This window comes from Geodermatophilus siccatus (assembly GCF_900103785.1).
In the GTDB taxonomy this organism is placed as follows: Bacteria; Actinomycetota; Actinomycetes; order Mycobacteriales; family Geodermatophilaceae; genus Geodermatophilus; species Geodermatophilus siccatus.
The window spans coordinates 233,688-290,273 of record NZ_FNHE01000005.1; the positions used below are offsets into that span (position 1 = coordinate 233,688).

Below are 56,586 nucleotides of genomic sequence, written 5' to 3' on the forward strand. Positions count from 1 at the left end.
GGGAGTGGCTCGGCTACGCCTGGGTGTGCCTGGCCGAGCAGCCGCCGTCGTTCGAGGACGACGTCATGGGCGCCATCGCCGAGCGCCTCGGGAGCCGGGAGTCCATCGACGGCTACGAGCTGGACGCGCTCACCGTGGGCCGCCGCATCACCTACGACGTGCAGGCCAACTGGAAGCTCATCATCGAGAACTTCATGGAGTGCTACCACTGCGCGACCATCCACCCCGAGCTCACCGAGGTGCTGCCGGAGTTCGCCGACGGCTACGCCGCGCAGTTCTTCGTCGGGCACGGCGCGGAGTTCGGCGCCGACGTGCAGGGCTTCACCGTCGACGGCGGCGAGGGCTTCGACAAGCTCCCCGGCGTCGACGAGGACCACGACCGCCGCTACTACGCCATCACCGTGCGGCCGACGGTCTTCGTCAACCTGGTGCCCGACCACGTGATCTTCCACCGGATGTTCCCGGTGTCGGAGAGCCGGACGATCGTGGAGTGCGACTGGCTGTACACCCGCGAGGTGGTGGAGTCCGGCAAGGACGTGTCCCGGTCGGTGGAGCTGTTCCACCGGGTCAACGAGCAGGACTTCGAGGCCTGCGAGCGGACCCAGCCGGCCATGTCCTCGCGGGCCTACGCCCACGGCGGGGTCCTGGTCCCCTCCGAGCACCACATCGGGGAGTTCCACCACTGGCTGACCCAGCGCCTGGCCGACTGAGAAAACACCACCTTTCCCCGTTCCCGCTGTCAGCCGGCTCGGGGTGGGATCGGACGAGGCCACGTGGGGCCGGGAGGACGCTCGTCATCCCGGCCCCACGTGGCTGTCGACGATCCAGCCCGGCCACGGTCGGCTGCACCCGTCCGAACGGGATGGGCGTCCTGCTCGCGGGCGGGTCGACGGTCGTGGACGACCTGGCCCCGGCCACGCGAGGTGGCGTCGCGACGACGATAGGTTGCGTCCATGACCGAGCAGATCGACACCGAGCAGATCGACGTGGAGTTCGATGACGAGGGCGTGACCCGGGTGGCCGACGTCCCAGGCGGGGTCCTGGTCGGGCACGACGGGTCGGCGTGCGCTCAGGAGGCGCTGCAGTGGGCCGCGCGCCTGGCCGCTCGCGCCGGCTTCCCGCTGCACGTGCTGCGCGCCTGGAAGATCACCACGGCCCCGCAGCCGGCGACGTGGGCGCCGGGCTACATCCCCCCGTTCGAGGACTTCGAGCAGGCGGTGCGGGCCGACCTGGAGGCCGACGTGGCCGCCGCCCGCCTGGACCCCGGGCTGTCGGTGACCTGCCACGCCACCCACGGCACCGCCGTGCGCGGGCTGATCGAGTCGGCGGTGCGCGCCGACCTCCTCGTGGTCGGCGCCCGCGGCCGCGGCGGCTTCACCGGGTTGCTGCTCGGCTCGGTGAGCGACCAGGTCGTGCGCCACGCCCCCTGCCCGGTCACGGTCGTCCGGACCGGTACCGGAGCGGCCCACGCCGAAGCCTGACCACCCGGGGACGGGCCGGGGCGGAGGGGTGGCGTGGGGTCGCCGTACCGGGCCCGGGCCGCCGACGGTGGCCGCCGTCCGCCTGGAACGGGCAGCATGCCGGTGTGACCACCGCCGGCGACCACCACGGGCACACCCACCGTCTCGACCTGACCGACGCCAGCGTCCGGGAGTGGGACGCGACGGTCGTCGCGGCCGATCCCGAGCAGGGCATCGTCCTCGACCGCAGCGCCTTCTACCCGGGCGGCGGGGGGCAGCCGCCGGACGAGGGCGTGCTGCTGTGGGGCGGCGTCCGCACCCGCATCGCCGGCACCCGCAAGGGCGACGAGCTGTACCTGATCCCGGTGGAGGGCGACCCGGTGCCGCCCCCGGGCACCGCCGTCCGCGGGGCGCTGGACGACGAGCGGCGGACGGCGCTGATGCGGACGCACTCGGGCCTGCACGTGCTCACCGGCGTCGTCCTGCGCGACTTCGGCGCGAAGGTCACCGGGGGCAACATGGAGCCGCTGACCGCGCGCATGGACTTCGACCTGGCCGAGGTGCCGGCCGACTTCAAGGACCGCGTGGCCGAGGCGGTCAACGCCGAGATCGCCGCGGACCGGCGCATCGAGGTGCGCACGCTGCCGCGTGCGGAGGCCTACGCGATCCCCGACCTGATCCGGACGGCGACCGACCTGCTGCCGCCCGACATCGAGGAGGTCCGGATCGTCGACATCGTCGGCCTGGACCTGCAGGCCGACGGTGGCACGCACGTGGCCTCGACGGCGATGGTCGGCCGGGTCGAGGTGGTCAAGATGGAGAACAAGGGCCGCGGGTTCCGACGGCTGCGCATCCGAATCGTGTGACGACGAGCTGTGCCGCAGCGACCAGTGGACGGGGGGCGCCCAGTGGACGGGGGGCGCCCAGTGGACGGGGGGCGCCCAGTGGACGGGGGGCGCCCAGTGGGATCCCGCCGGGGAGCGTCCCCGGGTGCTGAGGATGTCAAGGGACTCGCCACATCTGTGGACAGGCGGCTGAGCTGGGGATTCGTGCTGCGGCGGCGTTCTTGACGCGCTAGACTTCGAACACTTGATCGATCCGGTGGGAGGTGTCGTGGACGACCTGATGGCCGCGCTCGACGCCCTGGCCGCCGAGGACCTGGCACCGTTGTTCGGCCCGGCGCTGCTGGAGCGGCTGCGGCCCGCTGCTGGCCGCGCAGAACCGGCTCGCCGCCGAGGTCGCCCGCACGGTGCGGAAGGCCGAGGTGTCCGGTGCCGCGGAGGTCGACGGGCTGAGGTCCATGGCCTCCTGGCTGCGCGGGCACGGTCACCTGGCGGTCGCGGAGGCCGCCCGGGTGGTGCGCACCGGCCGGGCGCTGGCGCACCTGCCGGGCCTGGCCGCCGCGTGCGCCGCCGGGCAGGTGACCGGTGAGCAGGCCGGGGTGATCGCCCGGGTGGCCGAGCCCGAGGCGCTCGCGCTGGCCGCTGGGCAGGACGTCGACCTGGCCGTGGTCGACCGACTGCTCACCGGCGTGGCGTGCGAGCGGCCGCACGCCGACGTGGCCAAGGCGGTGGCCCACTACCTGGACCGGCTGGATGAGGACGGTCCCGAGCCCGATCCGACCGAGGGCCGCCGGCTGGTGCTGGCCAAGCAGGCGGATGGGAGCGTCAGCGGCCGGTTCGACCTGGACGCGGTGGGCGGGGAGAGGCTGCAGGCGGCGCTGGAGTCCCTGGTGCAGGCCGGCCGGGCCGCCGAGGAGCGGACCCGGGCGCAGCGGCTGGCCGATGCGCTGGTGCAGCTGTGCGACAACCAGCTGGCCGCCGGGTCGCTGCCGACGCTGCGCGGGCACAAGCCGCAGGTCGTCGTGACGGTCGGCATCGAGGACCTGGTCGACCCGGCCACCAGTCGCGGCGCGGCCAAGACCGGCTTTGGGGCGGCCATCTCCGCGGCGCGGGCCCGCTGGCTGGCCTGCGACGGGCAGGTGACCCGGATCGTGCTGGGCCCCGGCGGGGTGCCGCTGGAGCACGGCCGCACGGTGCGGCTGTTCCCCGCCCACGTGCGCCGGGCCGCCGAGGTGCGCGACGGCGGGTGCGTGTTCGCCGGCTGTGCGGCGCCGACCTGGTGGTGCGACGTCCACCACCTGCTGGCCTGGGTCGACGGCGGAGAGACGAACCTGGCCAACGCCGCGCTGCTGTGCGAGCGGCACCACACCCAGGTCCACCACGGCTTCCGCGTCGAGCGCCGACCCGACGGCCGATGGCGCACCTGGCGACCCGACGGCACCGAGATCCGCACCGGACCCCAGCGCACCGGCCCACCCCTGGCCACCGCCGCCTGACCGCCACCCACTCCAGCCGGTAGCCGACCGACGCCCACCCCCGGGCACCGGTCGGCTGCCGGCTGCCCGCGCGCAGGCGATCACGGTCAGCGCCCGTCGAGGTGGCGCCGGGCGCCGTCCCCACGGAGGAGTGGCGGGCCTCGTGCTGGCTGCCCTGTCGCTCCCGTGCCGGGACCACTTCCAGGGCACCACGACGAGCAACCCGCCGCCGCGGTCGACCCGGGTGCCGCACGCCCGAGCCGCCCTGCTCGCCGTCTCCGTCGGCACCGGGGGCGGCATGGGCGGTCCGGGATCCTGGACGCACGGGTCAGGCCGAGAGCGCCGTCCACTCCGCGGTCTGCCTGCCGAGGGCGACGGCGTGCGCCAGCCGGAGGCTGCCGCTGAGCCAGACCAGGACGTCGTGCAGCCTCAGCCGGGTGAGCGGGACGCCCCCGGTCGCGGTCAGCAGTCCGGACGCCGCGGTCTCGAGCGCACCGAAGGCCTCGGCGTTGGCCAGCAGTTCCCGGTGCACGACCGCCTCCAGCCCGCTGTCGCCCTCCTCGACGTGGGGCAGCAACTGGCGGCGGGTGGTGCTGCCGACCAGCGGCACGAGGTCCGGACGCCGGTGGTGCAGCGCCGCGGAGAGGTGGTCGCGGTGCAGTCCGGGACCGTGCCGGCCGATGCTCCGCAGACCGGCGCCGACCGTGCCCGGCTCCTCCAGCACCGACAGCTCCCCGGGCGGGAGCTCCCAGAACGCCCGACCGTCCGCCCGCACCGCCACGGCGTCGGCCAGCGGGCCGGCCTCGTCGAGCGCGGAGCGGACCGCGGCCCAGCCCGCCGGGTCCAGGCGGCCGTGCAGCCCTTCGGCGACGAGGACGTCGTCGTCGCCCAACGGTCCGGCGACCCGCGGGCGGCAGTCGAAGCGCTCGTAGCCGAAGGCCGGGACCCGCACCCACCGACCCTCCGGGTGGCCCGGGGAGCGGAACCACAGCGCCCGCCGTCCCCGCGCGTATCCGAGCACCGCCGCGAGCGCGGTGTCCCAGGGCACCGCGTCAGGTCCGACGCTGGGCAGGGACAGGGGCGGACCGTCAGCCACCTCCCCAGCCTGCTCGACGCCGAGCCGGGCCGCGGCATCGAGGGACCCGCGCGCCGGCGTTGCGGGCGGCGCGGTCGTGCGGACGGTCCGGCGCCCGTGGCACCTCGTCCACCGGCATGACCACCGGCAGCGTGGTGCCGTCCTCGTGCAGCCACGACAGCCAGAGGCTGCGGGCGGCGAGGACCGGTGGGTCGAGCAGGTCGGCCCAGCGCTGCGTGAGCTCGGCGGCCGAGCGGACGGGGACCTGGGCGAGCGGGGAGTCGTCACGTCTGGGACCTCGCCGCGGCCACCGCCGGTGCGGTCCGCCGTCCACAGGACGACGCCCGTCCACACGACCGTCGACGCCGCACGCCCGGCTCTGCCAGCGGCTCACGCAGCTCACTCGCACCAGCCGACGCAGCTCCGGTCAGCAGGCACACCGAGGGTCGGGCGCGCACGTACGGTGCCGTTGCACGTCCGATGACGGGGGACAGCGATGATGCCGACCGACCCGAACCACCAGAGCCCGATGCCGCCCTGGCAGGCCACGCAGACCATGCAGCTACCGCTCCAGCCGCCCGCCGAGCAATCAGCCGGCAAGCGGCGGAGGTGGCTGCTGTGGGTGATCCCTCTGGTGGCCTTCCTGTTCGGCATCGGCGTCGGTGGGGCGAGCAACGGGGCCGACGTGACCACCACGCCGCAGTACCAGTCGCTGCAGGCGGAGCTGGACACCGCGCAGGACGAGGCCGGTGAGCTCAGCGACGAGGTGGCCGACGCCCAGGAGCGGGTGCGGCAGGCGGCCGCGGCGGCGCAGGCGCAGGTCGAGCAGCAGGACGCGGCGATCGGCGAGCGCACCACGGCGCTCGACCGGCGGGAGCAGGAACTCGCCGCGCGGGAGAGCGCCCTGCGCGCGGCCGAGCAGGCGGCCAGCAGCAGGAGCAGCGGCTCGTCGTCCGGCTCGTCGTCCTCGTCCTCCGGGTCGGTGTCGTCCGGCGCCGGCACCGCGTCGGTCGTCGAGCCCGAGCCGCAGGTCTCGGCCAGCGCCTCCTACGCCAACTGCTCCCAGGCGCGGGCCGCCGGCGCGGCTCCCGTCCGCGTCGGCGACCCTGGCTACGGCCGCCACCTCGACCGTGACGGTGACGGGGTCGGCTGCGAGTAGGCCACACGACGGGGCCGGTCCGGACGACGTCCGGGCCGGCCCCGCGTCAGTTCTCGGGCCCGCCGTCGTCGGGGACGACCTCGATGCCCGAGCCCGGTGCCAGGGCGGTGAGGGCGTCCATCACCTCGACGGTGCCGATGCCCCACGTCTTCGACAGCACCCACGTGCGCTCGCCGTCGAGGAGGGGCTGGTCGAGGAACCACCGCCCCAGGTTCTGCTCTGCCTTCAGGTAGCGGGAGACGAACGCGGCGGCGAGCTCGTCGCCGGTCAGCCGACCCTCGACGGGCAGGAACTTCGACCGCCGCATCACCCCGGCCATCGCCTCGGGCGCCACCCCGGCGGCGTGCAGCTGGTGCACGAGCAGCAGCAGCGCCCGCCGCTTGGGCAGGAACGCGCTGCTGCCCGACGGCCCGGTGACCGCGTACCGGGTCAGGTCGCGGCCGTCGCCGGACCCCGAGGCCGCCGCGCGCGTGGCCTCCTCGCGGCGGCGCAGCCCGACGGTGTACTCGGCGGCCTCCGGCAGCGGGATCAGCTGCTGCAGGTCGACCACCAGCCGCTCGCCCACCCGGTACGGCGTCATCCGGATGCAGGTGACGGCGAGGTCGTAGACGTCGTTGAGCCACAGCACGGTCGTGGTGATCTGGCTGTCGAACCCGGCCGACACCAGCACGATCCGCACCCGCCGCTCGAGCACGGCGTCCTCGCCGCCGACGTCCTCCAGCCACTCGCCGAGCACCTCGCGCGCCCGGTCGGCGTCGGGGGAGCCCACCGCCCGCAGGTGCCGCCCCAGCGTGGCCGCGAGCTGGTCGAAGGTCATCGCCGAGACCATCGCGGCGTACCGGAGCGCCTGCAGCTCCATGTGGCCGCCGTCCTCGGTGCGCTTGAGCTCGACGACGACCAGCTGCCCGGCGCGGTCGACGCACAGCAGGTCGATCCGCCGCTTGACGTCGAAGTCGCCGAACTCCTCGGCCACCACGAGCAGGTCGTCGCCGAGGACGTCGATGCGGTCCCGGATCGCCGCTTGCAGGTCCGCGCGCTCCCACACGCCCTCGGCCGCGAACGTCGTCGCCGGGACGGCGGTGAGGGCGCGGTCGGGCGTCAGCTCGAACAGGGTCACCGGTGGCCGAGGCCGCCGGGGCCGTGGTCGGCGGGCACGCGCTCGTCCTCGGGCGGCGGCCCGGGCGGCGTCCCGTCGCCGAAGGGCCGGCCGCCCAGCTCCTCGCGGCCGTGCGGGGTCAGCCAGTTCGACGTGTCCGGGCCCTGCGGGATGACCTGGGTCGGGTTGATGTCGGCGTGGACGACGTAGTAGTGCTCCTTGATCTGCGGGAAGTCGATCGTGTCGCCGAACCCCGGGGTCTGGAACAGGTCGCGCGCGTAGGCCCACAGCGCCGGCATCTCGGTCAGCTTCTGCCGGTTGGCCTTGAAGTGGCCGTGGTAGACGGGGTCGAAGCGGGCCAGCGTGGTGAACAGCCGGATGTCGGCCTCGGTGATCGACCCGCCCATCAGGTAGCGCTGCCCCGACAGCCGCTCCTCGAGCCAGTCCAGCGCCGTCCACAGCCGGTCGTACGCTCCGTCGTAGGCCCCCTGCGAGCCGGCGAAGCCGCACCGGTACACGCCGTTGTTGACCTCGGTGTAGACGCGCTGCATGACCTCGTCCATCTCGTCACGCAGCGCCTCGGGGTAGAGGTCGGGCGCGCCGTCGCGGTGGTACGCCGTCCACTCGGTGGAGAGGTCCAGGGTCATCTGCAGGAAGTCGTTGGTGACCACCTGCCTGGTGGGCACGTCGACCAGCGCGGGCACCGTGATGCCGCGGTCGTAGTGGGGGAAGCGGGCGAGGAAGGCCTCCTGCAGCCGCTCGTAGCCCAGCACCGGGTCGCGCCCGCCGGGGTCGAGGTCGAAGGTCCAGGACCGCTCGTCGTGGGTCGGCCCGCACATGCCCATGGAGATCACGTCCTCCAGGCCGAGCAGCCGGCGCACGATGACCGCGCGGTTCGCCCACGGGCAGGCCCGCGCGACGACGAGCCGGTAGCGCCCGGCCTCCACCGGCCACCCGCCGGCACCGTCGGCGGTGATCCGGTCGGGGATGTAGTTGGTGTCCCGGGTGAACTCCCCGGAGGTGACGTAGCCCGAGCCGCTGTTCTCTTCGCTCACCCGACCAGGGTGGTCGACTCCGCGCGGGTCCGCTCGTCAGAGCCGAGTGGTGGTCGCCTCGTCCCGCCGGCCGCCGTAGTAGCGCTCCAGCACCTCGCCGAACACCGGCTCGCCGGGCGCGGCGGCCTCGAAGAGCGTCATCGACGAGCGCAGCTTGAGCGCGTCCACCGATCCGAGCACCCGCTCCGGGTCGTCCCCGGGCAGCTCCAGCAGTGCCCGCGCGCTCTGGACCAGCCGCGGGCCCAGCACCGGGTGCGCCAGGTACGCCCGGGCCTCGTCCAGGCCGCTGACGGCGTACCGCTGCGCCATCGGGCTGTGCCCGAGCCCGGCCACCTGCGGGAACACGAACCACATCCAGTGACCGCGCTTGGCGCCGGCCCGCAGCTCGCGCAGCGCCTGCCCGTGCACGCCGCCGTCCTGGGCCCGGACGAACCGCTCCAGGTCGAACGGGTCCTCGCTCACCCGGGCAGGCTCCCGCCGCGCCGCCGTCCCGGGCAAGTCCGACTCGCTGGTCCGCCGCTCACAGAGCTGCCGGGCTGCGGCCGATCACGTGGGTGGACGGGGAGGTCCGTGGGCGGGCGCAGCAGCGACACGGTCGGCGTCCTCGACTTCCGCCACCAGCACCTCGGCCTGGCCCGAGCTGCTCACCACGGGCGACCAGCCGCACCCGTTCGGCCTGCGGCCGGGCAACGCCGCGACGGTCGACCTGCCCAGCGGCCCGGACGGCGCCACCCGCGCCTGCCTGCGCTGCGCGCCGGTGCTGACGACCGACGGGGACGTGCGGACGGCGCTGCTGGTGCGCGGCGCCGAGCCGGGGTCCGGGCTGACGCGGGTCTCGGCGCAGGCCCTGTCGGCCGACCCCGGGCCGCGCGCTCCGCGGTCCGCGGCATCCGCGCCGCCGCCGACCGGGAGGACGTCTTCCGCGGCCAGGTCCTCTCCCTCGACCAGGAGGCGTTCGGCCACGGGCAGACGCCGCTGCAGTTCACCGGCGGCCGCAGCTGGAGGCCGGTCAGCTGGTCCTGCCCGCGGGGGCGCTCGCCGAGATCGAGCGCCAGGTCGTGGACGTCGCCCGGCACGAGGAGCGGCTGCTGGCCGCCGGGCGGCGCTGTTCGCCGCCGAGCGCACCGACGACGGGGCTCTCGACGTCTCGGCCGCCGACCTGACCGCGGCGCTGGACGGGCTGCTCGACACCCGCAACGCGACGACCCGCACCCCGCTGGGCGCCGCGGACCGCGGCTGACCCGGGCTACGACCTGCGGGCGCCGTCCAGCGCGGCGGTGAGGAACCCCAGGATCGTGCGGATCAGCCGCTTGCGGGAGTGCGCCCGGCGGTAGTCGTGGCCCTCACCGGGCAGCTCCAGGTACTCGACCGGCCGGTCGAGCGCCCGCAGCGCCGCCACGATCTGGTGCGCCTCGCCGATCGGCACGTTGGTGTCGTGCTCGCCGTGCACCACCAGCAGCGGGACGTCGATGAGGTTGGCCGAGGCCAGCGGTGAGATGTCCTCGAGCAGCGCGCGGTCGCGCTCGGGGTGGCCGTACTTGGACACCGCCGCCGCGGCGATCCACGGCTCGCTGTCCCGGTAGAAGGTCACCAGGTCCGACATGCCGCAGACGTCCACGCCGGCGGCGAACACCCCCGGCGAGAAGGCCAGGGAGGCCAGCGTCAGGTAACCGCCGTAGGAGCGGCCGGTCACCGCGATCCGGTCCGGGTCGGCGACCCCGGCGGCGACGAGGTGGTCGGCCGCGGCGAGGACGTCGGCGAACGCCGCGTAGCGCCCGGTGAGGTCGTCGGCGTGCACGAACTCCCGCCCGAAGCCGGACGAGCCGCGGATGTTCGGTGCGAACACCGTGATGCCGGCGGCGGCCAGGGCCTGGTGCTGCGGCGCGAAGACCGGTCGCTCCTGCGCCTCCGGGCCGCCGTGCAGGTAGATCGCCACCGGCCCGGGCTCCTTGAGGTGACCCGGCGCCCGGTACAGCCAGCCGGTCAGCGGCAGCCCGTCACGCCCGGGGAAGGTCTCCAGCCGGGGGACGACGAGCCGCTGCCGGGGGAGGGGCGGCGCGGAGGTGACCCGGGTCCAGGCGTGCGTCGTGGTGTCCAGGTGCCACAGCTCCCGCGGGCGGGTGGGCCCCTGCACGCCGAGCACCACGCTGGAGCCGTCGCGGCTGAGGACCGGGTCGGCGGCGACCAGCCCGGGCAGCCCGGTGATCGGGGTGCGCCCACCCGTGGCGGTGTCCATCAGCTCCAGCTCGCTGCGGCCGGCGACGTTCCACACCAGCAGCAGCAGCCGGCCGGCGTCGTCGGCGTCGACGAACTCCAGCTCGGCGTCGTCGCGGGCGGCGAGGGTCCGCGGCTCGCCGCGCCAGCCGTTGGGGCCGAACGGGACGCCGATGAGCTGCCGGCGGGGCAGCCCCACGTCGGAGGCGAGGTACACGTAGACCGGCCCGGAGTGGTCCTCGGGCGCCGGGCGGATCAGCGCGACGTCGGTGGAGCCGGTCGCGCCGTGCGGCAGCACGCTGAGGGCCTCGTCGGTGAGCCGGTCGACGACGACGACGAACTGCTGCCCGCGCGAGCCGTCGCGGACGACGATGAAGCGCTCCTCCAGCGACACGTCCAGCACGTGGATCAGCTCGCCCTCGGCCAGCGGGTCGAGCCGGCCGGTCGCCGGATCGGCGAGGTAGCAGCACGTCGGCGCGCCCTCCGTCGCGCCCGGGAAGGTGACGACGAAGCGGTGCCCGCTGCGCGTCCAGGGCCCCAGCTCGGCGTGGGTCTCGGCGTCCCCGGCGACCCGGCGGGCGTCGGAGCCGTCCGGCCGCACCACCCACACCGCGGTCCGGACGCCGCCGTCGGTGGCCACCTCGACGGTCAGCCAGCCGCTGTCGGCGGCCCACCGCACCTTGGTCACCGGGTCGTCGGAGAGCTTGATGTGCCGCGCCGCGGGCTGCTGCCCGTCCAGCACGATGTCCTGGATGTAGACCTGCGGGACGCCGGAGCGGTCGCTGATGAACGCGGACCGCGCGGCGTCGGGGGTCATGTTGGGGCCCCAGCTGCCCCAGGCGTCGACCAGCGCGTCGCCCAGCGCGGCCGCCGTCTCCACCTGTGCCGGGGCCGCGGCCAGCTCCGTCGTCACCGTGACAGGTCCTCCACCTTCTGCAGCCACATCCCCAGCAGCGCCGGCTGCACCAGCGCGTCCGCCCCGAGCGTCGCGCGGATGGCGTCCGGCTCGCGCAGCATGCCCTGCACCGTCTCGGGCCGGGACGGGTTCAGTCCTCCGGCCGCCGGGTCGCCCCCCGTTCCCGTTGCCGCCCACGGTACGGCGCGCTCTGCGGCCGGCCGGCGTCGGCGGGCGCACGGGAGTCACTCCGGGCACACCGTGCACTGCTCTCCCCGGGATCAGGGCCGGAGGCTGCCGGGACCTCAGCGGTGGGCGCCGTCGCACCGGCCGGGCCGCCGCCGCGGCTCGGCCACCGACGACGCGCGGTGCAGCGCCCCGACGCGACGGCGCCCCCGGCCTCCGCACAGGCCGGGGGCGCCGAGCAGCGGGCTCAGCGGCGCAGACCCGCCACGCCCGCGACGGCCAGCTGCGCCAGGACCAGCACCAGGCCGAGCCACATGAGCGGCGCGGCCGGTGCGGCGTGGTGGGCGCCGGCCAGCATCTGCGCGTGCAGGGCCAGCATCCCGGCGTCCACCGCCGCGACCAGGCCCCAGACCGCCCCGGTCGGCGCCCGCCACAGGTGCGCGGCGCACGGCAGGCAGGCCAGTGCCATCCCGGCCATCACCAGCGCGCCGAGCGACGTGGCGTCGACCAGCAGCAGGTGTACGACCGCCGAGCCCAGCGCCAGCCCCGCCGCCACCCGCCCGAGCCCGGGAGCCCGGACGGAGGCGGCCACCGCCGCCGTCACGCGTCGTCCGAGGCGCAGTGGGACGACGCGGACCTCGGCGTCCCCAGCGCCGGGTTGCGGTCGAAGAAGCCGACCGGCTTGAGGGTGAAGCCGGAGTAGTCGGTCGGCATGACCGGCCAGTCCTCGGGCCGCGGGAAGTGCGTCAGCCCGAAGGTGTGCCAGAGGACGACGTCGGCGTCCTCGAGCGGGGCGTCGTCGGCGACGAAGGTCGGCAGCCCGCCCTCGCCGGGGTGCTGGTTGACGAAGTCGCCGGCCGGATACCGCTCGGCCGGGTCGTAGGCGGTGACCCACAGGCTCTTGGTGGAGAAGGTCGCCCGCTGGTGGATCGAGGACTCGTCGTCGGCCAGCAGTACCGGGCTGTTCTCCGGGTGCAGCGCGTAGCCCACCGGCTGGCCGAGCCGGTTGGTCTTGGACGGGTTGACGATGTGCCAGGTCCGCCCGACGGTGGCGTCGGTGACCCGCTGGGCCTCCGACTCCCGGGTCAGCGGGGTGAGCTTGCGGGTGAAGGCGTTGCCGTGGGGGTTGGTGTCGCTGATCGGCACCCGGACGGCGTCCACCTCGTGCACGGTGTTGCCGACCCCGTCGACGGCCATGTCGAGCCGCGCGGAGAACAGGTGCTGGTGGAACGGCGCGCCCAGCCCGGGGGCGATCTCGGTGGCGTACGGGTGTTCCTCACCCCGGTAGGCGGAGGTGAAGACGATGCCGGTCGCCTTGGACTCCAGCTGGATGGTGCCGTCGGTGTAGAGGTACCAGTAGAAGCCGTAGTCGTAGTTGCCGATCGTGGTGAAGAAGCTGATCACCAAGCGCCGGGAGCGGCGGGTCTCGGCCATCTCGTTGAACATGTCGGTGTGCTTCCACCCGACGCCGTAGTCCTCCTCGTGCAGGCAGATCGTGTTGGGCATGGTCCGGGGGGCGCCGTCCTCGTCGGCGATGACCGCGTCGAAGTAGTGGATCTCACCCAGGCAGTCGCAGCCCAGCTGGAGGGAGTTGCTGTAGCGGGCGAAGACGTACTCGCCGACGTCGAAGTAGTTCTGCCAGAACCGCACGGGTGAGGGGTCGGCGTAGGGCACCACCATCTCGGCGATCGAGGCGCGGTGCACCACCGAGCGGCCGTCGATGGACAACTGGTTGAGCACCAGGCCCTCGCGGGCGTCGAAGCCGACCCGGAACTCCCACCCGGCCCACCGCACGACGTCGTCCTCGACGGTGAAGCTCGGCCCCTCGGGCTGGGTGATCTCGATGGGCTTCAGGTCGCGCACCGGCGAGGGGTGCACGTCGGGGGTCAGGTCGGCGCGCTCGGCGGGGACGGGCAGGTCGAAGTGGTCGTGCACCGCCGTCGTCACCCCGCGGGTGATGTCGACGTAGGCCACGACGCCGTCCACCGGGTGCGCCCACGGCAGGTCGGTCGGGTCGGCCTGGTGGAAGCCGAGCACCCGGACGATGCGGTGGCCGTGCTCGTCGGGGAAGTAGGAGCCGGCCGACAGCGGGACGCAACGGACGTTCGCCACGTCCAGGCCGCGCTTGGCCATCGCGGCAGCCCACTTCTCGTCGGCGACGAGGATCGGCTCGATCGCCTCGAACTCGGCGTCCAGGATGGGCACCTGCCCGTCCGCTACGCCGTCGATCTCGTCGTCCCTGACGACCTCCCCGCCGGTGATCGAGACGGTCAGGTCGCGTCCGTTGCCGGTGGCACGGTCGAGCAGCAGCGCGCGCACCCGACGCTCGACCGGGTCGCCCGGCGTCCAGGCCAGGACGTCGCGCTTGTGCGGCTCCTCCAGGCCCACGTAGACGAACTTGCTGCTCTCCTCGACCAGGCCTGCGTCGCGGACGATCGCGGTCGCGGCGGTGATCTCCTCCGCGGTGAGCCGGGCCAGCGGGTGGGTGGCGGTGGGGGGTGCGGTCAGGGTCACGGTTCCTCCAGTCCTCTCGGTTTCAGATCTGCGGAGCGGCGTCGGCGGGGCCGGCGGCGGTCAAGGAGCGGGCGGCCTGCGGGCGCAGCAGCGCGAGCACCCAGCCGCCGGCCAGTGCGGCGGCGAGCAGGACCCCGGCGCCCACGCCCAGCGCGGTGGAGCCGCCCATGAGCAGCGGCAGGTTGTCGACGAGGAGCACGAGCACCAGCGCCAGCCCGATCAGGCCGAGGGACGGCGCGACGAGGCTGTGCCAGGGGCGCCGGTCCAGGCCGGTGCGGCGGAAGAAGACGACCACCGCCAGGCAGGCCAGCAGCATGAGCAGGACGATGCCGACGCTCGCGATGCCGGCCAGCCAGGTGAAGACCTCCAGCACCGGGTCCAGCCCGGCGGCCGCGCACACGGCCATGAGCACCGCGCCGACCACGGTCGTCACCAGCGAGGCCACGTGCGGCGAGGCGTGGCGGGTGTGGCTGCGGCCGCAGGCGCCGGGCAGCACGCCGGTGTTGCCCAGCGAGAAGAAGTAGCGGGCGAGCACGTTGTGGAACGACAGGACCGCGGCGAACAGGCTGGTCGCGAACAGCACGTTCATGACGTCGGCGGCCGCGGTGCCCACGTACTGCTGCGCGGTCGCGATGACGATGCCGCCCGGGTCGGCCGCCGACTGCCCGACGACCGCCGTGTCGCCCCATGCACTGACGATGGCCCAGGACGAGACCGTGTAGAAGACCGCGATGATGGCCAGCGCCAGATAGGTCGCCCGCGGGACGGTGCGGTCGGGGTCCCGGGCCTCGTCGCGGAAGATCGCCGTCGCCTCGAAGCCGATGAAGCCGGCGATGGCGAACATCAGGCCGAGGCCGGGAGCACCGGCGAGGACGTCGTCGGGGCGGAGGAACGCGGTCGACAGGCCCTCGGGTCCGCCGCCGCGGGCGACGACGAACGCGTCGAGCACCAGCACGATGCCGACCTCGGCCACGAGGAGGACGCCGAGCACCTTGCTGGAGAGCTCGATGTGCCGGTAGCCGAGCACGCCCGCGATGGCGAGCACGAGGGCGGTCCACAGCCACCACGGCAGGCTGGGCCCGCCGTAGCCGGCCACCAGGTCGCCGATCAGGAAGCCGATGTAGCCGTAGACGGCCCCCTGCACCGTCACGTAGCTGATCAGCGCGACCAGCGCGGCGCCCAGGCCGGGGCCGCGGCCGAGCCCGGCGCCGACGTAGGAGTAGAAGGCGCCGGCGTTCGGCACGTGCCGGGTCATCGCGGTGAAGCCGACGGCGAAGAACAGCAGGACGACGCCCGCGACGACGTACATGGCGGGGTAGCCGGCCCCGTTGCCCGCCGCGATACCGATCGGCACCGACCCCGCGATGACGGTCAGCGGGGCGGCGGCCGCGACCACCATGAAGACGATGGCGCCGGGGCCGAGCCGGCCGGCGAGCCGGTGGGGCCTCGTGTCGCCGGGGCTCGTGTCGCCGGGCGCGGACGCCCGGGTGGGTGCGCTCGGGGGCGGGTCGGAGACGGTGGCCATGGCGACCTCCCGGGAACGGCAGCGCCGGGCTGCCGGTGCGGACGCGACGCCGAGGAGCCTGACCGCCCCCCTCACCCGCGTGGTCACACGCCCGAAACATCTGCGCAACATCGGTGTAACACCGAATGAGACGCCGGTCACCTCTTTCTCATTCGGGACGCCGCTCCGTGACCCCCACGGGACCCGGCGTCGCACTAGCGTGCCGCCACCAGCGGCCCCGCAGCGTGGCCGCCCCGTACGGGAGGGATCGGCCGCCGACATGGCATCGCGGAGAGGGCCCGTGCAGCTGCCCCCGGCCTCACCGGTGGCGGGGCTGCTCCGCCGTCGGCTGTCCTTCCCCGAGGTGCTGGCCCAGTCGGTGAGCGCGCTCGCCCCGTCGGCGGCGATGGTGACCGTGCCCGCGCTGGTGCTCGTGGCGAGCGGTGCGGCCACCCTCCCCGCGATCGCCGCAGCGACCGTGCTGGTGCTGCTCGTCGGCTGGTGCCTCTCGCTGTTCGCCCTGCGCATGGCGGCCGTCGGCGGGGTCTACAGCTACACGGCCAAGGGGCTCGGGCCCGCCGGCGCCCTGCTGGGTGGCTGGTCGCTGGCGGTCGGCTACGCGGCGGTGGCGATGTCCGCGCTGGTGGGGGCGGCGCTGTACGTGGTGGCCCTGTTCGGCCTGCCACCGGGCTCCGTGGCCGTCCTGGTGCTGCTGCTGGGCGGGCTGGCCGGCTGGTGCACGGTGCGGGGCATCCAGCTCTCGGCCCGGCTGGCGCTGGCGTTGGAGGTCGTGTCGATCGCACTCGTCCTCGCCGTGCTGGTGGCGCTGCTGGTCGCGGCAGACGGCGGTCCCGGCTCCGCCGCGCCGGTCGTGGATGGCGAGGCCGGCTGGAGCGGGATCGCCGTCGGCGTCGTCCTCGGCGTCACCGCGTTCATGGGGTTCGAGAGCGCCGGGACCCTCGGCGTCGAGGCGCAGCGGCCGCTGGTCGCCGTCCCGCGGGCGGTGCGGTGGACGCCGGTCGTGGCCGGGGCGCTGTTCCTGTTCGCGGCGTGGGCGCAGGTGGTGCTGCTGCGGCAGGCGCCGCTGGACCTGCTGATGAGCCCGGTGCCGGTGGCCGAGCTGGCCGGTCCGGTGGGCGCACTGGGCAAGCTGCTGGACGTCGGCATCGCGACGTCCTTCTTCGCCTGCGTCACCGGCTCCACCAACGCGCTGGCGCGGGTGCTGTTCTCGATGGGTCGCGAGGGCGTCCTGCCACCTGCCCTCGGGCGCACGCACCGCCGGTTCGGGACGCCGCACGTCGCGCTGGCCGCGGTGCTGCCGGTGCTCGTGGCGGTGCCCGTGCTCCTGCTGCTCGCCGGGACGGGGGCGCGAGCGGTGCTGGCCGGAACGCTCACCGTGTCGGCATTCGGCTACGTGCTGGCGTACGTCCTGGTGTCGCTGGCCGCGCCGCTGTTCCTGCGGCGGATCGGGGAGCTGACCGCCGCGCCGCTCGTGGGCGGGATCGCCGCCGCGGTGCTGTGGCTGCTCGTGCTCGTGGTGGCGCTGGCGGGTGGGCCGCTGGCGGGTGGGCGCGCGCTCTCGGTGGTGTACCTGGTACTGCTCGTCGTCGGGCTGCTGTGGATCGGGTGGCTGCGGCTGCGCCGTCCCGCCCGGCTGGCCGCGGTGGGCGTGTACGACCAGGCCACGGAGTCGAGCGTCCTGCCCGGCTCCCTCCCCGTCGGTCCGCACCGGTGAGCCCGGACGGGGGGCTCTCCGGCCGCCAGCCCAAGGCGGTGCAGAGCGCGCTGGCGGTGCTCGAGGCGGTGGCGACGGCCGGGGCGGGGGTGACCGCGCGCGAGGTCGCCGAGTCGCTCGAGCTGCCACCGGCGACGGCCTACCGGCTGCTCAACCTGCTGGTGGGGGAGGAGTACCTGGTCCGGCTCCCGGACCTGCGCGGGTTCGCGCTGGGCCGGAAGGTGGCCGGGCTGGCCGGGGCGATCGCGCCGGTCCGGGTGCCGTCGGCCGCACGCACGGTGCTCGCCGGGCTGCGCGGCCGGGTGCGGGCAGGCGTGCACCTCGTGCTGTACACGGCGACCAGCCTGCGGGTCGTCGACGAGGACCCCGACATGCCGCTGGCCTCGGCGTCCCTCGTCGAGCGACACCTGCACGCGACCGCGGCGGGGCGGCTGCTGCTCGCCGAGCAGCCGGAGTGGCGCGAGCTGCTGCCGCCGTCCCGGCTCACGCGGCTGACGCCGTCGACCGTGGCGACGGCGGACCGGCTCGACGCCTGCCTCGACGAGGTCCGTGCGCGCGGCTGGTCGCAGCAGGCGGGCGAGCTGCACCCGGGGACGGCGTGCCTCGCGGTCGCGGTGCGCTCGGCGACCGGGGAGCTGGTCGCAGGCGTGGTGGTGACCAGCGCCCGCGGTGCCGTGCCGGTGGAGCAGCTGGAGCCGGCGCGGGAGTGCGCGGCCGAGCTGGCGCCGCTGCTGTCCTGAGCGCCGGGTGGCAACGGAGGGGCGGCGCTCTGGCAGGCTGCGACTCCCGTCGCCGACCCGAGGAGGACACGCCGTGCCGCCGTCGCCGGGCCCGCTCGCGGGGCTGACCGTCGTGGAGCTGACGTCGACGTTCCTCGGTCCGTACTGCGCGGTGCTCATGGCGCAGATGGGGGCCAGGGTGGTCAAGGTCGAGCCACCGGGCGGCGACATCATCCGCGGCGTCGGCGACGAGCACGGCTCCGGGCTGGGTCCGGCGTTCCTCACGTTCAACCGCGGCAAGGAGTCCGTCGTCCTCGACCTGACGACGCCGGCCGGGCGGGCGGCCCTCGACCGGCTGGTCGACGAGGCCGACGTCGTCCTGCACAACATGCGGCCGCGGGCCGCCGCCCGGCTCGGCGTCGACGCCGAGACGGTCCTGGCCCGCAACCCCCGGGTCGTCCACTGCGCCGCCGTCGGCTACGGCTCCGCCGGCCCGTACCGCGACGAGCCGGCCTACGACGACGTCGTCCAGGGCGTCTCGGGCCTGGCCGCCGTCCAGGGCGGCACCGGGGAGCCGCAGTACGTGCGCACCCAGGTGGTCGACAAGACCGTCGGGGTCATGGCCCTGGCCGCCGTCCTCGCCGCGCTCCACGAGCGGTCGGTCTCCGGCCGCGGTCAGGCCGTCGAGGTGCCGATGTTCGAGTCCATGGCGGGCTTCCTGCTCATGGAGCAGCAGGGCGCCCGGGTGTACGCCGGCCGCACCGACGGCACCGGCTACGCCCGCACGGCCTCGCCCTACCGCCGGCCGCACCGCACCGCCGACGGCGTGATCGCGGTGTTGCTCTACACCGACGCACACTGGCGGGACTTCTTCCGGCTGGTCGACCGGCCCGACCTCGCCGACGACCCGGAGCTGACCACCATCCGCGGGCGCACCCGCCGCATCGACGAGCTGTACCGGCTGGTCGACGAGGAGCTCGCCCGCCGTCCCACCGCGCACTGGCTGCGGGTGCTGCGCGAGCGGCACGTCCCGGTGATGCCGGTGAACACCGTCGACGACCTCTTCGACGACGAGCACCTGGCCGCGGTCGGCTTCTTCGAGACCGTCGAGCACCCGACCGAGGGGACGCTCGTGCACGCCCGGCTGCCGTGGACCTTCGGGCGCAGCGGCGCCCCCGTGCTCCCGGGCGCGCCCGCGCTGGGCCAGCACACGGAGGAGACGCTGCGCCGGCTCGGCCTCGACGACGACGCCGTGCGCGCCGCCGGGACCGCCCGGCCGGTCACCGGGGAGCGGTCCGCCCCGGGGTGAGGGCGGCGGCCCGCTCGGCCGACAGGACCAGCGCGGCCGCGGCGAGCGTGCAGGCCGCGACCGCACCGAACGCCGCGCCGTACCCGGCCACCTCGATCAGCGCGCCCGCCGCGACCGGGGCGACCACCCGGCCCAGCTGCCCGGCCAGGGCCTGGCCGCCGGAGACCGACGCGAAGACGGCGGCGGGCACGTAGCTGCCCAGCAGTGCCGGGCGGGCGATGTGGATCACGCCGAACCCGGCTCCGAACAGCAGCACGAACAGCACCGTCGACACCGGCTGGGGCAGGGCGAACAGCAGCCCGACGCCGACCGCCTGACCGGCGATCAGCGACGCGCTGACCGGACCGGTGCCCCACCGCCCGGCCAGCGCGGTGAACGCCACCCGCCCGGCCACCGACATCGCGCCGAGCGCACCGGCCGCCGTCGCGGCCAGCGCGGGGGGCGCGCCCCGCTCGAGCAGGTGGGCGACCAGGTGCACGGCGACGGCGGTGATGGCCAGCATCTCCAGCGCCGTGGCCAGGGTCAGCCGGCGCACCGCGGGGTCCCTCCAGGGGTCGGCCGGGGCGGCGGGCGGGTCGGCCGCCGGCAGCCTGGGACCGGGCTCCGCAGCGGGCCGGGGGGACGCCGCGTCGCCGTCCGGGGCGAGGCCGAGGTCGGCCGGCGAGCGCCGCAGCACCAGCGCCTGCGGCACCGCGCAGAGCGCCACCAGCCCGGCCAGCACCAGCAGGGCGCCGCGCCACCCGAGCGCGTCGATGAGCGCCTGCGACGTCGGCAGGAAGACGGTGGAGGCGAAGCCGGCGACCACGGTGAGGGTGAGCAGCGCGGCCCGCCGGTCGCGGCGGAACCACGTGTTGATGACCGCGTACGCCGGCTCGTAGAGGACGGCCGCGCAGGCCAGCCCGATGCCGGTGAACACCAGGTACAGCTGCGGCAGGCTGCGCACCTGGGACCAGCCGACGACGCACGCCGCGCCGAGCAGGCTGCCCGCGGTCATCAGCCAGCGGGCCCCGTACCGGTCCAGCCAGCGGCCCACGCCGACGGCCGCCGCCCCGGTGACGGCCATGGCCAGGGTCAGCGCGCCGGACAGCTGCGCGGTGCTGGCCTCGAGGTCGCGCCGCATCGGCACGAGGAAGACCGCGAAGGAGTAGAAGAGCACCCCGTAGGCGACCGTCTCCGTGACCGCCAGCGCCCACACCATCCGCCAGCCGGGGAAGTCCCGGCGCCGCCGGGCGGGCACCTCCTGCGTCGACATCGCGGTCAGCGGGACCTCACGAGCCGCGGCGGGCGACCCTGCCGGAGCCGGCCTGGTCGACCGGGTAGACGAGGACGTCGGCGACGACGACGTGCGGCGGCCGGTCGGCGATCCAGGTGACGACGTCGGCGACGTCCTCGGCCGCCAGCGGCGTCATCCCCTCGTAGACGGCCCTCGCCGGAGCCTCCTCGCCGGCGAAGCGGACGAGGGAGAACTCGGTCTCCACCATGCCCGGGTCGACCTGGCTGACCCGCACCCCGCTGCCGAGGACGTCCATCCGCATGCCGCGGGTGATCCGCTCGACCGCGGCCTTGGTGGCGCAGTACACCGCGCCGCCGGGGTAGACCTCGCGCCCGGCGTTGGAGCCGATGTTGATGACGTGCCCGGCGCCGCGCTCGACCATCCCGGGCAGCACGCAGGCCGAGACGTTGAGCAGGCCGCGGACGTTGGTGTCCAGCATCCGGTCCCAGTCGTCCGGGTCGTCGGTGTGGATCGGCCCGCGGCCGGCGGCCAGCCCGGCGTTGTTGACCAGCACGTCGACCGGCGTCCATTCCGCGGGCAGCGAGGTCAGGGCGGCCGACACCTGGGCGCGGTCCCGGACGTCGAGGGTCAGCGGCAGGACGGCGTCCCCGTGCCGGGCGCGCAGGTCCGCCAGCCGCTCGGTGCGGCGGGCGGCGGCGACCACCCGGTCGCCGCCGGCGAGGAATGCCTCGGCGCAGGCCCGGCCGATGCCGCTCGAGGCTCCGGTCACCAGCACGACGCGTCCAGGGCTCACAGGGTCTCCGATGCTCGGGGGATGGGCGGGCTCAGGTGCGGGCGGCGGGCCGGAGCGCCGGCCCGGGAGCCCGACGGCGCCCGGGTGCGGCGGAAGGCGACCGGCTCGGTGCCGGCGTCGCCGACGAGCTGGGTGTCGAGGTAGGAGTCGCGGGACCTCTCGACGTGCACCCGCATGGCCGTGGCGGCCTCCGCGGCCCGGCCGGCCGCGATCAGCTCGGCGACCTCCCGGTGCTCGGCCCAGGCGCGCGGCGCGATCGTGCCGACCAGCGGCGCGAAGAACCAGCGGCTGCGCTGGGAGAGCTGCTCGCCGAACTCCAGCAGCAGGTGGTTGCGCGCGCAGAGCAGCACGGTGCGGTGGAACCGCGCGGTGTGCCCGGCCATCTGCTGGGTGGGGACGCCGCGCGCCCAGTCGGCGTCGGCCTCGTCGCAGATGGCGAGCAGCGCCTCGGCGTCCTCGGGCGTGCACCGCTGCGCGGCCAGCTCCGCGGCGGAGCGCTCCACCACCTCCCGGGCCTCGAAGAACTCCTCGACCTGCTGCCGGGTGGGCTGGTTGACGAAGGCCCCGTGGCGCGGTCGCAGGGTGATCCAGCCGTCGCGGTGCAGCCGCTGCAGGGCCTCGCGCACCGGCCCGCGGCTCACCCCGAGCTCGGCGGCGAGGCGCTCCTCGACGAGGTGGTCACCGGGCGCGAGCGTGCGGGAGATGAGCAGTTCCTGCAGCCGCCCGTACACGTGCTCGCGCAGCGGGACGGCCTGGATGTGGTCGGCGCCGGACACCTGCGTCATCGACCTCCCGCCTCGGTGTGCACCGGGAGCGTCGCACAAATCGTAAACAGTAGACAAGCGCATCTGTGAGCTGCTTCACTCGGCGACCGACCGCACGGCTCCACCCCGAGCCCGTCCGGACGAGGAGGAGCCCGACCCGGGGAGCCGACGACCGCACCCACCAGGAAGGCCAACGATGACCTCCACCCCGATCCCCGCCCGGCCGGTCCGACGGCTGCTCGGCACGGCTCTGGCCGCGACCCTCCTGCTCACCGCCTGCGGCGGAGGCGACTCCGGCGGCGGGACGGGCGGCGAGGGCGCGCAGGCCGGCGGCACCCTGACCTTCGCCACGGGCGGCACCGGCGGCGTCTACTACCCCTACGGCGGCGGCATCGCGAACCTGCTCAGCTCGCAGCTGGACGGCACGGTCGTGACGGTCCAGGAGACGAACGCGTCGGTCGACAACATGCAGCTGCTGGCCTCCGGGCAGGCGCAGCTGGCCTTCGGCCTCGGCGACGTCGTCTCCGACGCGGCCAACGGCGAGAACACCTTCTCCGAGCCGCTGCCGATCTGCTCGCTCGGCAACATCTACAACAACTTCACCCACGTCTTCACGACCGCCGACACCGGCATCACCTCGATCGAGGACGTGCGCGGCAAGCGGGTGTCGGTCGGTGCCGTCGGCTCGGCCTCCGAGGTCACCGCCGACCGCATCCTGCAGGCGGCCGGCATCGACCCGCAGGCCGACATCGAGCGCGCCCAGCTCGGCGTCGCCGAGACCGTCGCGGCCATCCAGGACGGCACCGTCGACGTCGGCTTCTGGTCCGGCGGCCTGCCCACCGGCGCGATCGTCGACCTGGCCAGCACCGACGAGCTGGTGCTCCTCCCGACCGCGGACTACGTCGACGAGATGGCCCAGCAGTACGGCGACTACTACTTCGCCGACGAGATCCCGGCCGACACCTACGAGGGCCAGACCGAGCCCTCCCCGCAGGTGGTGTCCCCGAACATCCTGGTCGTCCGGGAGGACATGGACCAGCAGCTGCAGCAGGACATCACCCGCACGATCTTCGAGAACAAGCAGCAGCTGCTCACGGTCCACCCGGCGGCCGAGGAGCTCGACCCCGCCACGGCCGGCGACGTCGCCTTCATCGAGACCTGCCCCGGCGCCCAGGCCTACTTCGACTCGGTCGGCTGACCGGCAGACGCCGCAGCGAGGGAGGACCGGTCGTGGTCGCGCCGCCGGGGGCCGGGGCTCGCGCCGCGGGCCCCGGCGGCGCGCCCGCCCGCCGCCGGACGCTGCGGTGGCTCGCCGCCCTCGTGCTGGTGGGAGCCGCCGTGCTGGTCGGGGCGGGGGCCGCCGCGACGACGGCGGCGCCGGCCGGCAGCGAGGGCCGCGCGGTCGTCGTCCGGACGCCGGACGGCGAGGTGCTCGCCAGGGTCCCGCTGACCGGGGACCGGTTCGCGGTCGGCTACCGCAACAGCGTCTACACCACCCTGGCCGAGGAGCGGTACCGCGTCCTCCCGGACGGCCGCTTCGCCCTCGTCGAGATCGCCGCCGACCAGGTGGCGGTGCTCGAGGAGTACTACGCCCTCCCCGGCGCCCCCCGGCCGGCACCGCCCGGCGACCGCCGCGGGCACGTTGCCGAGCCCGACCCCGGCCGGCCCGCCGTCTTCGACGTCCTGAACATCGCCGCCACCGACCTGGGCGAGCGCACCCTGTACGTCCCGGGCGCCGCCCCCGTCCCGATCTGGCGGCTCGTGACGGGGGAGGACCCCACCGTGCTACTGGAGACCGAGCGATGAAGATGAAGCTGCCGGGCCGCGCCCGGACGCACGCGGCCGAGGACGACCAGGCCCGCGCCGAGCACCTGCGGCACGACGGCGTCCACAAGGCCGCGCACCACGCCGCGCACCGGCAGGGCGGTATCGTGGACGTCGCCACCCTGGACAAGACCCCTGGCGCCGAGCCCCTCGACGATCCCGACCGGATCGACGAGGAGGCGCTGATCGCCGAGTTCGAGGCCGAGAAGCCCGCGCGCCACCTCACCGGCTGGCCCAGCTGGGTCACCTCGGTGGTCGGTGTCGGGCTGTCCCTCTTCGCCCTCTACTGGGTCTTCAACCCCATGCCGCGGCAGGTGTACCTGCCGGTGTTCCTCTCCGTCGGCCTGTTCCTGACCTTCCTCACCTACCGCGGCTGGCCGCGGTCGGCCAAGGCCAGGGAGGCCGGCAAGCGGGACTCCCCGAACGTCCTCGACTGGCTGCTGGCGCTCGTCTCGCTGGTGCCCGGCCTCTACATGGTGTCGGACTGGCAGGGCTTCTTCCGGCGGGCGATCCTGCCGACCGACACCGACCTGATCATCGGCACGCTGCTGATCCTGCTGTGCCTGGAAGCCGCCCGGCGCACCGTCGGCGTCCTGGTCCCGGTCGTCGTCCTGCTGTTCATCGCCTCGGCGTACTGGGGCTCGTTCCTGCCCGCGCCGTTCACCACGGCCAACTTCGGCTGGCCGCGGCTGGTCGGGCACAACGTGATGGGCACGCAGGGCATCTTCGGCACGCCGCTGGAGGTCGCCGCGACCTACATCATCCTGTTCACCATCTACGGCGCCGTCCTGGCCGCGTCCGGCGCCACCCGCTTCTTCATCGACCTGTCGTTCGCCGCGTTCGGGCAGTCCCCGGCCGGACCCGGCCGCACGGTGACCCTCTCGGGCTTCCTGCTGGGCACGGTGTCCGGCTCCGGTGTGGCGACCACCGTCACCCTCGGTGGCATCTCCTGGCCGCTGCTCAAGCGGGCCGGCTACCCGGCCGAGGCCGGCGGCGGCGTGCTGGCGGCGGCCGGCATCGGCGCGATCATGTCGCCGCCGACCCTGGGCGCGGCGGCGTTCATCATCGCCGAGCTGCTGCAGGTGTCCTACCTCGAGGTGCTGATCTGGGCGACGATCCCGACCGTCCTGTACTACCTCGGGATCATCCTGGCGATCGAGATGGACGCCCGGCGGCACAAGACGCACACCGTCGCCATCGAGACGCAGTCGCCGTGGAAGCTGCTGCTCCGCTTCGGCTACCACTTCTCGTCGCTGGCCGCGATCGTCGTCTTCCTGGTGCTCGGCTACACGCCGTTCCGCGCGGTCGTCTACGCCACCGTGCTGGCCTTCCTGCTCAGCTTCCTCGAGCGGCGGTCGTGGATGACGCCCCGGCGGATCTGGTCGGCGCTGGCGCAGGGCGCGACCGGTGCGCTCTCGGTCATCCCGGTCATGGCCGTCGCCGGCATCATCGTCGGCGTCATGACCCTCACCGGGCTGGCCCTGCGGCTGGCCGGGATCATCGTCGACTTCTCCAACGGCAACGTCGTCCTCACCGCGCTGTTCTCCGCGGCGGTCGTCGTCCTGCTGGGGCTGGCGGTGCCGGTGACGGCGAGCTTCATCATCTCGTTCGTCGTCATCTCGCCGGCGCTGCAGCAGGTGGGCGTCGAGCCGTTCGCCGCGGCGATGTTCATCTTCTACTACGCGGTGCTCAGCGAGGTCTCCCCGCCGACGGCGCTCTCCCCGTTCGCCGCCGCGGCGATCACCGGCGGCAAGCCGGTGAAGACGATGTGGCTGACGTGGAAGTACACGCTGCCGGCGTTCCTCGTGCCGTTCATCTTCGTGCTCTCCCCGCGCGGCGTCGGGCTGCTCTTCGAGGGCGGCACGGAGACGGTGGCGATCGCCTTCGTGACCTCCGTCTTCGCGGTCGCCTCGCTGGCCGTGGTCACCGGCGCCTGGCTGTTCGGGCCGGCACGGGTCCCCGAGCGGCTGCTGTTCCTGGTCGCCGCCATCGCGCTGCTGGTCATGACGCCGACGTTCATCGCCGTCGGCGCGGCCTTCCTCGTCGCCGGCGTGCTCGTGCACCTGCTCACCCGCCGCCGGAACCGGGCGCACGACGCGGACGGCGACCGGGACGTCGCCCCGACGACCGGGCAGGAGGCGGTCGGCGGAGCGGCGACGGGAGCCCCGCAGCCGGCGTCGTCCCCCGTCGCCGGCGCCCCGGCGCCGGGAGACCGGCCGCGGACGGAGCGGTGAGCCCCCGGCTCATCAGCGGCGTCGCCGACCTGCACGTGCACGGGGCCCCGAGCCTCGTGCCGCGGCACGGCCTCGACCACGAGGTCGTCGGCGCGCACGCGCAGGTCGGGGTGGACCTCGCCGTCCTCAAGGCGCACGAGGGGTCGACGGCGGAGCGGGCGGCGCTCGCCCGCGAGCGGGCGGGGACCGGCGGCGTCCAGGTCCTGGGCGGCATCGTGCTCAACTCGCCGGTCGGCGGGGCCAACCCCGACGCGGTGGAGGTGGCCGCCCGGCTCGGCGGGCGCGTGGTGTGGATGCCGACGGTCTCCGCACCCGCGCACGTCGCGTCGGCGGCCCGCCCCGAGCTGTCGGTGCACCGGACGCTGTCCTTCCGGCAGGTCGACGTCCTGGGCGCGGACGGCGCGCTGCTGCCCGCGTGGCAGGAGGTGCTCGACGTGGTCGCAGCAGCCGACCTGGTGCTGGCCTCGGGCCACCTCACCTGCGCGGAGGCGCTGGTGCTCTTCCGCGCCGCCCGCACCGCCGGGGTGCGCCGGATGCTGCTCAACCACCCGCGCATGCCGTTCCTGCGGTGGGACGACGCCGCCGCGCCGGAGCTCGCCCGGCTCGGCGTGGTGCTGGAGCTGGGCATCCTGCCCGATCTCCTCACCCCCGACGGGCCGCGGTCGACCACGCTCGGCGAGGTCTACCCGCACGACCAGCTGGCCTTCGGCGGCGACCTCGGCCACGCGGACCACCCGACGATGGCCGAGGCGCTGCCCGGCTGGCTGGCCGAGCTGGAGACCTGCCTGGGCGAGGCGGGCACCGAGCGGGCGCTCACCACCGTCGGCCGCGAGCTGGTGCTGCGGTGATCCGGGTCGCGCTCCTGCCGGGGGACGGCGTCGGCGCCGAGGTGCTCGACGGGCCGACGCGGCTGCTGCAGCGGCTGGCCGCCGACGGCGCGGTCGAGGTGACCGGGCCGTGGCCGGTCGGCGCCCGGGCCGCGGCGGCGACCGGCGACGTCCTGCCCGAGGAGACGCTGGCCGCCTGCGACGCCGCCGACGCGCTGCTGCTCGGCGCGGTGGGGGAGGACCCACGCGTGCCGGCCGAGGTGTGCCCGCGCCCGGAGGTCGCCCTGCACCGGCTGCGGGAGCGCTACGACCTGCGCGTGTCGGTGCGCGGCATCCCGTTCCCCGACGGGCGGGAGCTCACCGTCGTCCGCAACCTCGCCGGCGGCTCCTACGGCGGTGCCGACGACCGCCTGTTCCGGCCCGACGGCAGCGAGGCCGCCGACGTGCTGCGGCTGACCCGGGAGCGGGTGGCCGAGGTGGTGCACCTGGCCTGCGACGAGCTCGAGCGGCGGGGCGGTGGACGGCTGGTGTCGGTGGACAAGGCCAACCTCTACGCCACCGGCCGGCTGTGGCGGCAGGTCGCCACCGAGGTCACCCGCGAGCGCGGCGTCGCCGTCGAGCACCGCTACGTCGACCGGGCGGCCTACGAGCTGGGTGCCGGGGCCGAGGTCCCCGACGTCCTGGTGACCGAGGGGCTGCTCGGCGACGTCCTGTCCGACCTCGCCGCGGGCCGGGCTGGCTCCCCGGCGCTGTGCGGCTCGGCCTCGGTCCACCCGGGGGAGCCGGTGCGCGGCCGGTGCGCCGGGCTGTTCGAGCCGGCGCACGGGTCGGCGCCGCGGCGGGCGCTGCGCGACCAGGTCGACCCGCTCGGGGGCTTCCTCGCGCTGGCCGCCCTGCTCCGGCACTTCCCGGCCACCCGGGAGCTCGGCGAGCGGGTGCGGGCCGCGGTCGACACCGTGCTGCGGTCGGGCCCGTGGACCTACGACCTGGCCCCGGAGGGGATCCCGCCGGCGTCGACCACCGCGGTCGCCGACGCGGTGCTGGCGGCCTTCGACGCCGGCGACGCGGCGACCGCCCCCGGAGCCGTCGTCGAGGAGCCCGACGTGCGCGTGCCGGCCGACGTCCTCGGGACGTGGACGGTCGACGTGCTCGAGGCCGTCGGCGTCCGGCCGGCCCACGCCCGCGACGTCGCCCACGTGCTCGGCTACGCCGACCTGTCGGGCATCGACTCGCACGGCATCGCCCGGCTGCCCGCCTACGTCGGCGCGATCGGCAACGGCGTCATCGCGGTCGACGGGGAGCCGAGCGTGCACTCCGACGGCGGCGCGGTGGCGCTGGTCGACGGCCACGACCTGCTCGGCCACCCGGTCACCACGCTCGCGTTCGACGAGGCGGTCCAGCGGGCGCGGCGGTACGGCGTCGGCTGGGTCGACGTGCGCAGGAGCAGCCACCACGGCGCCAGCGGCTCCTACGTGTACGACGCGGCGAGGCTCGGGCTGGTCGGGCTCGCCGCGACCAACACCGGGCCGATCGTCGCGCCCACGGGGGCCGCCCGCCCGTACCTGGGCACCAACCCGCTGGCGCTCGGGATGCCGGTGGCCGGCGAGGAGCCGATGGTCTTCGACATGGCGACCTCCGCGGTCGCCGGCGGCAAGTTCGAGATCGCCCTGCGCCTGGGCAAGCCGGTGCCGCCCGGCTGGGGCGTGGACGCCGAGGGCCGGCCGACGACCGACCCGGCCGCGGTCTACCCGGGCAGGGGCGCGCTGCTGCCGCTGGGCAGCGACCGCGAGCGGTCCAGCCACAAGGGCTACGGGCTGGGTCTGCTGGTCGAGCTCCTCACCGCGGTCCTGGCCGGTGGGCCGACGGGGCCCGGGGTGGGCAACCTGACGTTCCGGTCCGGCGCCCGGCCGCCGCGGACCAGCCACCTGGTCGTCGTCCTCGACCCGGCGCGGCTGGGCGACCCGGCGGCCATCAGCAGCGGGGCCGCCCGGCTGCTCGCCGGGCTGCGGGCGCTGGCGCCGGTGGACCCCGACCTCCCCGTGCGGACGCCGGGACAGCGGGCCGCCGCCGAGCGGGCGCTGCGCCGGGCGCACGGGATCCCGCTGGACGCCGAGACGCACCGGGCGCTGCAGGCGCTGGCCGGGCAGCTGGGCCGCCCGCTGGGAGCCGCGCGTGGCTGACCCGGCCGGGGAGGCCGACGGCGACCCGGTCGAACCCGGCCGGCGCCGCGCGGCCGGGGTCCGGCGCGCCCGGTCCCCGGCCGCGGTGGGCGCCGTGCTCCGGGCGGTGGCCGTCTCGGTGCTCGGCGTGCTGCCGGCCTTCCTCGTCGGTGCACTGGCGGTGCAGATCCGCGCCGACCTCGACGTCGGCCTCGGCCTGTTCGGCCTGGCCGCGGCGACGCTGTTCACCGTCTCCGGCTGCCTGGCCCGCCCCGGCGGCCGGCTGGTGCAGCGGCTCGGGTCGCGCCGGGGTGCCGCCCTGGCCGCGGCGCTGGCCACGACCTCGCTCACCGTCATCGCCCTCGCCGACTCACCGGCCGCGCTGGTCGCCGGGCTGGCCGTCGGCGGCCTGGGCAACGCCGTGGCCCAGCCGTCGGCCAACGCGGGGGTCTCCGAGCTGGTCACCGAGCACCGGCTCGGCGTCGCCTTCGGCATCAAGCAGTCCTCGATCCCCGCGGCGACGCTGCTCGGCGGCCTCGCCGTCCCCGGGGTGGCACTGGTCTTCGGCTGGCGGTGGGCGGTCGCCGGCGCCGTCGGTCTCGCCGTCGTCCTGCTGCTGGCCTCGCTGGCCGGCGGCCGGGACGCCGGGCGGAGGGCCGGCCCGGCGCGCGCCCCCGCCGCCCGGGCGCCGGACAAGGGACTGCCCCGCGGCGGCCTGGTGGTGCTCACCGCCGGCGGGTTCCTCGGCTCGGCCGCGGCCACCCCGACCGGGGTCTTCCTCGTCGACTCCGCGGTCGCGGCGGGGATGGGCGCGGGCGCGGCCGGGCTGCTGTTCGCGGCCTGCTCGGTGCTGGGGCTCGTCGTCCGGATCGGCTTCGGGTGGTGGGTCGACCGGCACCCCGGGCGCAGCGCCTACCTGTTCATCGCCAACCTGCTCGCGCTCGGCACCCTGGGCTACGCCCTGCTGGCCTCGGGCTCGGTGCCGGCCTCCGTCGCCGGCGGGGTGCTGGCCTACGGCGCCGGCTGGGCGTGGACCGGGCTGTTCCACTTCACGGTCATCCGCGACAACCGGGGCGCCGCCGCGTCGGTCACCGGCTTCGTGCAGACCGGGCTGTCGCTGGGAGCCGCCACCGGGCCGCTGCTGTTCGGCTTCGTCGCCCAGGCCTCCTACTCGGCCGCCTGGCTCACGACCGCCGCCCTCAGCCTCGCCGGTGCCGTCACGGTGCGGGTCAGCCGCCGGATGGTGCGCCGCTCGCGCGGGCTGCCGGTGGGCGGGCGCCGGCCGCTCCGCTCCGCCCGCAGGCACCCGCCCGTCCCGTCCCCCGAGGAGGAGATGCACCGATGAGCACCTGCCGGCTGCACCCGCGCGGCCCGAGCCCCGACCCGGCCCTGCTGGACCGGTGCCGGGCCCTGCCGACGAGCACCCTGTCCGACAGCATGGAGCGCACCGGCGGCGTCTGCGGCGTGCACCCGGTGCCGGGCGGGCGGTGGCCACGGGTCGCCGGCCCCGCGCTGACCGTGCGCACCCGCCCCGGCGACAACCTCGTCGTGCACCGGGCCCTCGACCTCGCCGAGCCCGGCGACGTGCTCGTCGTCGACGCCGGCGGCACCCTCGACCGGGCCGTGCTCGGCGAGCTCATGGCCCGCTGGGCCACGGCCCGGGGGCTGGCCGCGCTGGTCGTCGACGGCGCCGTCCGCGACGTCGAGGGGCTGGCGGCGGGCCCGCTGCCGGTCCTCGCCCGCGGGATCAACCACCTCGGCCCCTACAAGGTCGGTCCGGGGGAGATCGGCGGCCCGGTGCACGCCGGCGGCACGGTCGTCCGCTCCGGCGACGTGGTGGTCGCCGACGCCGACGGGGTCGTGGTGGTGCCGCGCGAGCGCCTGGCCGAGGTGGTCGCGGCGGGCGAGCGGCAGCTGCGCGCCGAGGAGGCCGTGCTCGCCGACATCGCGGCCGGCACCTGGGACCGGTCGTGGGTGCTCGCCGCGCTGACCGAGGTGCCGGTCGGCGGGGAGGTGCGCCCGTGACCCGGTGGGGGCTGGTCGGCTTCGGCGAGGCCGGCCGGGTCATCGGCGGCGCGCTGGCCGCTTCCGGGGCCGACCTGGCGGTGCACGACCGGCTGCTCGCCGACCCGGACCGCGGCCCGGAGCTGGCCCAGGCGGTCCGCGCGGCCGGGGCACGGCCCGTCGCCGACGTCGCGGGGCTCGCCGACCGCGACGTGGTCCTGTCGCTGGTCACCCCGGCCACCGCGCTGGCCGCGGCCGAGGGGTTCGCGGCCTCAGCCCGGGACGGCGTCCTCTACGTCGACCTGAACTCCACGGCGCCGCGGGTCAAGGAGGCGGTGGCCGCCGCGCTGCCCGCCGCCCGCGTCGTCGACGGGGTGATGACCGGCGGCGGCATCCGGCTCGACGGCCGCCGCATCCCGATCTCCCTGGCCGGGCCGGACGCCGGCGAGGCGGGCCGGCTGCTGTGCGGCGCCGGCCTCAGCGCGGCCGTCGTCGGCGAGCGGGTGGGCGCCGCCGCGGCGCTGAAGATGCTGCGCAGCGTCGTGGTCAAGGGCCTCGAGGGGCTGTGGACCGAGGCGCTCCTGGCGGCGGCGGAGCTCGACGTCGTGGAGCCGCTGCTCGCCATGGTCGAGGAGACGCTGGACCGCTGGCCGACCCGCGACTTCGCCACGATGCTCGTCACCACCCACGTCGGGCACGCCGGCCGCCGGCAGGTCGAGGCGCGGATGGTGCGCGACACCGTGGCCGGCACGGGGGTGGAGCCGCTGATGTCGGCCGCGCTGGTGGCCCGCCAGGAGCGCACCGCGCGCGAGCTGGAGCAGGCCGGACGGCGGCCGGGGGAGGTGCCGCCGACCCTGGCCGAGGCCTTGGAGGTGCTGCGCTCCCTGCCCGGCTGAACCGAACTGTCGGACCCTCCGGGCAAGGTGGCGGTGGCATGCCACACGCACTCCGGGGAGGGAATGCCGTGAAACTCGAGCCCCGGGCCGCCGACCTCGACCTCGCCGACTTCGAGACCGCCCTGCTGCGGGCCGCGGTCGGCGACTACTCCGCCGAGGCGGCGGTCCTCCTGCTGGCCAACGCCGGCCACTGGCTGCCGCAGCTGCAGGCGGCGGGCCTGGTGTGCCTGCTCGACGACGTCGACGGCGAGGGGCTCTGGGCGCAGGTCGCCTGGCCCGAGGTCGACGCCGCGCTGCGCGCCGGCACCATCGGCGGCAACGGGAGCCAGCTGCGCCTGCTGCGCGCCGCCGCCTCGCTCGCCGACGGGCAGCCGGTCGACCTGAGCGACCTCGCCGCCGGCCTCGACCGCGCCGCCCTCGCGCTGCTGCTGGCCGCCGTCGCCCACGCCGGGGGCAGCCACGGCGACGACCAGCCGCCGCTGGCTGCCTGGCCCGTGCGCGCCTGACCCTGCCGCGCCCGGCCGTCTCCCCACGGCGAACACGGGCGCGGGACACCCGTGCGCCGGTCCAGGATCGGCACGTGGACGTCGTCGAGGTGGTCCCGGGCCTGCACCTGCTGCGGCTGCCCGTCGCCAACGCCTGGCTGTGGCGCGAGGCCGACGGCGCCACGCTGGTCGACACCGGCCCGCCCGGCAGCGGCCCGGCGGTCGCCGCGGCCCTGCGGTCCCTCGGTCTGCGGCGGGAGGACGTGCGCCGCGTCGTGCTGACCCACTCCCACGACGACCACGCCGGCTCCGCGGCGGAGATCGCGTCCTGGGCCGGCGCCGAGGTCGTCGTGGGGCGCGCGGACGCCCCCGTCGTGCGGGGCGACGTCCCCGGACCCCCGCCGTCCTCCACCGCAGCCGAGCGGGCGCTGCACGCCGCCGTCGCCGCCGGCCTGCAGCCCGCGCCGGCCTGCCGGGTGGACCGGGAGGTCGACGACGGGGACGTCCTGGACCTCGCCGGCGGTGCGACGGTCCTCGGCCTGCCGGGCCACACCCCGGGCAGCATCGCCCTGCACCTGCCGCGGCACCGGGTGCTGATCACCGGCGACACCGCCGCCGAGCACCAGGGGCAGGCCATCCTGGGCCCCTTCAGCACCGACCGCGGCCAGGCGTGGGCGGACCTGCAGCGGCTCGCCGCGCTGGACGTCGCGGTCGCCTGCCCCGGCCATGGCGACCCCATCCGGCCCGACGCCGCCGCGGCACTCCGCCGGGCCACCGACCCCTTCGCCTGACCGCCGGCCGGGACCGCGCCCTCAGGCCCGCGCGGCCGCCCGGCGCTGCCGGTGCGCGGCCACCAGCGCGGGGCGCTCGCGCAGCAGCAGGTGCCGGCCGAGCACGACGACCAGCCCCGCGACGACGGCGAGGGCGGCGGTCGCGGTCCAGGCCACGGCGTAGGAGCTCACCGAGAGCAGCCCGCCGAAGGCCAGCGGCCCGGCTGCTGCGCCCAGCCCCATGCCGCCCTGGGTGATCGACGTCGCCTGGGCGGCCATGCCGTGGTGCATCCGGGTGACGGCGTAGGTCGACAGCCCGGCCCACGCCCAGCCGGTGCAGTAGCCGACCACCGCGCCGACGGCGATGAGCGCCTCGACGCCGGTGCCGAGCAGCGCGTAGGACAGCCCGCCCACCGACATCTGCGCGGCGACGACGAGCAGCCAGCGGGTGCGCACGCGGTCGGCCAGCCACCCGACGAGCACCCGGGCCAGCGCTCCCACCCCGCTGGCCACCGCGGCGAGCACGCCGGCGGTCGCCGGGGCGATGCCGCCCGCGACGGCGGTGCTGACGGCGAAGGAGCCCAGCGCGTTGCCGGTGCCGGCACCGAGCGCCAGCCCGGCGGCGAGCACGTACAGCGGCGCGCGGCGGAACGGCCCGGCCGCCTCCGACGGCGGTGACGACGACCCGGCCGACCCCAGCCGCCGCGGACCCGGCACGGACAGGACGACGAGCAGCGCCAGGACCGCGCCCAGGCCGAACGCCGTCCGCCAGCCCAGCGGGATGGCGACCAGCGGGACCGCCACGCCGGCCAGCAGCGTCGACAGCGGGATCGCCGCCTGCTTGAGGCCGTAGGCCAGGCCCTGCCGCCCGGCGGACACCGAGCGCGCGATGAGGTCGTTGCTCGCCGGCTGCCCGATGCCGTTGCCCCACCCGGCGACGACGAGCGCGACGACGAGGACGGCGGGATCGCGAGCGGCCAGCGCGACGACGAGCATCGTGAGCGCCGCGGTGAGCCCGGAGAGCCGCACGACCCGGACGGTGCCGAGCGTGCGCACCAGCGTCCCGGCGGAGAGGGCCGACACCGCCGAGGTGGCGAAGAACGCGGCCACCAGCACGCCGAGCAGGGACGGGCCGACGTCGAGGTCGGCGCGCACCTGCACCCACAGCACGCCGACGAGGTAGGCCGGGAGCACGCCCGCGGTGGTCACCGTGACCGCCGCGGTCGCCGCGCGGGCCGGGCCCGCGGGCCGCCCCCGGCCGCTGCTCACGAGGCCCTGCTCACGAGGCCCTGCTCACGAGGCGCTGCTCACGGCCGGTCGTCCTCGGCGAGCAGCACGCCGACGAGGTGCTCGGCGATCGCCAGCGACGACGTGGCGGCGGGGGAGGGCGCGTTGCGCACGGCCACCACGGCGCCCCGCCGGGTGATGCGGAAGTCGTCGACCAGGCTGCCGTCGGACTCCAGCGCCTGCGCCCGGATCCCCGCGGCCGCCGGCACCATGTCCTCGGCGGTCAGCTCGGGCACGTAGCGGCGGGCGGCGGCGGTGTAGGCCTTCTTGGACAGCGACCCGCGCATCTCGGCCAGGCCGGTGCGCCAGTGCTGCCGGGCGAAGCGCCGGAAGCCGGGGAAGCGGGCGATCGCGGCCAGCTCGGCGGGGGAGACGTCGCGCCACCGGTACCCCTCGCGGGCCAGCGCCAGGACGGCGTTGGGGCCGACCAGCACCTCGCCGTCGAACCGCGGGGTCAGGTGCACCCCGAGGAACGGGTACCGCGGGTCGGGCACCGGGTAGACCAGGCCGTTGACCAGCCCCCGCTTCTCCGGCGTGAGCGCGTAGTACTCGCCGCGGAAGGGGACGATTCGCGGGGCGTCGTCGTCCCCGGCCAGGCGGGCCAGCCGGTCGACCTGCAGGCCCGCGCACAGCACCACCCGGTCGGCGACGACCTCCTCGCCGGACGTGCCCGCGACGACGACCCCCCCGTCGGCGGACCGGAACGCGGCCACCTCGAACCCGGTCCGGACCGTCGCGCCCGCGGCGCGGGCGTCGGCGGCCAGCCGCTCGGTGACCGACACGTAGTCGACGATCGCGGTGGTCGGCGAGTGCAGCGCGGCGATGCCGGTGACGTGCGGCTCGAGCTCGCGCAGCTCGGCCCGGTCGATCACCCGGACGCCGGGGACGCCGTTGGCGCGGGCCCGCTCGGCGATCGCGCCCAGCCGCTGCTCCTCGGCGCCGTCCAGCGCCACGAGCACCTTGCCGATCTCGTCGTAGGGCAGCGCGTGCTCGGCGCAGAACTCCTTGAGCAGGGCGACCCCGCGGCGGCACAGCGTCGCCTTGAGCGAGCCGGGCTCGTAGTACAGACCGGCGTGCACCACGCCCGAGTTGCGGCCGGTCTGGTGGGCGGCGAGCCGGTCCTCCTTCTCCAGGACCGTCACCTCGGCGTCGGGCCGCTCGGCCAGCAGTCGCCGGGCCACCGCCGTCCCGATGATCCCGCCTCCGACCACGGCGTATCGCTGGACCGGCATCGTCCTCCGTCCTCCAGGTGCCCCCCGCGTCGCTGCGGGGCACGGGTGGGGCCGCACCGCCGGCCGACGGCTACGGTGACCGCTGTGATCTCCGTCGCCCTCCCGGCCGCAGGCCGCCGTCCCCGTCCGCAGGGTAGTTCCCGGTGACCGCGCTCACGGGTGTGCTACCGATCACACTGACCCCGTTCACCGACGACGGCGAGGTCGACGAGGGCAGCATCGACAGCCTGGTCGAGGACTACCTCGGCGCGGGAGCGCACGGGCTGACCATCCTCGGGATCATGGGCGAGGCCGCCAAGCTGCTCGACGAGGAGCGCGAGCGGGTGCTGCGCCGCTACCTGCGGGCCGCGGCCGGCCGGGTGCCGGTCGTCGCCGGGGTCTCGGCACGAGCCACGAAGATGGCGCTGGACTACGCCCGCCGCGCCGAGGACGCCGGCGCCGCCGCCGTCATGCTCGCCCCGCCGGACAACACCCGGAACCTCGACCTGGGCTTCGAGCACTTCCGGCTGGTCGCCGAGGCGGTGTCGGTGCCGGTCGTCGTGCAGGACGAGCCGGTGAACACCAACGTCGTCATGCCCGCGCCGTTCCTCGTCCGGCTGCTCGACGAGATCGAGGGCTGCCGCTACCTCAAGCTCGAGGAGACGCCGACGCTGCCCAAGATCACCGCGGTGAAGCAGCGGGCCAAGGAGCCGGTGGGCGTCTTCGGCGGGCTCGGCGGGCTCTACCTGTACGAGGAGCTGCTCCGCGGCGCGGACGGCATCATGACCGGCTTCGGCTTCCCGCAGGTGCTGGTCGGCACCTACGAGCGGTTCGTCGCCGGCGACCGGGCCGGTGCGCAGGAGTTCTTCTTCACGTACCTGCCGCTGATCCGCTACGAGGCCCAGCTCGGCGTCGGCGGGGTGACCATCCGCAAGCAGGTCTTCGCCCGCCGCGGCGCGATCGCCTCGCCGCACGCCCGCTTCCCGGCCCCGCCGGTCGACGAGCTGACCCTCGCCGAGCTCGACGACCTCATCGCCGCCGTCGGCCTGTAGCCCCGTAGCCCCACCCACCGCTCCGGCGGCGCGCTGCCGCGCGCCCGGGGCCCGCCTGCGAGAGGACACGCCCGTGCGACTGACGACCCTGCGACTGGACGGCGCGGAGCCGGGGGCGCTGGTGCGCCCCGGCGGCGCCGTGCCGCTGCCCGCCCTCAACGAGCGCTTGGGCACCGACTGGCCGGAGACGGTGCAGGAGCTCCTCGAGCACGGCCGGGTCGAGGGGCTGCGCGACTGGGTGGCCGGCCAGGACGCCGCCCGGCTCGACGAGCTCGCGCTGCCGCAGGAGCGGCTGGTCTACGCGCCGCTCTACCGCCGGCCGCGCAAGATCTGGGGCATCGGCCTGAACTATGTCGAGCACGCCGCCGACCTGTCGGAGAAGGCGCCCTCGACCGAGCCGGCCAGCTTCCTCAAGCCCGACACCGCGATCATCGGCCCCGGCGACCCGATCCGGATCCCGCCGCAGTCGCAGCGCACCACCGCCGAGGGCGAGCTCGGCGTGGTCATCGGCCGCGAGTGCAAGGACGTCGACGAGGCCGACGCGCCCTCGGTGGTCGCCGGCTTCACCACGATCGTCGACATGACCGCCGAGGACATCCTCGAGAAGAACCCGCGCTACCTCACCCGCTCGAAGAGTTTCGACACCTTCTTCAGCTTCGGCCCGGAGCTGGTGACCGTCGACGAGGTGGACGACGTCGACGCGCTCGAGGTCGCGACGATCCACAACGGGCAGGTGCACCGGCGCAACGTCGTCTCCAACATGACCTTCCGGCCGTGGTGGCTCGTCGCCTTCCACTCGCGGGTCATGACCCTGCTGCCCGGCGACGTCATCTCGACCGGCACGCCGGGAGCGGTGCACATCCGCTCCGGCGACACCGCCGGCGTGCAGATCACCGGTTTCCGCGAGCTCACCAACCCCGTGGCCTGACGGCCCCCGATCCGACGGAGCGCATCCCGATGGACCTCGAACTGACCGGGCGGGTCGCCCTGGTCACCGCCGCCTCCAAGGGCCTGGGCCGCGCCACCGCGACCCAGCTGGCCGCCGAGGGCGCGCGCGTGATGATCTCCAGTCGCGGCGCCGACCAGCTGGCGCGGACCGCGCAGGAGATCACCGACGCCACCGGCGCGCAGGTGGAGCACTGCCCGGCCGACGTCGCCGACGCCGCCGACCTCGACCGGCTGCTGCACGAGACGCAGGAGCGGCTCGGCGGCATCGACGTCCTGGTGAACAACGCCGGCGGGCCGCCGCCGGGCGGCTTCGACGCCCTCGACGACGCGAAGTGGCAGCAGGCCTTCGAGCTCAACCTGCTCTCCACCGTGCGGCTCTTCCGCGGCGTGCTGCCGCACATGCGCGAGCAGGGCTGGGGCCGGATCGTCACGGTGGCGTCCTCGTCGATCAAGCAGCCGATCGACAACCTCACGCTGTCCAACACCCTGCGCGTCGGCATCCTGGGGCTGGCCAAGAGCGTCGCGCTCGAGGTGGCCGGGGACGGCGTGCTGGTCAACACGATCGGCCCGGGCCGCATCGCCACCGACCGGGTCGCCTCCCTCGACGCCGGGCGTGCCGAGAAGACCGGCCAGTCGGTCGAGGAGGTCCGCGCCCAGAGCGAGGCCGGCATCCCGATGGGTCGCTACGGCACCCCCGAGGAGTTCGGCAAGGTGGCGGCCTTCCTCGCCTCGGGTGCGAACACCTACGTCACCGGCCAGGCCTTCCTGGTCGACGGCGGTCTGGTCCGGGCCATCTGATGCGCCTGGTCCGGTACACCGCGGCCGGGGGTCCGGCGTCGTACGGCCTGGTGGAGGGGGACGGCGGCGACGCCGTCGTCGTCCGCCTCGACGGGGAGCCGTTCGGCGGCGTCCGGACGACGGGGGAGCGCACCCCGCTCACCGACGTGCGGCTGCTGGCCCCCGTCGAGCCGAGCAAGGTGCTGTGCCTCGGCCGCAACTACGCCGAGCACGCCAGGGAGCTGGGCAACGAGGTGCCGGAGATCCCGGTCGTGTTCGCCAAGTTCTCCACGTCGGTCGTCGGGCCGGACGCCGAGGTGCCCTACCCGCCGGACACGGAGAACCTGCACTTCGAGGGTGAGCTGGCGGTCGTCATCGGGCGGGAGTGCACCCGGGTGCCGGCCGAGGGGGTGGCCGACGTGGTGCTCGGCTACACCGTCGCCAACGACCTGACGATGCGGGACCTGCAGCGGGCCGAGAAGCAGTGGACCCGCGCGAAGGGGTTCGACCGCTCCTGCCCGCTGGGGCCGTGGGTGGAGACCGACGTCGACCCGTCGGCGCTGTCGCTGCGGACGACGGTGAACGGCGAGGTCCGCCAGGACGGCACCACCGCGGACATGCTGCTCGACGTCGCGGCGTGCGTGTCCTGGGTCAGCCAGACGATGACCCTGCTGCCCGGGGACGTCGTCCTGACCGGCACACCGGCCGGCGTCGGGCCGCTGCAGGCCGGCGACGAGGTGACGGTGAGCATCGAGGGCATCGGTTCGCTCTCCACCCGCATCGTCTGAGGCCGAGCCACCCCGGGTGACTCCCCGGAGGGTCGGCCCCTGCTCACAGGTGGAAGCAGGGGCCGACTCCCCCGGGGACACGTCGTGCCGTCCGGGAGCAGGTCGGTGCGGCTCGGTCAGGCGTGCACCGGGAGACCCAGCGCCTGCGCCCACAGCCGGGTGAGCGTGGCGACGAGCCGCTCCTCCTCGAAGTCGCCGTCGAGCACCAGCCAGTAGTGCACCGCGCCGTTGACCATGGCGACCAGCGCGTGGGCGGCGTACTCGGCGTCGAGGTCGGCGGCGACCAGGCCGTCGCGCTGGAGCTGCTCGATGCTGTGCCGGACGCGGCCGACGTTGCGCTCCCGGGCCGCCTGCCGCTGCGCGCGGACCTCAGGGTCGAAGGTCGTCACCTGCTCGAAGAGCGCCATGAGCGCGGTGTTCTGCCGGTACATGGCGACGAACCGGCGGTTGGCCTGGTCGATGCGGTGCACCGCCACCTCGGCGGGGGAGCCGTCCGGCGGACCGGTCTCGCCGCGGGTGGACATCGAGGCGTAGAGGTCGTCCATCGTCTCGGCCACCAGCGCCCGGAAGACGGCGGTCTTGGAGCCGAAGTACGTGTAGAAGCTGCCGTGCGCGACGCCGGCCGCCGCCGAGATGTCGGTGACGCGGGCCTCCAGGAAGCCGTCGCGCTCGAACACCTCGCGGGCCGCGACGAGCAGCCGGGCCCGCATGCGCCGGCCGCGCTCGGTGGTCGGCAGCGCGGGCGGGGCGCTCGTGCCGGCGTCCCCGGGAGGCGGCCCGGCGGCGGAGGGTCGGGGCACGGTCACCTCTTTGCGTTGACATTGACGTCGACGTCAACTTAGCTGCGGTCGGCCCACCTGTCGTCCTCCCGAGGAGGCGTTCCGCCGATGACCGCGCCGACGCCGCACCCGCACGACGACGGGCTGCAGGCGCTGCTGCGGCCGCGCGGGATCGCGCTGCTCGGCATCTCCGGCCGGCCGGAGAACATCATGTCCCGGCCCCTGCGCTACCTGGTCGAGCACGGCTACGAGGGTGGCCTCTACCCGGTCAACCCGAACCACTCCGAGCTCGTGGGCCGGCGCTGCTACCCGACGCTGGCCGAGGTCCCCGGCCCGGTCGACCTGGTGCTCGTGCTCGTCGCCGCCGACCGGGTCGAGGACGCGATCCGGCAGGCCGCCGCGGTCGGCGCGAGGGCAGCGGTCGTCTACGCCTCCGGCTTCGCCGAGGTCGGCCCCGAGGGGGTGGCGCTGCAGCAGCGGCTGGCCGCGGTGGCGCGGGAGACCGGCGTCCGCGTCGTCGGGCCGAACTGCCAGGGCTTCCTCTACGCGCCCACCGGCGTGGTGGCCACCTTCACCGCCGCCGCCGACCGGCCGCTGACCTCCGGCAGCGGCGTGGCCTACGTCGGGCAGAGCGGTGCGGTCGGCGGCTCGGTGCTCGACCTCGCCACCGACATGGGGCTGGGCCTGGCGGCGTGGTTCAGCACCGGCAACCAGGCCGACCTCGACCTGACCGAGGTCTCGCTGCACCTGCTGGCCGACCCGACGGTGCGGGTGCTGATGCTCTACGTCGAGGCCACCGGCGACGGCGCGGCCTACGCCGAGCTGGCCCGCCGCGCGCAGGAGGCCGGCAAGCACCTGGTCGTGCTGCGCTCGGGGCGCTCCAGTGCCGGGCGTCGCGCGGTGGCCAGCCACACCGGCTCGATGCTCGGTGACGACGTCGCCTTCGTGCTCACCTCCCGGCGGTACGGCGTGGTGCTGGTCGACGACATCGACGAGCTGCTCGCCGTCGCCGCGGTGCTGGCCGCCGGGAAGCCGGCGGAGGGGTCGCGGGTCGCCGTCGTCACCACCTCCGGCGGAGCCGGCAGCCTGGCCGCCGACCAGTGCGCGGACGTCGGCCTGCAGCTGCCCGAGCTCTCGGCGGCGACCCAGGCGCGGCTGCGCCCGCTGATCCCGCCGTTCGGCGCGCTGGCCAACCCGGTCGACGTCACCGCGCAGCTGTTCAACCGGGGCGCGCACGCCTTCGGCGACGTCTGCCGGATCATCGCCGAGGACGACGCGGTGGACGTCGTCGCGGTCCTCGTGACCATGGTCGTCGGCGACGCCGGCGCCCGGCTGGCCGAGGACCTCGTCGCCACGGCCGCCAAGCTGCCCTGCCCCCTGCTGGTCGGCTGGATCGCCGGCCAGGAGCTGACGGTCGAGGGCCGCCGGGTGCTCCGCGAGGCCGCAATCCCGGTGTTCGGCTCGGTCGGCGACCTGGCCCGGGTCGCCGCGCGGCTGGCCCCGCCGCGGCACCGCGGCACCCCGCCGCCGCTGCCGCCGGTGCCCGAGGTCCCGGCCGCGGAGGTGCGCGCGCTGGTCGCGGCCCCGGTGGTGGACGGCGCGGCGCTGCTGCGGGCGATCGGCATCGCGCAGCCGTCGTCCACGCTGGTGACCACGCCCGAGGCAGCCCGCGCGGCGGTCGCGGCGCTGCCCGGCCCGGGCGTGCTCAAGCTGGCCGCCGTCGACCTGGCGCACAAGAGCGAGGTCGGCGGGGTGCGGGTGGGCGTCGGTCCCGACGAGGCCACCACCGTCTTCACCGAGCTGCTGGACGCCGCGCGGGCGCACCACGTCCCCGGCGTCGAGGGCGTGCTCGTGCAGGAGCTCGTCCCGCCGGGCACCGAGCTGGTCCTCGCGGTCACCGCGGGGCGCGACGGGTTCCCGCCCGTGGTGACCGTCGGGCTCGGCGGGGTGACCACCGAGCTCTACCGCGACCTCGCCTCGGCGCTGGCGCCGGTGACGCCGGAGGAGGCGTGGGCGATGCTGCGCAGCCTGCGCGCCTGGCCGCTGCTGGCCGGCTTCCGCGGCGCCGAGCCCGCCGACGTGCCGGCCGCGGTCGACGCCGTCGTCCGGCTGTCGCAGGCCGCGCTGGCCGCGGGCGACCGGCTCGCCGAGTTCGAGGTCAACCCGCTCGTCGTCGCGCCGCGCGGGCGGGGCGCCACCGCCGTCGACGTCCTGGTCCGCACCACCGGCTCGCGGGAGCCGGTGGGCGAGTAGGCATCCTCAGCGGCACACCCCGGACCCCAGCAGAGAGGCAGGACACCCCCCGTGGGACAGATCCAGTTGGAGCGGCACGGCGGCGTCGCCGTGTTCACGGTCGACTCGCCCGAGGTCAAGAACGGGCTCACCCCGGAGATGGGGCTGCAGCTGTCGGAGCTGTGCGACGAGGTGGACGCCGACCCGGCGATCGGCGCGGCCGTCGTCCGCGGGGCCGGGGGCACGTTCTGCTCGGGCGCCGACCGCCGGCGCTGGACGCCGGGCAGCGACCAGGCCGAGGACAAGACGTACAAGGAGCTCGGCGCGGTCTACACCGCCTTCCGCCGCGTGGGCACGCTGCAGGTGCCGACGATCGCCGCCGTCCGCGGCGCCGCCGTCGGCGCGGGGATCAACCTGGCGCTCTCCACCGACCTGCGCATCGTGTCCGAGAGCGCCCGGCTGCTGGCCGGCTTCCTGCGCATTGGCCTGCACCCCGGCGGCGGCTACTTCACCATCAGCAGCCGGACGGCGGGCCGCGAGGCCACCGCCGCGATGGGCCTGTTCAGCGAGGAGATCGACGGCGTGCGCGCCGCGGAGATCGGCCTGGCCTGGAAGGCGGTGCCCGACGACCAGGTCGAGGACCTCGCCCTCGAGCTCGCCGGCCGCGCGGCCAAGGACCCGGAGCTGGCCCGGGAGGCGGTCCGCTCCTTCCGCACCGAGGCCGGCCCGCCCGGGATCGGCTGGGAGGCCGCCCTGCACTTCGAGCGGGCCACTCAGATGTGGTCCCAGCGGCGGCGCGAGACCGCCTGACCCGACCCCCCGCCGGGCCGGCGACGGCGCCGGCCCGGCGGGGTCCACCTTCAGGAGGGATGCCGTGCAGTTCGCCCCCACCGCGCTCAGCCCCGCCGAGGAGGCGCTGCGCGCCGAGGTGCGCGAGTTCCTGGCCGCCGAGCTGCCGCCCGACCACCGCCCGGCGCTCGGCTTCGCCGGCCGGCACGACCCGGAGTTCTCCCGCACGCTGGCCGAGCGCGGCTGGGTCGGCATGGCGATCCCGCAGGAGTACGGCGGGCACGGGCGCAGCGCCGTCGACCGGTTCGTCGTCGCCGAGGAGCTGCTGGCCGCCGGGGCGCCGATCGGGGCGCACTTCGTCGCCGACCGGCAGACCGCGCCGGCGCTGCTGCACTTCGGCACCGAGGAGCAGCGGCGGCGGTTCCTGCCCGGCATCGCGGCGGGGGAGGTCTACTTCTCCCTCGGCATGAGCGAGCCCGACTCCGGGTCCGACCTCGCCTCGGTGCGCACCCGCGCCACCCGGGTCGAGGGCGGCTGGACGGTCACCGGCACCAAGGTGTGGACCAGCGAGGCGCACCGCAACCACTTCTTCGCCGTCCTGTGCCGGACCTCGCCGATGGAGGAGGGCCGCAAGCACGCCGGCCTGTCCCAGCTGGTCGTCGACCTGTCCGCGCCGGGCGTGCGCATCTCGCCGATCCCGTACCTCGACGGCAGCCACCACTTCAACGAGGTGGCGCTGGAGGAGGTGTTCGTCCCCGACGACATGGTGCTCGGCGAGCTGGGCAGCGGCTGGCAGCAGGTGACCAGCGAGCTGGCCTACGAGCGCAGCGGCCCCGACCGCTGGCTGTCGACCTTCCCGGTGCTGCGCGAGTGGCTGCGCGAGCGCCCCGGGGTGACCGATGACGAGGCCGCGGTCCTCGGCCGGCTGGCCGGCCGAGCCCGCGCCATCCGGCACCTGTCGCTGTCGGTCGCCCGCGCGCTCGACGCCGGGGCGGCGCCGGCGGTCGAGGCCGCGCTGGTCAAGGAGGTCGGCACCCGCTTCGAGCAGGACCTGGTCGAGGCGCTGCGGGAGGCCGCCGGGACCGAGCTCGACCAGGGCTCCGGCTCGCTGTTCTGCTCGCTGCTCGCCGAGGCGGTGCTGACCTCGCCGTCGTACACGCTGCGCGGCGGCACCACCGAGGTCCTCCGCTCCGTCGCCGCGAAGGGACTGGCCGCATGAGCGACGACCGGCAGATGCTCACCGAGGTCGCGACCGGCCTGTTCCGCGACCTGTGCACGCCCGAGGACGTCGTCGCCGCGGAGGCGACCGGCTGGAGCGAGCGGCTCTGGGACGCGTTGGCCGGGTCCGGCTTCCCGACGGTGTCGGTGCCCGAGGCGGCCGGCGGCTCCGGCGGGGACGTCGCCGACGCCTGCGCGCTGCTGACCGTGGCCGGCCGGTTCGCCGCCCCGGTGCCGCTGGCCGAGACCGGGCTGCTCGCCGGCTGGGCGCTGGCCGCGGCCGGGCTCGAGCTGCCCGAGGGCCCGCTGTCGGTGGCGGTCGGCCGGCCCGGGGACACCGTCCGGCTCACCGGACGGCGCCTCACCGCGCGGCTGTCCCGCGTGCCGTGGGGCGGGCGCAGCACCCGGGTGGTCGCCGTCGCCGAGAGCGGCGGGCAGCGGTTCGTCGTCTCGGCGCCCACCGCCGCGGCGACCGTCACGCCCGGCCGCAACCTCGCCGCCGAGCCGCGCGACACCCTCGTGTGGGACGACGTCGAGCTGCCCGAGGACGCGGTGGCGCCCGCGCCGGACGGCGTGGACCCCGCGGCGCTGCGGCTGCGCGGGGCGCTGGCCCGCTCGGCGCAGATCGCCGGCGCGCTGGCCCGCGTGACCGAGCTGAGCGTGCGCTACACCGGCGAGCGCCAGCAGTTCGGCCGGCCGATCGCCCGCTTCCAGGCGGTGCAGGCGCACCTGGTGACGATCGCGGAGGAGGCCCAGCTGGCCGGGCTGGCCGCGCAGGTCGCCGCGCTGAACGCCCGGCCGGACCCCTCGTTCGACGACGTCGCCGCGGCCAAGGCGGCGGCCGGCGAGGCGGCGACGGTCGCCGCCCGGGCCGCCCACCAGGCGCACGGGGCGATCGGCATGACCAAGGAGTACGAGCTCGGGCAGCTCACCCGGCGGCTGTGGTCGTGGCGCGACGAGTTCGGCGGCGAGCGGTGCTGGAGCCGGGAGCTGGGCCGCCGGCTGGCCGCCGAGGGCGCCGACGCGCTGTGGCCGCGGATCTCGACGGGGCTACTGGCGTGAGCACCGACTGGGACGTCGCCGTCGTCGGCGCGGGCACCGCGGGCCTGGCCGCCGCCCGGGTGGCCGCGGAGCGCGGGCTGCGCGTCGTGGCCTACGAGCGGATGAGCCCCGGCGGGCAGCTGGTGAACCTGACCGTGCTGCACGACCACCCCGGCGGGACCGGTCCCGAGCTGGTGTCAGCGCTGACCGCAGCGGCCGAGGGCGCCGGTGTCCGTCTGTCGTGTGCCGAGGTCACCCGCGTGCACCCCGGTACACCGGCCCGGCTGGAGACCGCCGACGGCGAGGTCGCCGCCGGCGCGGTCGTGATCGCGGCGGGGCTGTCCGCCGGGCGGCTCGGGCTGCCGGGGGAGGAGGCGCTCGTCGGCCGGGGGATCTCGACCTGCGCCGGCTGCGACGGGCCACTGTTCCGCGGCCGCCCGGTCGCCGTGGTCGGCGACGACGAGTGGACGGCGGAGGAGGCGCTCGAGTTGGCCGGCTACGCGTCGGCGGTGACCGTGCTGGTGCCGGGGGAGCCGCGGTGGTCCGCGGCGCGCGCGGCGCGGCTGGCGGCCGACGAGCGGGTCGAGGTGGTGACCGGCGCGGCGGTGACCGCCCTGCGCGGCGAGGGCGTGCTGTCGGGGGTCGTCGTCCGCACCGCCGACGGCGAGCGCGAGCTGGCGGTCGCGGGGGTCTTCCCGTTCGTCAACCGGCGCGGTCCGGAGGGCCTGGTGGCGGGGCTGGCCGCCGACGCCGACGGCCGGCTGGTCCCGGAGGACGGCGTCCTCGTGGCCGGCGACGCGCGCGCCGGGGCGGAGCAGTCGCTGACTGCCGCCGAGGCCGACGGTCGGGCCGCCGGCGAGGCCGCGGTCGCGGCACTGGCGGCGGGCGCGGGGTCGCTGCGCGTCGTGGACCCGACGTACGGCGTGCTGCCGGAGGACGACGCCGGGCCGGTGGAGGCCACCGGCAGCACGGCGACGTGGCGCGACGTCGCGCTGTTCACCAACTCCAAGCCGAACGCGACCGAGCTGCTGCGCGGGCTGGGTGCGCGGCTGCAGGCGCACTGGGAGCTGCCGGAGCTGGGCTTCGCGGCCAAGGACAGCGCCTCGGTCCCGGCCGACCCGGACCAGATCGACTGGCTGTCGCAGCGCTTCAAGATGGTGCTGGTGGCGGTCGGCGACTAGGGCTCGTGCTCGTCGTGGAGTCTCCACGACTCGGTGGAACTGGAGCGGCGCGGCGTCGTGGCACCCCTGGTGGTGACCGAGACGTTCCTGCCGCTGGTGCAGGCGCAGGCCCGGGCGCGCCGGGTGCAGCCGCGCCTCCTGGTGGTGCCGCACCCGGTGGGCGGGCTGAACGAGGCGGAGCTGGCCGGGCGGATCGAGGGCGCGGCAGCCGAGCTGCTGCGGATGGCCGACGAGGCGAGGGGTCTGTCGTGAGCGCCGTGGTGGACCTGCCGGGGGTCACCGAGGAGAGCTGGCAGGAGGAGGCGTACCGCCGCGGCTGGGGCGACGGCCTGCCGCTGGTGGCCCCGACGCCGGCCCGGGTGGCGGCCGCCCTCGCCGCGCTCCACGGCATCGACCTGGAGCTGGGACCGTTGCCGCCGTCCGGGCTGGTGCCGACCCGCGAGAGCTTCGCCGCCAACGCGGTGATGGCCGGCTGCCGGCCGGCGGACCTGCCGGTGGTGCTCGCCGCCGTCCGCGCGCTGCAGGCCCCCGAGTACAACCTGCACGGCGTGCTGGCCACCACGCACCCCTGCGCGCCGATGGTCGTCGTGAACGGCCCGGTGCGCGCGGAGCTGGGCATCAACTCCGGCGGCAACTGCCTGGGCCAGGGCACCCGGGCCAACGCGGTCATCGGCCGGGCGGTGCAGCTGGTCGCCACGCACGTGGGCGGGGCGCGGCCGGGCGTCATGGACCGGGCGACCCAGGGCGGGCCGGCGAAGTACACCTTCTGCTTCGGCGAGAACGAGGAGGAGAGCCCCTTCCCGCCGTTCTCGGTGCGCCGCGGCTTCGCGCCGGGGCAGTCGGTGGTGACGGTCGCGGCGACCGAGGGGCCGCACAACGTCAACGACCACGGCGGGACGACGGCCGAGGACCTGCTGCTCACCATCGCCGGGACCATGGCCCAGCCGGGGTCGAACAACGTGTACGTGAAGGGCCCGCACTTCCTGGTGCTGGGTCCGGAGCACGCGGCGACCTTCGCCCGCGACGGGTGGACGGCGGACGCGGTCCGCGACGCGCTCTGGGAGCGGGCACGGATCCCGGTGTCGAGGGTGTCGGAGGCCAACCAGCGGCAGTTCGAGGACTGGGGCGTGGTGCCCGACGGCGACGCGTACACGGTGAGCACCGGCCCGGAGATGCTGCACGTGCTCGTGGCCGGGGGAGCGGGGAAGCACTCGGCGTGGATCCCGTCGTTCGGGGCGACGGCGGCGGTGTCGCGCGCCGTGCCCTCCCGCCCCGTGGACCGTGCCTGAGCGGCCGCTGGTCGAGCCGGACGCCGACCCCGCCGCGGTGGCGGCCGAGCTGCTCGCCGCCGGGCACGGCGACGGGCTGCCGGTGGTGCTCCCCATCGCCGACCGGCTCGCGGCGATGGTGGACGGCGTCGCCGCGCCGGACGCCGTCCTCGGGCAGGTGCCGCCGCTGTTCGGCGAGCTGACCGTGCGGGCGGTCGCCTGGTACGCGGTGCTGGCCGGGTGCCGGCCGGCCGAGCTTCCGGTCGTGGTGGCCGCGGTGCGGGCGGCGCTGGAGCCGCGGTTCAACCTGCTGGGCATCGCGACGACGACCGGGTCGCCCGCGGTGGCGGTGCTAGTGCACGGCCCGGTCGCGGCGTCCCTCGGGCTGACGCCGGCCGGCGGGCTGGGCCCGGGGTCGCGGGCGAACGCCTGCGTCGGGCGGGCGGTGTCGATGGCCCTGGCCGGCATCGGCGGCGCGCGGGCCGGGCTGACCGACATGGCGACGATCGGCTGGCCGGGCAAGTACACGTGCTGCACCGCCTCGCTGCCAGGGCCCTTCCCACCTCCGGCGGACGGTGACGCGGTGACCGTCGTCGGGGCGAGCGGGGTGCTCGAGGTGCTGCCGGCGTCGGGCTACCGGACGCCGGCCGAGGTCCTCGCGCCGGCCGCCGCGGCCCTGGCAGGGGTCGCGCTGGCCGCCGGCGACCCGGGCTGCTCCCGCGACGGCGAGCCGTTCCTGCTGCTGCCACCGGAGCCGGCCGGGTTCCTGCGCGGCCACGGGTGGGGCCCGGAGGAGGTGTCCGGGTTCCTGTTCGCGGAGGGCAACGCGGTGCTCGCCGCAGGGGCCGCGCGGCTGGCCGGGGTGTCGTCCGCCTACGGGCCCGGTGACCTGCGGGTGGCGGCCTCGGCCGACGACGTCCGGGTCGTGGTCACCGGCGGGCCCGGGGTGAAGGCGGCGGTGCTGCCGACGTGGGCGGGCGGCACCCGCTCGGTCACCGCCGCCGTCCGCCCGCTCTGACCGCCGTCCGCCGCCGCACCCCGGTCGTCCCCGTGGTGCCGGCGACCGCAGATCACGACCTCGTGTCGGTGCGGTCGTCGCGGCGTGGACCGGACCGCGCGACGCCCCGGCGGCCCGGACGACGACGCAGGCCGAGGCCCGCCGCACGTGCACCCCGGCAACCTCCGCCCCTGCTTACAGGTGGGAGCAGGGGTGGAGGTTCGCGAGGAAGGTGTTCCTCGGGAGCCTCACCCCCTGCCCGCACCGTGGGCGGGGGGAGGGGTCGCGTCAGGCAGTGCCCTCGGCGGCGATCAGGTCGGCGACCGCCTGCGGCCGGGTCGAGCAGTCGTCGCCGGAGGGCGGCTGGTCGCTGGCCAGGCCGGTCACCCCGGCGTCCTCGACCGGCTGGAAGCCGAGGCGCTCGATGTGCCGCGGCACCCGCTTCTGGGCGTTGATCACGTGCGACCGGGAGAGCCAGCCCTGGCCGTCGGCGACGTCGAAGTCCAGGCCGCCGCCGGGCGCGCGCTGCACGTGGCCGGGGGAGGGCAGCAGCCCGACGATCTGCACGGCCTGCTCGACCGGGAGGTCCTGCGGCGGGCGGTCGAAGTAGTACCAGCTGGCCGCGCAGACCCCGTACAGCGATGGTCCGAACTGGGCGTAGTTGACGTAGAGCTCGAGCATCCGCCGGTCGTCGAGGGCCAGGGCCAGCTCGGCGGAGAGGCCGGCCTCGACCGCCTTCCGCCAGGCGCTCATCTCCTGGTTCAGGAAGAGGTTCTTGGCGACCTGCTGCGGGATGGTCGAGCCCGACGGGTCCTCCTCGCCGGATAGGTGCGCCTGCGCGCGGCCGAGCATCTCGCCCCAGGTGAAGGCGCCGGCGCGGTAGGGCAGCTTGGCGTCCTCGTGCGCGATGACCGCGGCGAGGAAGTTGCGCGAGACGTGCTCGACCGGCACCGACTGCTGGATGGCGCCGTCCGGGTTGGCCGCCATGAAGGCCGTCGTCGGCGGGTCGACCCAGCGCAGCGACACCATCACCAGCGCCTGGACGGCGAAGCCGACCGCGAGCACCTTCGCGATCCGCCGGACGAGCAGCCGACGCGTGCGGGAGCGCGGCCGGTCGGGCCGCTCGTCGCCGTCCCGTCGTCCGCCGGCGGGGCGCGGCTCGTCCCGGTCGCGGCGGCGCCGCCGGCGCCCGGGCTGCTCGTCCGGCGCCGGACCGTAGCCGTCGTACCCGTACCGGTCGGCGACGTCGTCCCACGACGAGCGCGGCGGGACCGGGGCCGAGTCGTCGTCGTACCCGGACCAGTCGTCCGCGGGCCGGTCGGCGGTCGTGGTGCCACGGGTCCGGCGGCGGCGGACGGCGGGCCAGCGATCCGGTGAGCCGTACGGCATGGGCGGTGTTCTCCCTGGGGGGCGCGAACCGTCATGGTACGGCGGCGGAACGTGAGGACCGGGGAGCTCAGCCGGTGAGGTGCGCGAAGACGACGACGTCCGCACGCGCCGGTGACTTCCAGGGCGTCGGCCGGTCTGCCCTCCCATGGAGACAACACGGCTGGACCTCGCCCCCCAGGCGGCCGAGCTGGCCCGGGTGGTGACCGGCATCCGCGCCGACCAGCTCGGCCACCCGACCCCGTGCGACGGCACCCCGGTCGCGGGGCTGCTCGCGCACGTGGTGGGCCTGACCACGGCCTTCCGCATGGCCGCGGAGAAGACGCCGGTGTCCGGCGGGCCGTCGGCGTCGCCCGACGACCTCCCGCCCGACTGGCGCACCCGGATCCCCGCCCAGCTCGACGCACTGGTGGAGGCGTGGCAGCGGCCCTCGGCGTGGGAGGGGACCGCGGAGGCCGGCGGCGTGGTCATGCCCGCGCCGGTCGCGGCGGTCGTGACGCTCGACGAGGTGCTGGTGCACGGCTGGGACCTCGCCGTCGCCACCGGGCAGGACTACACGGCCGACCCGGCGTCGGTGGCGGCGTGCACCGAGTTTGCCGCCCAGGCCGCCGCCCAGGGGCCCACGCCCGGGCTCTTCGGTCCGGCGGTGCCCGTTCCCGACGACGCCCCGCCGCTGGACCGGCTGCTCGGCCTCACCGGCCGCGACCCGGCCTGGCGTCCACCCGCATGATCACCGCTGGAGGCGGATGAGGCGGGGCTCCTGCCCTTCCGGCCGCGGGGGCACCGTGCTCCGGCTCCTGGACCCGCGGTCCCGTCAGGGCAGCTCGCGGGTCAGGCCCTCGATCGGGGCGGACCAGGCGTCCGGCGCCGTCCACACGAAGCTGTGCGCGCCGGGCACGGCGCAGAACCGGCCGTCCGGCGCCAGGGCGGCGAGCTCGCGTGCCCACGCCTGCGTGCACAGGCGGTCCTGGTCCCCGCGCAGGACGAGCACCGGCGCCTGCACCTGCGGGACGACGTCCTCGAGGGCATCGGCGAGGTGCGCCGAGAGCGCGTGCCGGACCCGGCGCAGTCCGGCGCGCTGCCGCTCCGAGGTGTGCTGCGCGTCGAGGCTCGGCGGCTCCAGCGCGTGGTTGCGGCGCCAGGCGAGCAGCACCCGGCGCAGGCTGCGGTAGCGCGGGTCGATGGTGGGGCTGGCCAGGACCAGGGCCCGCACGTCCCGGGGACGGCGGACCGCCACCCGCGCCGCCACCTGCGTGCCGCTGGAGTGCCCGGCGAGCACGACGCCGCCGAGGCCGCCGGCGTCGAGCCACTGCACCACGGCGTCGGTGAACTGGGCGACGTCCAGCGGGTGCGGCGGCTCGCCGCTGCCCGAGAAGCCGGGCAGCTCGACCAGGTGGGCGCGGGTCCATGCGCCGAGCTCGCACAGCGCCGGCTGGAGGTAGTCGGCCACGGCCAGGCCGGGGACGACGACCACCTCGGGGACGCCCGCGCGGAGCGTGCCCACCGTGCGGCTGCGCATGACGCCCCAGCTGGTGCGGCGGTGGGCGAGCTCGACGTCGGGCGGCGGGTGTGGCCCCGCACCGGGGTCGGCAGCCATGGCGCGACGGTAGCCACCCGCGTCGGCTGCGCGGGGACGGCGTTGCTGGTTGACTCCCGGGAGACGGTGAGCCGAGCCGTCGGGTCGGCCTCCAGGAGGTGCGCCATGGCGACGACGGTCGCGGGGATGTCGAAGCAGCAGCTGGCGAGAGCGCTGGGCGCCACGGGGGCGGCCTTCGGGCTGACCAGCATCGTCGCGCCGAGGGTGGTCGCCGGGACCTACGGCGTCCCGGTCACCCCGGCGGGCCTGCAGCTGCAGCGGCTGTTCGGCAGCCGGGCGCTGGCGATCTCGGTCCTGGCGCTGACCGCGCGCACCGACGAGGAGGTCGACCGCGGGCTGGCCGTGGTGGCCGGCATGAACGCGATCGACGCGCTGACCGCGCTCGCGGCCGCTGCGCAGGCCGGGCGGGCGACCACGCTGCGGGCGGTCGCCAGCTCACTCGCCTACGGGGCGGCCGCGCTGGTCGTCCGCTCGATGAAGGGCTGAGCCCCCGCTCAGCCGACGAGGAAGGCGGTGGCCTGCGGGCCGTCGCCGTCCACGCACGAGCCGGTGGCCACGAGTCCGGCGTCCCCGTCGAGCGGGGCGACGTCGCCCAGCACGGCCGCACCCGCGCACAGCGGCACGGCCGACACCCGCTGCCCGCCGGCCAGGTCGATCGCGACCAGCTCGGCGGGGAAGGAGAGGTCGGCCTGCGGCACCCACGCCGTGCCGCCGTCGGGGGAGACGACGACGGCGAGCGCGGAGTCACCCACGCCGTCCAGCTCCACCGAGGTCGCGACCGCGCCGTCCACCACGGTGACCAGCCGGCCGAGCTCGCGGCCGTCGCTGACGTGGGCGGTGGCGACCACGGTGCCCTCGGCGGTCACGTCGACGTCGGCCGGAACGCCGACCGGGGCGTCGGGCGCGAGGTCGACCGGCTCGCCCACCGGGCGCAGGTCGGCGCCGTAGCTGGCGAGCAGGGCGCGCCCCCCGCTGTCGACGAGGGCGGCCAGACCACCGTCCGGGCGGGCCGCGAGCGCGGTGACCGTGCCCTCGGGGACGACGGGCGCGGTGCGGGACACGACACCTGCGGCGAGGTCGACGGCGAGCAGTTGCGCGGGACCGGCGTCGGGCAGGGCGAGCGCGGCGTAGAGCGTGCGGTCGTCGGGGGAGAGGGCGGTGGCCGCCCGCTCGGGACGCACGCCGAGGGCGGTGACGGTGGCCTGCCCGTCGGGCCGGACGGTGAGCAGCTGGTACCCGGTGGTCGGGCTGGTGGTGGCGACGAGAAACGAACCGTCGGCCAGGACGGTGAGCTCGGCGTCGTCCCCGACCGCGGGCAGCTCGAGCAGCGTCGTGGCCATCGGGCCGTCCCCACCCGAGCCGACCCGCACCAGCCAGCCGCGCGTGCCGCCGTCGCCCAGCAGGGCGACCGGGTCGCCACCGGGGGGAGCGGCGAGGTCGAGCAGCCGGGCGTCGCCGCCGACGGCCGCGTCGAGGTCGACGGTGCCGAGCAGGGCCGGGCCGCCGTCGGCGCCGGTGCGCTGCGAGGGGCCCGTGTCTCCGTCGCTGGTGCAGGCGGCGGCCGCCAGGACGACGGCGAGGACCGCGGCGGTGCGGCGGACACGGGGCATGACGGCTCCGGGGTCGGGAGACGCGAGCTTCCGCCGGGGTCGGGAGCGCGGCAACTCGGGCGGGCGGTCCTGTCGCAGCTGGGGCGGGTGTGACTGGCTCGTCCGGACGCGCCGGACGGGTGCCGATGAGCCGGGGGAGACGACGGACCGATCTCTACCCCCGTCGTCGCGGGAGTGGCTCGGTATGGCGGCATGGCAGCGACGACTCGGTGACGGCCTGGCGGTGCTCGGAGGCGCCCGCCCCGACGTGCTGGAGGCCGCGCCCGGTGCGCGACCGCGGTTCGTGGCCCTGGGCGGCGTCCTCCTGAGCACCGGTGGGCTGGCCGTCGTCTCGATGGCGTTCGCCGTGGCGATGGCGCTGGGCGTGTGGTGGCCGCTGGCGCTGCTGGTCGGCCTGGGCTGGGGCGCGGTCGTGGTCAACCTCGACCGGATGCTGCTGGTCGGGATGGCGCACGACGCCTCGCTGAAGCGGAACCTGGTGCTCGCCGTCCCCCGGGTGGGGCTGGCGCTGATCCTGGGCGCGGTGATCGCGACCCCGCTGACGCTGCAGGTGTTCTCCTCGGAGATCGACACCGAGGTCAAGGCGATGCAGGCCGAGGCGGCCGACGCCTACCGGGAGTCGCTGGAGACCGACGCGCGCTTCGCCGGGCTCCCCGAGCTGCGGGAGCAGGTGGCGCTGCAGGAGTCGATCGTGGCCTCCGGTGGCGTCGCGGACCCGCAGCTGGCGGTCGTGCACGGCGACGCGACGGCGGCCCAGCAGGCCTACGACGCGGCGCTGGCCACCCAGCGGGAGCTGGAGGCCAAGGCGCAGTGCGAGCTGGACGGCACCTGCGGCACCGGGGACGCCGGGACCGGTCAGGCGTACGTCGAGGCGCGGGCGGCGGCGGACGCCCAGGCGACGGTCGTGGAGTCGGCGCGGTCGGCGCTGGACGCGGCGACGACGGCCGCCTCGGCGGCGGAGGGGCGGGCCGCGGAGCTGGCGTCGGCCTCGCTGGAGTCCGACCGGGCCGAGCTGGAGCGGCTGACCGCGGAGCAGACCCGGCTGCAGACGGCGTTCGACGCCACCAACGAGGAGTCGGCGGGGATCCTCGCGCGGCTGGAGGCACTCGACCGGCTGGGTGACCGCAACGCGACCCTGGCCGCCGCGCAGGTGATGCTGTCGCTGCTGTTCATGAGCATCGAGATCCTGCCGGTGCTGATGAAGCTGCTGCTGAACTTCGGCCCGCCCTCGGCCTACGACAGGCTCGCGGCGCTGCGCGACTCCGGCGACGTGGAGATCGAGGAGCTGCAGAAGGAGTCGCGGCTGACCGTGGCCGCGGCCCGCGAGGAGATGCTCGTGATGGCCGAGCAGGAGCGGATCGACCGGCAGAAGCAGGCGATCATCGCCCGGCGCGAGGCCGCTGAGGCGGCCGCCGCGGCCGAGCGCGCGGCCGCTGCCCGCGCGGCCGAGCGGGCCGCCGCGGCGGCCGAGGCGCCGGCGCCGTCCGCGGTGGAGACGCTGCGGCCCTGGGACACCGGCCCGATGCGCCTGGCCCGCACCGTGCTCGGCGCCCGCCGCCGTCCGTCCGATCGCGTGCCTGCCGGCGTGTGAGCACGGACCCCCGGGACTGACGGTGCCCCGGCCTCCACGGGGAGGCCGGGGCACCGTCGTCCCCGGCCGGGACCCACGGCCCGCCGCAGGCGCGCACGCGCGGGGTCAGACGGGGATGACGCGCAGGTCGCTGATCTCCGCGAGTGCCGCGTAGTCGGTGTCCTGGGTGACCACCGGGACGTCGTGCGCGAGCGCGGTGGCGGCGATCCAGGTGTCGTTCACGTCGACCCGTCGTCCAGCCGTGGCCAGGAGGAGCCGCAGCCGGGCCCACTCGTCGGCAACGGCCGTGTCGACGGGGAGAGGGTGGAGCTCGGCCACGGTCTGCAGGGTGGACAGTCTGCGGGACCGCACCGAGACGTCGGTGGCGGCGAGGACGCCGGCGCGCAGCTCGCCGTAGGTCACCACGGAGACGGCGACCTCGTCCGGCAGGGCTGAGACGTCCAGCCCCCGGCCCTCCCGGGCGATGAAGACGCTGGTGTCCAGGAGGCCGCGACTCACCTGATGGGCCCGAGCTCGTCGGTGTCTCCGGTGAGGGCACGCAGGTCCTCCCGGAGTGCCGGGTCGGCCTGGGCCCGCGCCAGCCGCGCGGCGAAGACCGCCCTGGGCGTCCAGTGCGAGCGCTGCTCCCGGATCGGGCCCAACTCGGCCACGGCCTCGCCGTTCACCGTCACCTCCACGACCTCGCCGGCGGCGGCCCGTCTGAGGACGCCGGCCGTGTCGTTGCGCAGTTCCCTGGATGCCACCCGCATGCCTACGATCGTAGGCCATCTGTAGCTCTCGAGGGGGGTACCGCGGGGGCTCCCCGGATGCGACACGGAGGCCTCCGACCGTCACCCTGCGTGGGGACGCCGACCGGGCGCTCCCCGTTGGGCTGAGCCGCGGTGCCCGTTCGGGCGGGGCGGGTGAACGGCAGGATTCTCGTCGTACCCCGGCCCTAGCCTTGACTGTGAGTGCGCGAGGGGGTGCGCAGTGAGCACAGCCGTCTGGGCCTTCATCGGGGTGGTGGCCGGCGGGCTGCTCACGGTCGCGGCCCAGGCCACCGCCGAGTCCCTCAAGGCCCGTGCCGCGGCGCGGGCACGGCACGAGCAGCGGGAGCGCGCGACGCGCCAGTTCCAGCGCGACACCCTGATCGAGCTGCAGGCCGCCATGGCCGACTACCGGGCAGCGCTGGACCGGGACCGGACCCAGCTGCTGCCCCTGCGGAGCACGGAGCAGCAGCTCTCGGCCGCCCGGGCGAGGTACCAGATGCTCGTGCACCGCGTGTCGTCGTCCGCCGCACGGGAGGCCGCGCTGGCGTGGGAGACGGCCGCACTGCCCTGGTTCCAGGGCGACGACTCCGGCACCGCCGCGGCGGAGGCGGAGGCGTGGGAGACGGCGATGCGCGTGACGGGCGAGGCCGTCCGCGCCACGGACTGACGTACCGCTCAGGCGGTCTGCAGGCGCTCCGCGACCCCGTGGTCCCGGGCCGCCTCGAGCAGGTACTCGCCGAACTCCCGGGTGACGTGCTCGGCGCGCAGCACCGCGGCGCCGCCGTCGACGAGCACGCGGGTGACGAGCTCGTCGGCGAAGGACGGGGTGCCGGCGACCATGCGGCGGAAGTCCACCA

At 75.9% G+C, this 56,586-nt stretch carries 53 protein-coding genes and 1 pseudogene (1 of these 54 cut by a window edge); 33 read left to right on the plus strand and 21 right to left on the minus strand.

All coding sequences use genetic code 11. The annotated features are described in order from the left end of the window. From BLS21_RS11810 to BLS21_RS11820, 3 genes are all read left to right on the plus strand, one after another. On the plus strand, positions 1 to 710 hold a 710-nt coding region (locus BLS21_RS11810), incomplete at its 5' end, for an RHO alpha subunit C-terminal catalytic domain-containing protein (protein WP_281241932.1). A gap of 243 nt (positions 711 to 953) precedes the next feature. After that, on the plus strand, positions 954 to 1,481 hold the full coding sequence (locus tag BLS21_RS11815; RefSeq protein WP_091218185.1) for a universal stress protein: 528 nt from the start codon (positions 954 to 956) through the stop codon (positions 1,479 to 1,481). Between the two features lie 104 nt (positions 1,482 to 1,585). Then, positions 1,586 to 2,326 (plus strand): alanyl-tRNA editing protein, encoded by a 741-nt coding sequence (locus BLS21_RS11820; protein ID WP_091218188.1) that lies wholly within the window; start codon positions 1,586 to 1,588, stop codon positions 2,324 to 2,326. 208 nt (positions 2,327 to 2,534) lie between these two features. Here BLS21_RS11820 and BLS21_RS26330 read toward each other — a convergent pair whose 3' ends face one another. Next, positions 2,535 to 2,762, minus strand: coding sequence for a hypothetical protein (locus tag BLS21_RS26330; protein WP_342705719.1), 228 nt, complete (start codon positions 2,760 to 2,762; stop codon positions 2,535 to 2,537). Between BLS21_RS26330 and BLS21_RS11825 the strand changes: the two genes are divergently transcribed. Further along, complete coding sequence (locus tag BLS21_RS11825) at positions 2,725 to 3,798, plus strand: HNH endonuclease signature motif containing protein (RefSeq protein ID WP_342705718.1); 1,074 nt, start codon at positions 2,725 to 2,727, stop codon at positions 3,796 to 3,798. The two genes, BLS21_RS26330 and BLS21_RS11825, sit on opposite strands and share 38 nt — an antisense overlap. Before the next feature lie 307 nt (positions 3,799 to 4,105). On the opposite strand, the gene BLS21_RS11830 is transcribed toward BLS21_RS11825, so the two are convergent. After that, positions 4,106 to 4,873, minus strand: a complete 768-nt coding sequence (locus tag BLS21_RS11830) for a hypothetical protein (RefSeq protein ID WP_091218191.1) — start codon at positions 4,871 to 4,873, stop codon at positions 4,106 to 4,108. 478 nt (positions 4,874 to 5,351) lie between these two features. Here BLS21_RS11830 and BLS21_RS25560 point away from each other — a divergent pair, with 478 nt between their 5' ends. Next, positions 5,352 to 6,011, plus strand: a complete 660-nt coding sequence (locus tag BLS21_RS25560) for an excalibur calcium-binding domain-containing protein (protein WP_245700334.1) — start codon at positions 5,352 to 5,354, stop codon at positions 6,009 to 6,011. A 46-nt stretch (positions 6,012 to 6,057) separates the two neighbouring features. Here BLS21_RS25560 and BLS21_RS11845 read toward each other — a convergent pair whose 3' ends face one another. The 7 genes from BLS21_RS11845 to BLS21_RS11880 all read right to left on the minus strand — a co-directional run bounded on the left by BLS21_RS11845 (position 6,058) and on the right by BLS21_RS11880 (position 15,496). Further along, on the minus strand, positions 6,058 to 7,128 hold the full coding sequence (locus BLS21_RS11845) for a PDDEXK family nuclease (protein WP_091218194.1): 1,071 nt from the start codon (positions 7,126 to 7,128) through the stop codon (positions 6,058 to 6,060). Then, the gene (locus BLS21_RS11850) at positions 7,125 to 8,162 is read right to left on the minus strand and encodes a glutathione S-transferase family protein (RefSeq protein ID WP_091218198.1); all 1,038 of its coding nucleotides are present in this window, start codon (positions 8,160 to 8,162) and stop codon (positions 7,125 to 7,127) included. The genes BLS21_RS11845 and BLS21_RS11850 overlap by 4 nt, the downstream gene beginning before the upstream one ends. Before the next feature lie 36 nt (positions 8,163 to 8,198). Then, positions 8,199 to 8,624 (minus strand): DUF1810 domain-containing protein, encoded by a 426-nt coding sequence (locus BLS21_RS11855; protein WP_091218201.1) that lies wholly within the window; start codon positions 8,622 to 8,624, stop codon positions 8,199 to 8,201. A 784-nt stretch (positions 8,625 to 9,408) separates the two neighbouring features. Beyond that, a complete protein-coding gene (locus BLS21_RS11865) occupies positions 9,409 to 11,289 on the minus strand; it encodes a S9 family peptidase (RefSeq protein WP_091218208.1) in 1,881 nt (626 codons plus the stop codon). 415 nt (positions 11,290 to 11,704) lie between these two features. Continuing rightward, positions 11,705 to 12,061 (minus strand): hypothetical protein, encoded by a 357-nt coding sequence (locus BLS21_RS11870; RefSeq protein WP_091218211.1) that lies wholly within the window; start codon positions 12,059 to 12,061, stop codon positions 11,705 to 11,707. Beyond that, the gene (locus tag BLS21_RS11875) at positions 12,058 to 13,971 is read right to left on the minus strand and encodes a primary-amine oxidase (RefSeq protein WP_091218214.1); all 1,914 of its coding nucleotides are present in this window, start codon (positions 13,969 to 13,971) and stop codon (positions 12,058 to 12,060) included. Before BLS21_RS11875 ends, BLS21_RS11870 begins: the two co-directional genes overlap by 4 nt. Positions 13,972 to 13,993: 22 nt before the next feature. Continuing rightward, entirely contained in the window at positions 13,994 to 15,496 is a 1,503-nt protein-coding gene (locus BLS21_RS11880; RefSeq protein ID WP_091218216.1) for an APC family permease, read from the minus strand. A 280-nt stretch (positions 15,497 to 15,776) separates the two neighbouring features. Here BLS21_RS11880 and BLS21_RS11885 point away from each other — a divergent pair, with 280 nt between their 5' ends. From BLS21_RS11885 to BLS21_RS11895, 3 genes are all read left to right on the plus strand, one after another. Continuing rightward, positions 15,777 to 17,210: an APC family permease gene (locus tag BLS21_RS11885; RefSeq protein WP_217636100.1), complete on the plus strand. Its 1,434-nt coding sequence runs from the start codon at positions 15,777 to 15,779 to the stop codon at positions 17,208 to 17,210. Further along, positions 17,207 to 17,950 carry an IclR family transcriptional regulator gene (locus BLS21_RS11890; protein ID WP_091218221.1) on the plus strand — a complete coding sequence of 248 codons (744 nt, stop codon included), beginning with the start codon at positions 17,207 to 17,209 and terminating at the stop codon, positions 17,948 to 17,950. Before BLS21_RS11885 ends, BLS21_RS11890 begins: the two co-directional genes overlap by 4 nt. Before the next feature lie 73 nt (positions 17,951 to 18,023). Then, a complete protein-coding gene (locus BLS21_RS11895; RefSeq protein ID WP_091218224.1) occupies positions 18,024 to 19,238 on the plus strand; it encodes a CaiB/BaiF CoA transferase family protein in 1,215 nt (404 codons plus the stop codon). Here the strand turns inward: BLS21_RS11895 and BLS21_RS11900 are convergent. From BLS21_RS11900 to BLS21_RS11910, 3 genes are read right to left on the minus strand one after another with little or no spacing between them, the layout of a single operon-like run. Further along, on the minus strand, positions 19,210 to 20,490 hold the full coding sequence (locus BLS21_RS11900) for an MFS transporter (protein ID WP_245700336.1): 1,281 nt from the start codon (positions 20,488 to 20,490) through the stop codon (positions 19,210 to 19,212). The two genes, BLS21_RS11895 and BLS21_RS11900, sit on opposite strands and share 29 nt — an antisense overlap. A 16-nt stretch (positions 20,491 to 20,506) precedes the next feature. Continuing rightward, positions 20,507 to 21,265, minus strand: coding sequence for an SDR family NAD(P)-dependent oxidoreductase (locus BLS21_RS11905; RefSeq protein ID WP_091218226.1), 759 nt, complete (start codon positions 21,263 to 21,265; stop codon positions 20,507 to 20,509). Beyond that, a complete protein-coding gene (locus BLS21_RS11910) occupies positions 21,262 to 22,050 on the minus strand; it encodes a GntR family transcriptional regulator (RefSeq protein WP_091218229.1) in 789 nt (262 codons plus the stop codon). Before BLS21_RS11910 ends, BLS21_RS11905 begins: the two co-directional genes overlap by 4 nt. Before the next feature lie 175 nt (positions 22,051 to 22,225). Here BLS21_RS11910 and BLS21_RS11915 point away from each other — a divergent pair, with 175 nt between their 5' ends. The 10 genes from BLS21_RS11915 to BLS21_RS11960 all read left to right on the plus strand — a co-directional run bounded on the left by BLS21_RS11915 (position 22,226) and on the right by BLS21_RS11960 (position 33,249). Then, positions 22,226 to 23,227, plus strand: a complete 1,002-nt coding sequence (locus tag BLS21_RS11915; RefSeq protein WP_091218232.1) for a TAXI family TRAP transporter solute-binding subunit — start codon at positions 22,226 to 22,228, stop codon at positions 23,225 to 23,227. Positions 23,228 to 23,259: 32 nt separating this feature from the next. Beyond that, the gene (locus BLS21_RS11920; RefSeq protein WP_091218234.1) at positions 23,260 to 23,835 is read left to right on the plus strand and encodes a hypothetical protein; all 576 of its coding nucleotides are present in this window, start codon (positions 23,260 to 23,262) and stop codon (positions 23,833 to 23,835) included. Continuing rightward, entirely contained in the window at positions 23,832 to 26,087 is a 2,256-nt protein-coding gene (locus tag BLS21_RS11925; RefSeq protein WP_245700338.1) for a TRAP transporter permease, read from the plus strand. The genes BLS21_RS11920 and BLS21_RS11925 overlap by 4 nt, the downstream gene beginning before the upstream one ends. Then, positions 26,084 to 26,935 (plus strand): DUF6282 family protein, encoded by an 852-nt coding sequence (locus BLS21_RS25145; protein WP_091218241.1) that lies wholly within the window; start codon positions 26,084 to 26,086, stop codon positions 26,933 to 26,935. The genes BLS21_RS11925 and BLS21_RS25145 overlap by 4 nt, the downstream gene beginning before the upstream one ends. Next, entirely contained in the window at positions 26,932 to 29,094 is a 2,163-nt protein-coding gene (locus BLS21_RS11935) for an Ldh family oxidoreductase (protein WP_175479545.1), read from the plus strand. The genes BLS21_RS25145 and BLS21_RS11935 overlap by 4 nt, the downstream gene beginning before the upstream one ends. Beyond that, on the plus strand, positions 29,087 to 30,418 hold the full coding sequence (locus tag BLS21_RS11940; protein ID WP_091218247.1) for an MFS transporter: 1,332 nt from the start codon (positions 29,087 to 29,089) through the stop codon (positions 30,416 to 30,418). The genes BLS21_RS11935 and BLS21_RS11940 overlap by 8 nt, the downstream gene beginning before the upstream one ends. After that, positions 30,415 to 31,098 (plus strand): RraA family protein, encoded by a 684-nt coding sequence (locus tag BLS21_RS11945; protein ID WP_091218249.1) that lies wholly within the window; start codon positions 30,415 to 30,417, stop codon positions 31,096 to 31,098. The genes BLS21_RS11940 and BLS21_RS11945 overlap by 4 nt, the downstream gene beginning before the upstream one ends. Next, positions 31,095 to 31,973: an NAD(P)-dependent oxidoreductase gene (locus tag BLS21_RS11950; RefSeq protein WP_091218252.1), complete on the plus strand. Its 879-nt coding sequence runs from the start codon at positions 31,095 to 31,097 to the stop codon at positions 31,971 to 31,973. Before BLS21_RS11945 ends, BLS21_RS11950 begins: the two co-directional genes overlap by 4 nt. Positions 31,974 to 32,041: 68 nt before the next feature. Continuing rightward, positions 32,042 to 32,479, plus strand: a complete 438-nt coding sequence (locus BLS21_RS11955; protein WP_091218255.1) for a hypothetical protein — start codon at positions 32,042 to 32,044, stop codon at positions 32,477 to 32,479. A 74-nt stretch (positions 32,480 to 32,553) separates the two neighbouring features. Further along, the gene (locus BLS21_RS11960; RefSeq protein ID WP_091218257.1) at positions 32,554 to 33,249 is read left to right on the plus strand and encodes an MBL fold metallo-hydrolase; all 696 of its coding nucleotides are present in this window, start codon (positions 32,554 to 32,556) and stop codon (positions 33,247 to 33,249) included. 21 nt (positions 33,250 to 33,270) lie between these two features. Here BLS21_RS11960 and BLS21_RS11965 read toward each other — a convergent pair whose 3' ends face one another. Next, on the minus strand, positions 33,271 to 34,497 hold the full coding sequence (locus BLS21_RS11965) for an MFS transporter (protein WP_091218260.1): 1,227 nt from the start codon (positions 34,495 to 34,497) through the stop codon (positions 33,271 to 33,273). A 38-nt stretch (positions 34,498 to 34,535) separates the two neighbouring features. Further along, positions 34,536 to 35,747 carry an L-2-hydroxyglutarate oxidase gene (gene lhgO / locus BLS21_RS11970; protein WP_091218262.1) on the minus strand — a complete coding sequence of 404 codons (1,212 nt, stop codon included), beginning with the start codon at positions 35,745 to 35,747 and terminating at the stop codon, positions 34,536 to 34,538. Between the two features lie 143 nt (positions 35,748 to 35,890). Here lhgO and BLS21_RS11975 point away from each other — a divergent pair, with 143 nt between their 5' ends. The 4 genes from BLS21_RS11975 to BLS21_RS11990 all read left to right on the plus strand — a co-directional run bounded on the left by BLS21_RS11975 (position 35,891) and on the right by BLS21_RS11990 (position 39,291). Next, a complete protein-coding gene (locus BLS21_RS11975; RefSeq protein WP_091218264.1) occupies positions 35,891 to 36,778 on the plus strand; it encodes a dihydrodipicolinate synthase family protein in 888 nt (295 codons plus the stop codon). A 73-nt stretch (positions 36,779 to 36,851) separates the two neighbouring features. Continuing rightward, positions 36,852 to 37,706 (plus strand): fumarylacetoacetate hydrolase family protein, encoded by an 855-nt coding sequence (locus BLS21_RS11980; protein ID WP_091218268.1) that lies wholly within the window; start codon positions 36,852 to 36,854, stop codon positions 37,704 to 37,706. A gap of 29 nt (positions 37,707 to 37,735) precedes the next feature. Continuing rightward, complete coding sequence (locus tag BLS21_RS11985; RefSeq protein WP_091218271.1) at positions 37,736 to 38,524, plus strand: SDR family oxidoreductase; 789 nt, start codon at positions 37,736 to 37,738, stop codon at positions 38,522 to 38,524. After that, on the plus strand, positions 38,524 to 39,291 hold the full coding sequence (locus tag BLS21_RS11990) for a fumarylacetoacetate hydrolase family protein (protein ID WP_091218274.1): 768 nt from the start codon (positions 38,524 to 38,526) through the stop codon (positions 39,289 to 39,291). Before BLS21_RS11985 ends, BLS21_RS11990 begins: the two co-directional genes overlap by 1 nt. 116 nt (positions 39,292 to 39,407) lie before the next feature. Here the strand turns inward: BLS21_RS11990 and BLS21_RS11995 are convergent, their stop codons facing one another. Beyond that, on the minus strand, positions 39,408 to 40,091 hold the full coding sequence (locus BLS21_RS11995; protein ID WP_091218473.1) for a TetR/AcrR family transcriptional regulator: 684 nt from the start codon (positions 40,089 to 40,091) through the stop codon (positions 39,408 to 39,410). Between the two features lie 87 nt (positions 40,092 to 40,178). On the opposite strand from BLS21_RS11995, the gene BLS21_RS12000 reads away from it, so the two are divergent. From BLS21_RS12000 to BLS21_RS12035, 7 genes and pseudogenes are all read left to right on the plus strand, one after another. Then, on the plus strand, positions 40,179 to 42,323 hold the full coding sequence (locus BLS21_RS12000) for an acetate--CoA ligase family protein (protein ID WP_091218277.1): 2,145 nt from the start codon (positions 40,179 to 40,181) through the stop codon (positions 42,321 to 42,323). Between the two features lie 51 nt (positions 42,324 to 42,374). Then, positions 42,375 to 43,112 carry an enoyl-CoA hydratase/isomerase family protein gene (locus tag BLS21_RS12005; protein WP_091218279.1) on the plus strand — a complete coding sequence of 246 codons (738 nt, stop codon included), beginning with the start codon at positions 42,375 to 42,377 and terminating at the stop codon, positions 43,110 to 43,112. 64 nt (positions 43,113 to 43,176) lie between these two features. Continuing rightward, entirely contained in the window at positions 43,177 to 44,310 is a 1,134-nt protein-coding gene (locus BLS21_RS12010) for an acyl-CoA dehydrogenase family protein (RefSeq protein ID WP_091218282.1), read from the plus strand. Continuing rightward, positions 44,307 to 45,371: an acyl-CoA dehydrogenase family protein gene (locus BLS21_RS12015; protein WP_091218285.1), complete on the plus strand. Its 1,065-nt coding sequence runs from the start codon at positions 44,307 to 44,309 to the stop codon at positions 45,369 to 45,371. The genes BLS21_RS12010 and BLS21_RS12015 overlap by 4 nt, the downstream gene beginning before the upstream one ends. Continuing rightward, a pseudogene (locus BLS21_RS12020) lies at positions 45,368 to 46,783 on the plus strand (UGSC family (seleno)protein). The gene BLS21_RS12015 and the pseudogene BLS21_RS12020 overlap by 4 nt, the downstream one beginning before the upstream one ends. Further along, the gene (locus BLS21_RS12030; protein ID WP_091218295.1) at positions 46,780 to 47,820 is read left to right on the plus strand and encodes a hypothetical protein; all 1,041 of its coding nucleotides are present in this window, start codon (positions 46,780 to 46,782) and stop codon (positions 47,818 to 47,820) included. Before BLS21_RS12020 ends, BLS21_RS12030 begins: the two are co-directional and overlap by 4 nt. After that, entirely contained in the window at positions 47,813 to 48,817 is a 1,005-nt protein-coding gene (locus BLS21_RS12035; protein ID WP_091218298.1) for a hypothetical protein, read from the plus strand. Before BLS21_RS12030 ends, BLS21_RS12035 begins: the two co-directional genes overlap by 8 nt. 267 nt (positions 48,818 to 49,084) lie before the next feature. Here the strand turns inward: BLS21_RS12035 and BLS21_RS12040 are convergent, their stop codons facing one another. After that, the gene (locus tag BLS21_RS12040) at positions 49,085 to 50,185 is read right to left on the minus strand and encodes a transglycosylase domain-containing protein (protein WP_091218301.1); all 1,101 of its coding nucleotides are present in this window, start codon (positions 50,183 to 50,185) and stop codon (positions 49,085 to 49,087) included. A 145-nt stretch (positions 50,186 to 50,330) separates the two neighbouring features. Here BLS21_RS12040 and BLS21_RS12045 point away from each other — a divergent pair, with 145 nt between their 5' ends. Next, positions 50,331 to 50,912, plus strand: coding sequence for a TIGR03086 family metal-binding protein (locus BLS21_RS12045; protein WP_091218304.1), 582 nt, complete (start codon positions 50,331 to 50,333; stop codon positions 50,910 to 50,912). Between the two features lie 84 nt (positions 50,913 to 50,996). Here BLS21_RS12045 and BLS21_RS12050 read toward each other — a convergent pair whose 3' ends face one another. Then, positions 50,997 to 51,779, minus strand: a complete 783-nt coding sequence (locus BLS21_RS12050; protein ID WP_091218306.1) for an alpha/beta fold hydrolase — start codon at positions 51,777 to 51,779, stop codon at positions 50,997 to 50,999. A gap of 105 nt (positions 51,780 to 51,884) precedes the next feature. Here BLS21_RS12050 and BLS21_RS12055 point away from each other — a divergent pair, with 105 nt between their 5' ends. Further along, complete coding sequence (locus BLS21_RS12055) at positions 51,885 to 52,265, plus strand: hypothetical protein (protein WP_091218309.1); 381 nt, start codon at positions 51,885 to 51,887, stop codon at positions 52,263 to 52,265. Positions 52,266 to 52,273: 8 nt separating this feature from the next. Here BLS21_RS12055 and BLS21_RS12060 read toward each other — a convergent pair whose 3' ends face one another. Then, positions 52,274 to 53,389 (minus strand): YncE family protein, encoded by a 1,116-nt coding sequence (locus BLS21_RS12060; protein ID WP_091218312.1) that lies wholly within the window; start codon positions 53,387 to 53,389, stop codon positions 52,274 to 52,276. A 184-nt stretch (positions 53,390 to 53,573) separates the two neighbouring features. Here BLS21_RS12060 and BLS21_RS12065 point away from each other — a divergent pair, with 184 nt between their 5' ends. Then, complete coding sequence (locus tag BLS21_RS12065) at positions 53,574 to 54,980, plus strand: DUF4407 domain-containing protein (RefSeq protein WP_091218315.1); 1,407 nt, start codon at positions 53,574 to 53,576, stop codon at positions 54,978 to 54,980. A gap of 105 nt (positions 54,981 to 55,085) precedes the next feature. Here BLS21_RS12065 and BLS21_RS12070 read toward each other — a convergent pair whose 3' ends face one another. Both BLS21_RS12070 and BLS21_RS12075 read right to left on the minus strand, forming a co-directional pair. Then, a complete protein-coding gene (locus tag BLS21_RS12070) occupies positions 55,086 to 55,478 on the minus strand; it encodes a type II toxin-antitoxin system VapC family toxin (protein ID WP_091218318.1) in 393 nt (130 codons plus the stop codon). After that, the gene (locus BLS21_RS12075; RefSeq protein ID WP_091218322.1) at positions 55,475 to 55,729 is read right to left on the minus strand and encodes a type II toxin-antitoxin system Phd/YefM family antitoxin; all 255 of its coding nucleotides are present in this window, start codon (positions 55,727 to 55,729) and stop codon (positions 55,475 to 55,477) included. Before BLS21_RS12075 ends, BLS21_RS12070 begins: the two co-directional genes overlap by 4 nt. Positions 55,730 to 55,949: 220 nt before the next feature. Between BLS21_RS12075 and BLS21_RS12080 the strand changes: the two genes are divergently transcribed. Further along, entirely contained in the window at positions 55,950 to 56,396 is a 447-nt protein-coding gene (locus BLS21_RS12080; RefSeq protein ID WP_091218323.1) for a hypothetical protein, read from the plus strand. A gap of 8 nt (positions 56,397 to 56,404) precedes the next feature. Here the strand turns inward: BLS21_RS12080 and BLS21_RS12085 are convergent, their stop codons facing one another. Then, positions 56,405 to 56,586: the 3' portion of a hypothetical protein gene (locus tag BLS21_RS12085; RefSeq protein ID WP_091218326.1), read on the minus strand. 115 nt of this gene lie beyond the right edge of the window; only the last 182 of its 297 coding nucleotides appear in the window; the start codon falls outside the window, past its right edge; the stop codon is at positions 56,405 to 56,407.

What these genes read in the sequence shown, in the direction of transcription:
- BLS21_RS25560 (WP_245700334.1), top strand. Translation starts at nt 5,352, where the DNA reads ATGCCGACCGACCCGAACCACCAGAGCCCGATGCCGCCCTGGCAGGCC.
- BLS21_RS11945 (WP_091218249.1), top strand. Translation starts at nt 30,415, where the DNA reads ATGAGCACCTGCCGGCTGCACCCGCGCGGCCCGAGCCCCGACCCGGCC.
- BLS21_RS11910 (WP_091218229.1), bottom strand. Translation starts at nt 22,050, where the DNA reads ATGACGCAGGTGTCCGGCGCCGACCACATCCAGGCCGTCCCGCTGCGC.
- BLS21_RS12040 (WP_091218301.1), bottom strand. Translation starts at nt 50,185, where the DNA reads ATGCCGTACGGCTCACCGGATCGCTGGCCCGCCGTCCGCCGCCGCCGG.
- BLS21_RS11990 (WP_091218274.1), top strand. Translation starts at nt 38,524, where the DNA reads ATGCGCCTGGTCCGGTACACCGCGGCCGGGGGTCCGGCGTCGTACGGC.
- BLS21_RS12050 (WP_091218306.1), bottom strand. Translation starts at nt 51,779, where the DNA reads ATGGCTGCCGACCCCGGTGCGGGGCCACACCCGCCGCCCGACGTCGAG.
- BLS21_RS11815 (WP_091218185.1), top strand. Translation starts at nt 954, where the DNA reads ATGACCGAGCAGATCGACACCGAGCAGATCGACGTGGAGTTCGATGAC.
- lhgO (WP_091218262.1), bottom strand. Translation starts at nt 35,747, where the DNA reads ATGCCGGTCCAGCGATACGCCGTGGTCGGAGGCGGGATCATCGGGACG.
- BLS21_RS11880 (WP_091218216.1), bottom strand. Translation starts at nt 15,496, where the DNA reads ATGGCCACCGTCTCCGACCCGCCCCCGAGCGCACCCACCCGGGCGTCC.
- BLS21_RS12055 (WP_091218309.1), top strand. Translation starts at nt 51,885, where the DNA reads ATGGCGACGACGGTCGCGGGGATGTCGAAGCAGCAGCTGGCGAGAGCG.
- BLS21_RS12045 (WP_091218304.1), top strand. Translation starts at nt 50,331, where the DNA reads ATGGAGACAACACGGCTGGACCTCGCCCCCCAGGCGGCCGAGCTGGCC.
- BLS21_RS12000 (WP_091218277.1), top strand. Translation starts at nt 40,179, where the DNA reads ATGACCGCGCCGACGCCGCACCCGCACGACGACGGGCTGCAGGCGCTG.
- BLS21_RS11900 (WP_245700336.1), bottom strand. Translation starts at nt 20,490, where the DNA reads ATGTCGACGCAGGAGGTGCCCGCCCGGCGGCGCCGGGACTTCCCCGGC.
- BLS21_RS26330 (WP_342705719.1), bottom strand. Translation starts at nt 2,762, where the DNA reads ATGGACCTCAGCCCGTCGACCTCCGCGGCACCGGACACCTCGGCCTTC.
- BLS21_RS12015 (WP_091218285.1), top strand. Translation starts at nt 44,307, where the DNA reads ATGAGCGACGACCGGCAGATGCTCACCGAGGTCGCGACCGGCCTGTTC.
- BLS21_RS12060 (WP_091218312.1), bottom strand. Translation starts at nt 53,389, where the DNA reads ATGCCCCGTGTCCGCCGCACCGCCGCGGTCCTCGCCGTCGTCCTGGCG.
- BLS21_RS11915 (WP_091218232.1), top strand. Translation starts at nt 22,226, where the DNA reads ATGACCTCCACCCCGATCCCCGCCCGGCCGGTCCGACGGCTGCTCGGC.
- BLS21_RS12075 (WP_091218322.1), bottom strand. Translation starts at nt 55,729, where the DNA reads ATGCGGGTGGCATCCAGGGAACTGCGCAACGACACGGCCGGCGTCCTC.
- BLS21_RS11925 (WP_245700338.1), top strand. Translation starts at nt 23,832, where the DNA reads ATGAAGATGAAGCTGCCGGGCCGCGCCCGGACGCACGCGGCCGAGGAC.
- BLS21_RS11985 (WP_091218271.1), top strand. Translation starts at nt 37,736, where the DNA reads ATGGACCTCGAACTGACCGGGCGGGTCGCCCTGGTCACCGCCGCCTCC.
- BLS21_RS12065 (WP_091218315.1), top strand. Translation starts at nt 53,574, where the DNA reads ATGGCGGCATGGCAGCGACGACTCGGTGACGGCCTGGCGGTGCTCGGA.